This window comes from Enterobacter sp. 118C5, from assembly GCF_034107645.1.
GTDB lineage: Bacteria > Pseudomonadota > Gammaproteobacteria > Enterobacterales > Enterobacteriaceae > Enterobacter > Enterobacter nematophilus.
In genome coordinates, this window is record NZ_JAWNEU010000001.1 from 856430 (window position 1) to 913046 (window position 56617).

53 protein-coding genes (2 of these 53 cut by a window edge) are annotated in these 56617 nt (G+C 57.1%); 32 read left to right on the forward strand and 21 right to left on the reverse strand.

All coding sequences use genetic code 11. The features are described from left to right. A protein-coding gene (locus UTO39_RS03990; RefSeq protein ID WP_061098366.1) for an APC family permease crosses the window boundary here: on the reverse strand, window positions 1-395 show its 5' portion. It extends 997 nt beyond the left edge of the window; only the first 395 of its 1392 coding nucleotides appear in the window; the start codon lies at window positions 393-395; its stop codon lies beyond the left edge, outside the window. 356 nt (window positions 396-751) lie between these two features. After that, window positions 752-2170, reverse strand: a complete 1419-nt coding sequence (locus tag UTO39_RS03995) for a glutamine synthetase family protein (RefSeq protein WP_320726537.1) — start codon at window positions 2168-2170, stop codon at window positions 752-754. Between the two features lie 214 nt (window positions 2171-2384). On the opposite strand from UTO39_RS03995, the gene puuD reads away from it, so the two are divergent. The 8 genes from puuD (at window position 2385) to UTO39_RS04035 (ending at window position 11218) form a co-directional block, all read left to right on the forward strand. Then, the gene (gene puuD / locus UTO39_RS04000; protein ID WP_028012974.1) at window positions 2385-3149 is read left to right on the forward strand and encodes a gamma-glutamyl-gamma-aminobutyrate hydrolase; all 765 of its coding nucleotides are present in this window, start codon (window positions 2385-2387) and stop codon (window positions 3147-3149) included. Window positions 3150-3174: 25 nt separating this feature from the next. After that, window positions 3175-3732, forward strand: a complete 558-nt coding sequence (gene puuR / locus UTO39_RS04005) for an HTH-type transcriptional regulator PuuR (protein WP_013096835.1) — start codon at window positions 3175-3177, stop codon at window positions 3730-3732. Window positions 3733-3889: 157 nt separating this feature from the next. Beyond that, window positions 3890-5383 (forward strand): aldehyde dehydrogenase PuuC, encoded by a 1494-nt coding sequence (puuC, locus tag UTO39_RS04010; protein ID WP_320726538.1) that lies wholly within the window; start codon window positions 3890-3892, stop codon window positions 5381-5383. Then, window positions 5380-6660, forward strand: coding sequence for an FAD-binding oxidoreductase (locus UTO39_RS04015; RefSeq protein WP_320726539.1), 1281 nt, complete (start codon window positions 5380-5382; stop codon window positions 6658-6660). The genes puuC and UTO39_RS04015 overlap by 4 nt, the downstream gene beginning before the upstream one ends. Window positions 6661-6685: 25 nt before the next feature. Beyond that, window positions 6686-7957 (forward strand): 4-aminobutyrate transaminase, encoded by a 1272-nt coding sequence (gene puuE, locus UTO39_RS04020; RefSeq protein WP_253541773.1) that lies wholly within the window; start codon window positions 6686-6688, stop codon window positions 7955-7957. A gap of 150 nt (window positions 7958-8107) precedes the next feature. Beyond that, complete coding sequence (locus tag UTO39_RS04025) at window positions 8108-9595, forward strand: carboxypeptidase M32 (RefSeq protein WP_320726540.1); 1488 nt, start codon at window positions 8108-8110, stop codon at window positions 9593-9595. Between the two features lie 148 nt (window positions 9596-9743). After that, entirely contained in the window at window positions 9744-10118 is a 375-nt protein-coding gene (asr, locus tag UTO39_RS04030) for an acid resistance repetitive basic protein Asr (protein WP_032642591.1), read from the forward strand. A 278-nt stretch (window positions 10119-10396) separates the two neighbouring features. Next, window positions 10397-11218 (forward strand): serine protease, encoded by an 822-nt coding sequence (locus UTO39_RS04035; RefSeq protein ID WP_028012967.1) that lies wholly within the window; start codon window positions 10397-10399, stop codon window positions 11216-11218. Window positions 11219-11256: 38 nt separating this feature from the next. On the opposite strand, the gene mdtI is transcribed toward UTO39_RS04035, so the two are convergent. Then, window positions 11257-11586, reverse strand: a complete 330-nt coding sequence (gene mdtI / locus UTO39_RS04040) for a multidrug/spermidine efflux SMR transporter subunit MdtI (RefSeq protein ID WP_028012966.1) — start codon at window positions 11584-11586, stop codon at window positions 11257-11259. Further along, window positions 11573-11935, reverse strand: coding sequence for a multidrug/spermidine efflux SMR transporter subunit MdtJ (mdtJ, locus tag UTO39_RS04045; protein ID WP_061099675.1), 363 nt, complete (start codon window positions 11933-11935; stop codon window positions 11573-11575). The genes mdtI and mdtJ overlap by 14 nt, the downstream gene beginning before the upstream one ends. Window positions 11936-12356: 421 nt before the next feature. Between mdtJ and UTO39_RS04050 the strand changes: the two genes are divergently transcribed. Further along, a complete protein-coding gene (locus UTO39_RS04050) occupies window positions 12357-13391 on the forward strand; it encodes an AI-2E family transporter (protein ID WP_061098375.1) in 1035 nt (344 codons plus the stop codon). Between the two features lie 3 nt (window positions 13392-13394). Here the strand turns inward: UTO39_RS04050 and UTO39_RS04055 are convergent, their stop codons facing one another. Beyond that, the gene (locus tag UTO39_RS04055; RefSeq protein WP_320726541.1) at window positions 13395-14342 is read right to left on the reverse strand and encodes a zinc-dependent alcohol dehydrogenase family protein; all 948 of its coding nucleotides are present in this window, start codon (window positions 14340-14342) and stop codon (window positions 13395-13397) included. 28 nt (window positions 14343-14370) lie between these two features. After that, window positions 14371-15396: an LLM class flavin-dependent oxidoreductase gene (locus UTO39_RS04060; protein ID WP_048956325.1), complete on the reverse strand. Its 1026-nt coding sequence runs from the start codon at window positions 15394-15396 to the stop codon at window positions 14371-14373. Window positions 15397-15574: 178 nt separating this feature from the next. Here UTO39_RS04060 and yajD point away from each other — a divergent pair, with 178 nt between their 5' ends. After that, the gene (gene yajD / locus UTO39_RS04065; RefSeq protein ID WP_003857471.1) at window positions 15575-15922 is read left to right on the forward strand and encodes an HNH nuclease YajD; all 348 of its coding nucleotides are present in this window, start codon (window positions 15575-15577) and stop codon (window positions 15920-15922) included. Window positions 15923-15951: 29 nt separating this feature from the next. On the opposite strand, the gene UTO39_RS04070 is transcribed toward yajD, so the two are convergent. Next, window positions 15952-17010 (reverse strand): SDR family oxidoreductase, encoded by a 1059-nt coding sequence (locus tag UTO39_RS04070; RefSeq protein ID WP_320726542.1) that lies wholly within the window; start codon window positions 17008-17010, stop codon window positions 15952-15954. Window positions 17011-17107: 97 nt separating this feature from the next. On the opposite strand from UTO39_RS04070, the gene UTO39_RS04075 reads away from it, so the two are divergent. Continuing rightward, window positions 17108-18004: a LysR family transcriptional regulator gene (locus tag UTO39_RS04075; RefSeq protein WP_320726543.1), complete on the forward strand. Its 897-nt coding sequence runs from the start codon at window positions 17108-17110 to the stop codon at window positions 18002-18004. Window positions 18005-18011: 7 nt separating this feature from the next. Here UTO39_RS04075 and umuC read toward each other — a convergent pair whose 3' ends face one another. Next, window positions 18012-19274: a translesion error-prone DNA polymerase V subunit UmuC gene (umuC, locus tag UTO39_RS04080; RefSeq protein ID WP_320726544.1), complete on the reverse strand. Its 1263-nt coding sequence runs from the start codon at window positions 19272-19274 to the stop codon at window positions 18012-18014. Continuing rightward, window positions 19258-19692, reverse strand: a complete 435-nt coding sequence (gene umuD / locus UTO39_RS04085; RefSeq protein ID WP_061098381.1) for a translesion error-prone DNA polymerase V autoproteolytic subunit — start codon at window positions 19690-19692, stop codon at window positions 19258-19260. The genes umuC and umuD overlap by 17 nt, the downstream gene beginning before the upstream one ends. Before the next feature lie 314 nt (window positions 19693-20006). On the opposite strand from umuD, the gene UTO39_RS04090 reads away from it, so the two are divergent. Next, entirely contained in the window at window positions 20007-20207 is a 201-nt protein-coding gene (locus UTO39_RS04090) for a hypothetical protein (protein ID WP_061098382.1), read from the forward strand. Window positions 20208-20253: 46 nt separating this feature from the next. Here UTO39_RS04090 and UTO39_RS04095 read toward each other — a convergent pair whose 3' ends face one another. Further along, complete coding sequence (locus UTO39_RS04095) at window positions 20254-21120, reverse strand: aldo/keto reductase family oxidoreductase (RefSeq protein WP_320726545.1); 867 nt, start codon at window positions 21118-21120, stop codon at window positions 20254-20256. Window positions 21121-21263: 143 nt separating this feature from the next. On the opposite strand from UTO39_RS04095, the gene UTO39_RS04100 reads away from it, so the two are divergent. After that, complete coding sequence (locus UTO39_RS04100) at window positions 21264-22925, forward strand: methyl-accepting chemotaxis citrate transducer (protein ID WP_061098384.1); 1662 nt, start codon at window positions 21264-21266, stop codon at window positions 22923-22925. A 27-nt stretch (window positions 22926-22952) separates the two neighbouring features. Here the strand turns inward: UTO39_RS04100 and smrA are convergent, their stop codons facing one another. Continuing rightward, window positions 22953-23516: a DNA endonuclease SmrA gene (smrA, locus tag UTO39_RS04105; protein ID WP_151413858.1), complete on the reverse strand. Its 564-nt coding sequence runs from the start codon at window positions 23514-23516 to the stop codon at window positions 22953-22955. 355 nt (window positions 23517-23871) lie between these two features. Beyond that, window positions 23872-24783 carry a LysR family transcriptional regulator gene (locus UTO39_RS04110; protein ID WP_028012950.1) on the reverse strand — a complete coding sequence of 304 codons (912 nt, stop codon included), beginning with the start codon at window positions 24781-24783 and terminating at the stop codon, window positions 23872-23874. A 175-nt stretch (window positions 24784-24958) separates the two neighbouring features. Between UTO39_RS04110 and UTO39_RS04115 the strand changes: the two genes are divergently transcribed. From UTO39_RS04115 to uspE, 7 genes are all read left to right on the forward strand, one after another. Next, window positions 24959-26269, forward strand: a complete 1311-nt coding sequence (locus UTO39_RS04115; protein ID WP_320726546.1) for a M20 family metallo-hydrolase — start codon at window positions 24959-24961, stop codon at window positions 26267-26269. Then, window positions 26269-27714 (forward strand): M20 family metallopeptidase, encoded by a 1446-nt coding sequence (locus tag UTO39_RS04120; RefSeq protein WP_320726547.1) that lies wholly within the window; start codon window positions 26269-26271, stop codon window positions 27712-27714. Before UTO39_RS04115 ends, UTO39_RS04120 begins: the two co-directional genes overlap by 1 nt. 41 nt (window positions 27715-27755) lie before the next feature. Beyond that, window positions 27756-29282 (forward strand): p-aminobenzoyl-glutamate transporter, encoded by a 1527-nt coding sequence (gene abgT, locus UTO39_RS04125; protein WP_320726548.1) that lies wholly within the window; start codon window positions 27756-27758, stop codon window positions 29280-29282. Window positions 29283-29292: 10 nt separating this feature from the next. Then, on the forward strand, window positions 29293-29808 hold the full coding sequence (ogt, locus tag UTO39_RS04130) for a methylated-DNA--[protein]-cysteine S-methyltransferase (RefSeq protein ID WP_028012946.1): 516 nt from the start codon (window positions 29293-29295) through the stop codon (window positions 29806-29808). Window positions 29809-29991: 183 nt separating this feature from the next. Continuing rightward, entirely contained in the window at window positions 29992-30744 is a 753-nt protein-coding gene (gene fnr, locus UTO39_RS04135; protein WP_006174991.1) for a fumarate/nitrate reduction transcriptional regulator Fnr, read from the forward strand. Window positions 30745-30890: 146 nt separating this feature from the next. Then, window positions 30891-31073, forward strand: a complete 183-nt coding sequence (locus UTO39_RS04140; protein WP_014883604.1) for a hypothetical protein — start codon at window positions 30891-30893, stop codon at window positions 31071-31073. Between the two features lie 109 nt (window positions 31074-31182). Next, a complete protein-coding gene (uspE, locus tag UTO39_RS04145; protein WP_028012944.1) occupies window positions 31183-32133 on the forward strand; it encodes a universal stress protein UspE in 951 nt (316 codons plus the stop codon). 40 nt (window positions 32134-32173) lie between these two features. Here the strand turns inward: uspE and UTO39_RS04150 are convergent, their stop codons facing one another. The 3 genes from UTO39_RS04150 to pntA form a co-directional block, all read right to left on the reverse strand. Further along, entirely contained in the window at window positions 32174-33283 is a 1110-nt protein-coding gene (locus tag UTO39_RS04150; RefSeq protein WP_320726549.1) for a mechanosensitive ion channel domain-containing protein, read from the reverse strand. 106 nt (window positions 33284-33389) lie between these two features. Further along, window positions 33390-34778: a Re/Si-specific NAD(P)(+) transhydrogenase subunit beta gene (gene pntB, locus UTO39_RS04155; RefSeq protein ID WP_013096868.1), complete on the reverse strand. Its 1389-nt coding sequence runs from the start codon at window positions 34776-34778 to the stop codon at window positions 33390-33392. A 10-nt stretch (window positions 34779-34788) separates the two neighbouring features. Continuing rightward, window positions 34789-36318, reverse strand: coding sequence for a Re/Si-specific NAD(P)(+) transhydrogenase subunit alpha (gene pntA, locus UTO39_RS04160; protein WP_320726550.1), 1530 nt, complete (start codon window positions 36316-36318; stop codon window positions 34789-34791). A gap of 535 nt (window positions 36319-36853) precedes the next feature. Here pntA and ydgH point away from each other — a divergent pair. The 3 genes from ydgH (at window position 36854) to folM (ending at window position 40129) form a co-directional block, all read left to right on the forward strand. Next, complete coding sequence (ydgH, locus tag UTO39_RS04165; RefSeq protein WP_028012941.1) at window positions 36854-37798, forward strand: DUF1471 family protein YdgH; 945 nt, start codon at window positions 36854-36856, stop codon at window positions 37796-37798. 186 nt (window positions 37799-37984) lie between these two features. Further along, window positions 37985-39367: an amino acid permease gene (locus tag UTO39_RS04170; protein ID WP_151413863.1), complete on the forward strand. Its 1383-nt coding sequence runs from the start codon at window positions 37985-37987 to the stop codon at window positions 39365-39367. A gap of 39 nt (window positions 39368-39406) precedes the next feature. Then, on the forward strand, window positions 39407-40129 hold the full coding sequence (gene folM, locus UTO39_RS04175; RefSeq protein ID WP_320726551.1) for a dihydromonapterin reductase: 723 nt from the start codon (window positions 39407-39409) through the stop codon (window positions 40127-40129). On the opposite strand, the gene UTO39_RS04180 is transcribed toward folM, so the two are convergent. Next, window positions 40126-40461 carry a GlpM family protein gene (locus UTO39_RS04180; RefSeq protein ID WP_151413865.1) on the reverse strand — a complete coding sequence of 112 codons (336 nt, stop codon included), beginning with the start codon at window positions 40459-40461 and terminating at the stop codon, window positions 40126-40128. The two genes, folM and UTO39_RS04180, sit on opposite strands and share 4 nt — an antisense overlap. Window positions 40462-40589: 128 nt before the next feature. Between UTO39_RS04180 and rstA the strand changes: the two genes are divergently transcribed. From rstA to tus, 4 genes are all read left to right on the forward strand, one after another. Next, window positions 40590-41306, forward strand: coding sequence for a two-component system response regulator RstA (rstA, locus tag UTO39_RS04185; protein ID WP_028012938.1), 717 nt, complete (start codon window positions 40590-40592; stop codon window positions 41304-41306). Between the two features lie 228 nt (window positions 41307-41534). Beyond that, window positions 41535-41795, forward strand: coding sequence for a hypothetical protein (locus tag UTO39_RS04190; protein WP_320726552.1), 261 nt, complete (start codon window positions 41535-41537; stop codon window positions 41793-41795). Window positions 41796-41870: 75 nt separating this feature from the next. Continuing rightward, window positions 41871-43169 carry a two-component system sensor histidine kinase RstB gene (rstB, locus tag UTO39_RS04195; protein ID WP_320726553.1) on the forward strand — a complete coding sequence of 433 codons (1299 nt, stop codon included), beginning with the start codon at window positions 41871-41873 and terminating at the stop codon, window positions 43167-43169. Window positions 43170-43242: 73 nt separating this feature from the next. Further along, window positions 43243-44172, forward strand: coding sequence for a DNA replication terminus site-binding protein (gene tus / locus UTO39_RS04200; RefSeq protein ID WP_320726554.1), 930 nt, complete (start codon window positions 43243-43245; stop codon window positions 44170-44172). Here the strand turns inward: tus and fumC are convergent, their stop codons facing one another. Beyond that, window positions 44173-45567 (reverse strand): class II fumarate hydratase, encoded by a 1395-nt coding sequence (fumC, locus tag UTO39_RS04205; protein WP_320726555.1) that lies wholly within the window; start codon window positions 45565-45567, stop codon window positions 44173-44175. Between the two features lie 137 nt (window positions 45568-45704). Next, window positions 45705-47351 carry a class I fumarate hydratase FumA gene (gene fumA, locus UTO39_RS04210; protein WP_320726556.1) on the reverse strand — a complete coding sequence of 549 codons (1647 nt, stop codon included), beginning with the start codon at window positions 47349-47351 and terminating at the stop codon, window positions 45705-45707. 199 nt (window positions 47352-47550) lie between these two features. Between fumA and manA the strand changes: the two genes are divergently transcribed. Next, a complete protein-coding gene (gene manA, locus UTO39_RS04215) occupies window positions 47551-48726 on the forward strand; it encodes a mannose-6-phosphate isomerase (protein WP_320726557.1) in 1176 nt (391 codons plus the stop codon). 99 nt (window positions 48727-48825) lie between these two features. Then, the gene (locus UTO39_RS04220; RefSeq protein ID WP_151413871.1) at window positions 48826-50358 is read left to right on the forward strand and encodes a YdgA family protein; all 1533 of its coding nucleotides are present in this window, start codon (window positions 48826-48828) and stop codon (window positions 50356-50358) included. 38 nt (window positions 50359-50396) lie between these two features. On the opposite strand, the gene UTO39_RS04225 is transcribed toward UTO39_RS04220, so the two are convergent. After that, a complete protein-coding gene (locus UTO39_RS04225; RefSeq protein WP_061098403.1) occupies window positions 50397-51251 on the reverse strand; it encodes an alpha/beta fold hydrolase in 855 nt (284 codons plus the stop codon). A gap of 15 nt (window positions 51252-51266) precedes the next feature. Continuing rightward, window positions 51267-52247, reverse strand: a complete 981-nt coding sequence (locus UTO39_RS04230; protein ID WP_320726558.1) for an MBL fold metallo-hydrolase — start codon at window positions 52245-52247, stop codon at window positions 51267-51269. Window positions 52248-52353: 106 nt separating this feature from the next. Between UTO39_RS04230 and UTO39_RS04235 the strand changes: the two genes are divergently transcribed. After that, a complete protein-coding gene (locus UTO39_RS04235) occupies window positions 52354-53244 on the forward strand; it encodes a LysR family transcriptional regulator (RefSeq protein ID WP_320726559.1) in 891 nt (296 codons plus the stop codon). A 7-nt stretch (window positions 53245-53251) separates the two neighbouring features. Here the strand turns inward: UTO39_RS04235 and UTO39_RS04240 are convergent, their stop codons facing one another. Next, a complete protein-coding gene (locus UTO39_RS04240) occupies window positions 53252-54280 on the reverse strand; it encodes a Mal regulon transcriptional regulator MalI (RefSeq protein WP_253541739.1) in 1029 nt (342 codons plus the stop codon). A 177-nt stretch (window positions 54281-54457) separates the two neighbouring features. Here UTO39_RS04240 and malX point away from each other — a divergent pair, with 177 nt between their 5' ends. Next, window positions 54458-56050: a maltose/glucose-specific PTS transporter subunit IIBC gene (gene malX / locus UTO39_RS04245; protein ID WP_061098406.1), complete on the forward strand. Its 1593-nt coding sequence runs from the start codon at window positions 54458-54460 to the stop codon at window positions 56048-56050. 48 nt (window positions 56051-56098) lie between these two features. Further along, window positions 56099-56617, forward strand: partial view of a MalY/PatB family protein gene (locus tag UTO39_RS04250; protein ID WP_320726560.1) — the 5' portion only. It continues 654 nt past the right edge of the window; 519 of the gene's 1173 nt are visible here — the first part of the coding sequence; its start codon is at window positions 56099-56101; its stop codon lies off the right edge, out of view.

Sequence of the window (56617 nt, forward strand, 5' to 3'; positions counted from 1 at the left end):
ACTTCCGGGAACAGCGCGGAAAGGTAGATCTTCGCCAGCAGCACGTTGATCATCGGCAGGAAGAGATAGTCCAGCAGCGATGACCAGCCGACCATAAACCCCAGGTGGGGGCCGATCGATTTCTGCGTGTAGGTGTACGCAGAGCCCGCTTCCGGGAACTGTCGTACCAGCTTGCCGTAGCTGATGGCGGTAAACATGACGCCAGCAAGCGCAAGGAGATACGAGGCGGGCACGTGGCCATTGCTGATACCGGACACAATGCCGAAGGTATCAAACACGGTCATGGGAGTGAGGTAAGCCAGCCCCATCATGACCACCTGCCAGAGCTTGAGGGAACTGCGCAGCCGGGTTCTTCCGGCCATGCCCGGCGAATCAAGAGACGTGTTAGTCGCCATAAACCGTCCCCCCCATGCTTACCGTGGTTTGCAATTGCGTTGACCTTAACGCAAACCTGCTTAGCAAAGGGGGAAGTTGTAAAGAACATACGCGATCGTACCAGCGCAGCATCTCTGGCTCGCACTCACAGCAGGCGCCTGACTGGCCCCCTTCGCCCTGCGGATAGTTGAACATCTGCATCATTTCCTACCTCGTCACACAGTGTCGTTAAGAAAGTCCCTGTGCCGCCTGCGCTCCATAACGCGACTCCCGGGAGATAGCTGGCGTGCCAGCGAACAGTTCGGCCAGGCTCCGCGCAGGCCGTTTGGTGAAACGTATGAGATGAAACAAAGCGGCCCCTTACCGGGGCACGTTATCAGGCGTTTTTCAGCATCCACTCAATTTCTGTTTCGGTAATCAGGCGTTCAAACTGCAGTAATTCATCATTTTTGCAGGCGTGATAGACGTGGCAGAAATGTTCGCCCAGCCGCTCGCGAAGGTGATCGTTTTGCATAAATTCCCACAGCGCATCGCTCTGACGAATCGGGAACGGCAGTCCGTCCTGCTCCAGGCCATTGCCTTCAACTTCTTCCTGCAGGGGTAAATCGTTATCCAGCCCGTGAAGAATGCCGGCAAAAATCGCCGCCATCACCAGATACGGGTTCGCGTCTGCGCCCGCCACCCGGTACTCGACCCGATGGTTATGGCGATCGCCGCAGGGGATACGCAGGGCAACCGTGCGATTATTGTGTCCCCATGACGCCTGCGTCGGCACGTACATTCCCGGCTGGAAGCGGCGGTAGGAGTTGACGTTCGGTGCCAGCAGCGCCATGGACGCGGGCATCAGATCGATCATCCCGGCCAGCGCGCGTTTCAGCAGCGCGGAATCCTCGCCGCTGGCGTCTGCGAGCACGTTTTCGCCTCTGTTGTTTTGCATGCTGATGTGGATATGCATCCCGCTGCCCGCATGCTCTTCATACGGCTTTGCCATAAACGTGGCGTGCATCTTATGTTTTTCCGCCATCTGCCTGACGAGACGTTTTAGCGCCAGCGCATCATCGCAGGCGTCGAGCACGTTTTCCGTATGGTGCAGGTTAATCTCAAACTGGCCCGGGGAGGCCTCAGCCACGGCCCCGTCTGCGGGGATCAGCTGCAGCTGCGCCAGTTCGTCAATATCGTTCAGCACGTCAGCAAAGTGGTTCAGGTTATCAACCGAGTAGACCTGGCTCTGCGTGTTACGCACGTCGGTGCCTGGCGCGCAGGGTGGCTGCAGATAGCCGTCGGCATCGCGCTTACGGTCAAGTAAATAGAACTCCAGCTCTACCGCTACCACGGGGAACAGACCGCGCTGGCGCAGCTGCTGCCAGAGTCGGTTGAGTACGTTCCGCGGCTCAACGTCAAAGGGAGCGCCATCTTCATCGACCATGGTGAGCTGCACCTGACCAATGTATTCCGGGTCGGCGGCGGAGGGTGTCAGGGTGCCCGGTACCGGCACACAGATACAGTCCGGCTCGCCGAGCTCCTGCCCCAGGCCCGCCTCTTCCACGACGTTACCCAAAATGTCCATGGCGAAAACCGATGCCGGGAAATAGCAGCCTTTTTCAAGCTTGCTCAGTCCGGCAACCGGGATGCGCTTGCCGCGAAAACAGCCGTTCAGGTCGGTCAGGAGGACATCAATAAACTGGGTGTCAGGATACTTTTCTAAATAGCGCTTCACTTCCTGCGTAAAGGCGCTGCCCCGCCTCTCATCCGTGTGCTGCACAAAGTTCTCAACTTCTACGATATTGGTTTCCATGATTTACCACCGTTTTTGGGATTTGCGTTCGCTGCTCTGGACTGTCAAATATAATGTCCACACTATCGAATCTGTATGCAAACAAATTGTTTGTCAAATGTTAAATTAAGTTTGCAAAAGGCAGATCCCATTGCTAGATTGAGAAAATATTGAACGAAAAGGCCGTTTCACAGGCGAGAATGGCCTAAATTTAGTCCACTTTGTGAGGGCGATCATGGAAAATATAATGAACAAGCCAGTTATTGGCGTAGTGATGTGCAGAAACAGGCTTAAGGGTCATGAGACCCAGACCCTGCAAGAAAAGTACCTGAATGCCATTATTAACGCGGGGGGCTTACCTATTGCCTTACCGCATGCGCTGGCAGAGCCAGAGCTACTTACCGCTCTGCTGCCAACCCTGGACGGGATTTACCTGCCGGGCAGCCCAAGTAACGTGCAGCCGCACCTTTATGGTGAAAACGGCGATGAGCCTGACGCCGATCCCGGGCGAGATCTTCTGAGTATGGCGCTGATTGCCGCCGCGCTCGAAAGGCGCATCCCCATTTTCGCCATCTGCCGGGGGCTGCAGGAACTGGTTGTTGCGACGGGAGGAACGCTGTATCGCCGCCTGTTCGAGCAGAACGACCTGCTTGAGCACCGGGAAGATCCTGAACTGCCTGTTGAGCTACAATACGCCCCTTCTCATGAGGTTCAGGTTCAGGAGGGAGGACTGCTGTCTCAATTAATACCAGGCTGTAACACATTTTGGGTAAACTCGTTACACGGGCAAGGTGCACGAACGTTAGGACCACGGCTCCGCGTGGAGGCCCGCTCGACGGACGGGCTGGTCGAAGCGGTCAGCGTTCATGACCACCCCTTTGCCCTCGGCGTGCAATGGCACCCCGAATGGAACAGCAGCGAGTATGCCCTGTCACGTATGTTGTTTGATGGTTTTATCACCGCCTGTCAAAGCCACATTGCCGAGAAGCAACGGCTTTGACCACTACCGTAAAGGAAATGCAACTATGAGCGATGACGGACTGGCGCCAGGGAAACGTCTGTCTGAGATCCGCCAGCAGCTGGGTCTCTCGCAGCGGCGTGCCGCCGAACTGTCTGGGTTAACACACAGTGCCATCAGCACCATCGAGCAGGACAAAGTCAGTCCTGCCATCAGTACGCTGCAAAAGCTGCTGAAAGTTTATGGGCTGTCGCTCTCGGAATTCTTTTCGGAACCGGAAAAACCTGATGAACCGCAGGTGGTTATTAATCAGGAAGACCTTATCGAAATAGGCAGTCAGGGGGTTTCGATGAAGCTGGTTCATAACGGAAATCCGAACCGTACGCTGGCGATGATTTTTGAAACTTACCAGCCTGGAACCACGACCGGAGAGAGGATCAAACATCAGGGTGAGGAGATAGGTACGATACTGGAAGGTGAAATAGTGCTGACCATTAATGGCCAGCCTTATCACCTGGTTGCGGGGCAGAGCTATGCCATCAATACCGGCATACCTCACAGCTTCAGCAATACCTCGGCAGGCATCTGCCGCATTATCAGTGCCCACACCCCCACCACATTCTAATTACCACTCAGTCCCGGCGTAGGCGCGCTTACGCCGGGACAAATAAAAACGATCGATGTCGGCATTCAACGGGTTAATTCCCGGGATGCCTCACGGCTTCGTATTGCCTGAAACGGCCATGCCTTTATTTATCTGATTGCGAAAGAAAGGAGTGAATATGCATTTTCAGCACCTGACTTACTGGCAGGATAAAGCAAAAAACAGCGCCATTGAGACCCGGTTATTTATTAACGGTGCCTATTGTGACGCCGCCGATAATGCCACGTTTGAAACCGTCAATCCCGCAACCCAACAGACGCTGGCGAACGTGGCCCGGGGCAAGCAGGCGGACGTGGACCGTGCGGTTCAGGCCGCGCGTGAGGTATTTGAGCGCGGAGACTGGTCGCAGGCGTCTCCGGCGCAGCGCAAGGCCGTGCTGAATAAGCTCGCCGATTTGATGGAGCGCCACGGCGAAGAACTGGCCTTACTGGAAACGCTGGACACCGGTAAACCGATCCGCCACAGCCTGCGCGACGATATTCCCGGCGCGGCTCGCGCCATACGCTGGTACGCCGAAGCGGCGGATAAAGTCTACGGCGAAGTGGCGCCTACGGGGCCGGGCGAGCTGGCGATGATCGTGCGCGAGCCGATCGGGGTTGTCGCGGCCATCGTCCCCTGGAACTTCCCGCTGCTGCTGGCCTGCTGGAAGCTGGGCCCGGCACTGATTGCGGGCAATAGCGTGGTATTGAAACCGTCGGAGAAATCGCCGCTCACCGCCCTGCGGCTGGCCGGGCTGGCGAAAGAGGCGGGCCTGCCGGACGGCGTGTTGAATGTGATAAGCGGTTACGGTCACGAAGCGGGCCAGGCGCTGGCACTGCATCCTGAGGTCGAGGTGCTGACGTTTACCGGCTCTACCCGTACCGGTAAGCAGCTGTTGAAGGACGCGGGAGAAAGTAACATGAAGCGCGTCTGGCTGGAGGCAGGCGGCAAGAGCGCCAACATTATCTTTGCCGACTGTCCGGACCTGGACAAGGCCGTGAGCGCGACCGCCGCCGGGATTTTTTATAACCAGGGGCAAGTCTGTATCGCCGGAACCCGCCTGCTGCTTGAAGACAGCATCGCCGATGACTTCCTGGCAAGGCTGAAAGCGCAGGCCCGTCACTGGCAGCCGGGCAATCCGCTCGACCCTGACAGCACGATGGGCATGCTCATAGACGCTGCGCACGCCGATACCGTCCACACGTTTATTCGCGAGGGAACCCGGAAAGGTACGCTGCTGGTGGACGGGCGGGAACAATCATGGCCTTCCGCAGTCGGTCCCACCATTTTTGTCGACATCAACCCTGCCTCCCCGCTGTGCCGGGAAGAGATTTTCGGGCCGGTGCTGGTCGTCACCCGTTTTAAAACCGAAGAGGAAGCCTTAACGCTGGCCAACGACAGTGAATATGGGCTTGGCGCGGCGGTATGGACCCGCGATCTCTCCCGCGCGCACCGCATGAGCCGCCGCCTGAAAGCAGGCTCGGTCTTCGTCAATAACTATAACGACGGCGATATGACCGTACCCTTTGGCGGCTATAAGCAGAGCGGCAACGGTCGCGATAAGTCCCTGCACGCGCTGGAAAAATTTACCGAACTGAAAACCATCTGGATTGCCCTGGAGCCTCAATCATGACCGAACATACCACCAGCTACTACGCGGCCAGCGCGAACGCTTACGAACCTTTCCCGACGCTTAACGAGTCGATCAGCTGTGACGTGTGCGTGGTGGGCGGCGGCTATACCGGCCTCTCCTCCGCGCTGCATCTGGCTGAAATGGGCTACGACGTGGTGCTCCTCGAAGGGGCGCGCATCGGCTTCGGCGCCAGCGGACGCAACGGCGGCCAGCTGGTTAACTCCTACAGCCGCGATATCGACGTGATTGAGAAAAACTACGGACCCGATGCCGCAAAAGTCCTCGGAAGCATGATGTTTGAAGGCGGGGAGATCATCCGGGAGCGGATCCAGCGCTATCAGATCCAGTGCGACTATCGTCCCGGCGGGCTGTTTGTGGCGCTAAACCATAAGCAGCTGGAGACGCTGGAGGAGCAAAAAGCCAACTGGGAACGCTACGGCAACACGCAGCTGGAGCTGCTGGACGCTAACGCCATCCGCCGGGAAGTCGACAGCGAACGCTATACCGGCGCGCTGCTGGACCGCAGCGGGGGGCATATCCATCCGCTGAACCTGGCAATCGGCGAAGCGGACGCCATTCGCCTGAACGGCGGCCGGGTGTATGAACGGTCCCCGGTGACCGCCATTCAGCACACCAGCCCGGCCGTGGTGAGCACGCAGCATGGCCAGGTGACGGCCCGCTACGTGATCGTCGCCGGGAATGCCTATCTGGGCGATAAGATAGAACCGGAACTGGCAAAACGCAGCATGCCCTGCGGCACCCAGGTGGTGACCACCGCCCCGCTGCCGGAGGAGGTCGTCCGCACGCTGATCCCCAATAACTATTGCGTGGAAGATTGCAACTACCTGCTGGATTACTACCGCCTCACCGCCGACAACCGCCTGCTGTACGGCGGTGGCGTCGTCTATGGCGCGCGCGATCCGGACGATGTCGAGCGCCTGGTGATGCCAAAGCTGCTGAAAACCTTCCCGCAGCTGGCAGGCGTCAAAATCGACTACCGCTGGACGGGCAACTTCCTGCTGACCCTGTCGCGGATGCCGCAGTTTGGCCGTCTGGATAAGAACATCTATTACATGCAGGGCTACAGCGGCCACGGCGTGACCTGCACCCACCTGGCCGGACGGCTGATCTCGGAGCTGTTGCGCGGTGACGCCGAGCGCTTTGATGCGTTTGCCAACCTCCCGCACTACCCCTTCCCGGGCGGCCGCAGCCTGCGGATTCCATTCACGGCGATGGGCGCGGCGTACTACAGCCTGCGCGATCGTCTTGGCGTATGATCGTTTCGACAAAAGGGTATCTGACATGAGTAACCAGGAATTTCATCAGCGCAGACTTTCTGCCACCCCGCGCGGCGTAGGCGTAATGTGTAACTTCTTTGCCCGGACGGCGGAGAATGCCACCCTCACCGACGTGGAAGGCAACGACTATATTGATTTCGCCGCCGGGATCGCGGTCCTGAATACCGGCCATCGTCATCCTGAACTGGTCGCGGCAGTGGAAAAACAGCTTCACCAGTTCACCCACACGGCCTACCAGATTGTGCCGTATGAAAGCTACGTTTCATTAGCCGAAAAACTTAACGAACTGGCCCCGATTCAGGGCCCGGCCAAAACGGCGTTCTTCACAACGGGCGCGGAAGCGGTGGAAAATGCCGTTAAAATCGCCCGGGCCCACACCGGCAGACCGGGCGTGATTGCCTTCGGGGGAGGCTTCCACGGCCGAACCTATATGACCATGGCGTTAACCGGCAAGGTCGCGCCCTATAAGCTGGGATTTGGCCCGTTCCCCGGGTCGGTTTATCACGTGCCGTATCCCTCCGAGCTGCACGGCATTACGACGCAGGATGCCATCACGGCGATAGAACGCCTGTTCAAAGCGGATATTGAGGCGAAACAGGTGGCGGCGATTATTTTTGAACCCATTCAGGGTGAAGGCGGATTCAACGTCGCCCCGCCCGAGCTGGTGGCCGCCATCCGCCGCATCTGCGATGAGCACGGGATCGTAATGATTGCCGACGAAGTGCAGAGCGGCTTCGCCCGTACGGGTAAACTGTTTGCCATGGAACACTACGCGGACAAGCCCGACCTGATGACGATGGCGAAAAGCCTGGCAGGCGGAATGCCGCTGTCCGGCGTGGTGGGCCGCGCCGAGATTATGGACGCGCCGGCGCCCGGCGGTCTGGGGGGGACCTATGCAGGCAACCCGCTTGCGGTGGCCGCCGCGCACGCGGTGCTGAATATTATCGACAACGAGTCGCTGTGCGCCCGCGCCTGCCATCTGGGGGATCGGCTGAAAGCCACGCTGGAGGAGATTCAGGGCAGTTTTCCTGCGCTCGTGGCGATAAGGGGAAGAGGATCGATGATTGCGGCGGAGTTTTTTGATCCCGAGAGCCGTGAACCTTCGGCCGCCATCGCTCAGGCGATCCAGCAAAAGGCGCTCGCCCAGGGCCTGCTGCTGTTGATCTGCGGCCAGTACGGTAACGTGATCCGCTTTCTTTATCCGCTGACCATCCCGGATGCCCAGTTCACCCAGGCGCTGGCGATCCTGCAACAGGTTATGCGTGATAAGGCCTAAGCGCCCGCAGAAAACCGTCTCCCGGCATTCCGGAGGCGGTTTCAACGGAGGAGATCGGCACAGATTTCCTCCGTGCGGGAAATGTTGGGGAATTTGGTCTGTTTCATTGTATGCTCCCTGAAACACATCCCTGGCAAGAGGAAACAAGAATTGCAAAAAACATCCGCCTATCAGTCACTTGTGAAAACCTTCCAGCGTCTCTCCCGCTTCTCTCACCTCTCCTCTATCGCCAGCTGGGACATGTTCACCATGATGCCACCAGGCGGCAGCGCCGCGCGCGGTGAAGCGCTGGCGGAGATGAGCGTCCTGCAACATCAGATCCTGACCGATAAAAAAGTCGGCGACATGTTAGCGGCCGCAGCAGGGGAAAACCTGAATGACGTCGAACAGGCCAACCTGCGCGAAATGACGCGACAGTACCAGCAGGCCACCCTGCTGCCGGAATCGCTGGTGGAAGCCAAATCGCTCGCGGGCAGCAGGTGCGAGCACGCCTGGCGTACTCAGCGCCCCGCCAACGACTGGCAGGGCTTTTCCGCCAACCTGAAAGAAGTGGTGAAACTCAGCCGTGAAGAAGCCCGCCTGCGCGCCGAGGCCAAAGGCTGTACGCCGTACGACGCGCTGCTGGATATTTTTGAGCCGGACATGACCAGCGCGCGCCTGGACGTGCTGTTTGGCGATATGAAAACCTGGCTGCCGGACCTGCTGGCAAGCGCGGTGGAGAAACAGGCACAGCGGTCGTTCGTTCCGCCGCAGGGCCCCTTCCCGACGGCAACCCAGCGCGAGCTGGGGCTGGAAGCCATGAAGATGCTTGGCTTCGATTTTAACGGCGGACGCCTGGACGTGAGCGCGCACCCGTTCTGCGGCGGCGTGCCGGAAGATGTGCGCATCACCACGCGCTATGATGAGGACGAACTGCTCAGCGCGCTGTTTGGCGTGATCCACGAAACCGGACACGCGCGCTACGAACAAAACCTGCCGCGCGCATGGGCGGGCCAGCCTATTGCCCTCGCCCGCTCAACCGCGATCCATGAATCCCAGAGCCTGTTCTTTGAGATGCAGCTGGGGCGCAGCGAAGCCTTCCTCAAGCACCTCCTCCCTGCCGTTCACGCCCGCTTTGGCAGCCAGGCGGCGTTTAGCGAAGAGAACTTTATCGCCTGGAACCAGCGCGTGAAGCCAGGCTATATCCGCGTCGATGCCGACGAAGTGAGCTACCCGGCACACGTGGTGCTGCGCTATGAGATTGAGCGCGCGCTGATCAACGGCGAGATCGAGGTGGACGATATCCCCGCCCTGTGGGATGAGAAAATGCAGGCCTGGCTCGGGTTATCCACCAAAGATAACTACCGCAACGGCTGTATGCAGGATATCCACTGGACCGACGGCGGGTTTGGTTACTTCCCGTCGTACACGCTGGGCGCGATGTACGCCGCGCAGCTGTTCCATGCGGCTAAGACCGCGCTTCCGGGACTGCAGTCCTCCATCGCTGAAGGCGATTTTTCCGCCCTCTTTGAGTGGCTGCGTCAGAACATCTGGCAGCACGGCAGCCGCTTCAGCACGTCGCAGTTAATCACCCAGGCGACGGGGGAAGATCTGAATATCCGCTACTTCCGCGAACACCTCACCTCACGCTACCTGTAATGACAAGGCCGGGGTTCTTCCCCGGCCTTGTACATATGGTTACACGCCGATACCAATCACTCACGGAAACCCCGAATTTACAGGGATATAGTTATTTCAACGGCCCCGCAGTGGGGTTAAATGAAAAACCAAATTCGAGGGTATGAACATGAAAAAAGTATTAGCTCTGGTTGTTGCCGCTGCTATGGGTCTGTCTTCTGCTGCGTTTGCTGCTGAAACCACTGCTGCACCAGCTGCTGCGGCACCGGCTGCAACGACTACCGCGGCGCCAGCAAAAACCGTACATCACAAGAAACACCACAAAGCCGCTAAACCGGCTGCAGAGCAAAAAGCCCAGGCCGCTAAAAAGCACCACAAAAAAGCCGCTAAACCAGCCGTAGAGCAGAAAGCTCAGGCTGCTAAAAAGCACCACAAGAAAGCCGCTAAACCAGCCGTCGAGCAGAAAGCCCAGGCTGCGAAAAAGCATCACAAAAAAGCAGTAAAACACGAAGCTGCTAAACCAGCTGCACAGCCAGCTGCGTAAGCGTACAAGCTTAACCGTGCCCTTCGGGGCACGTTGGTAAACCGGCGCTGAACCGGAAAAGGTTCTGCGCCGTTTTTTTATCCGGAGGGCGTATGCTGCGACGCTATCGGTTTGAGCTGATTCTTATCCTGCTTATTTTATGCGCGCTCATCGCAAGCCATTTTTATCTTTCCTGACTGTAGCACGCTGATTTTACTCCCACTTTAGCGCCGTCCCGTCTATAGTATTTTCATAGGGTTCACTTTTAATAATCATAATTACCCCCACCAGAGTGTGATATGCGTAAATCTGTTGTGTTGTTGCTGGGAACGTTTGGCCTTTTTTCTGGATTTTCACAGGCGGATGATGGCGGTGATAACGCCATTAGCGCGAAAGAGCTAAAGACGCTTTTTTTCGGTCATGACGATCGTACCCGCGTCACCGATCCTACCCAGGCTCCCTGGGATGCTATAGGCCAACTGGAAACCGCCAGCGGCAACCTGTGTACCGCGACGCTGATCACCCCGCAATTAGCGCTGACGGCGGGCCACTGCCTGTTGACGCCACCCAACGGAAAGCCAGACAAAGCGGTTGTCTTACGATTTGTGTCGCAAAAAGGGATCTGGCGCTATGAAATCCACGGCATTGAAGGCCGGGTGGATGCTTCGCTCGGTAAGCGACTGAAGCCGGATGGCGACGGCTGGATTGTGCCGCCCGCGGCAGCCTCGTGGGATTTTGGCCTGATTATTTTGCGCTACCCGCCTTCGGGCATTACGCCGCTGCCGTTATTTGACGGCGATAAAGCGGCGCTCACCGCCGCGCTGAAAGCCGCCGACCGCAAGGTAACGCAGTCAGGCTACCCGGTCGATCATCTGGATGCGCTCTACACCCACACGGACTGTATCGTGACGGGCTGGGCGCAGACCAGCGTGCTTTCGCATCAGTGCGATACGTTGCCGGGCGACAGCGGTTCACCGCTGATGCTGAAAACCGATAACGGCTGGCAGTTGATTGGGGTACAAAGCTCCGCCCCGGCCGCAAAAGACCGCTGGCGAGCCGATAACCGGGCCTTATCCGTCACCGGCTTTCGCGATAAGCTGGAAGCGCTGGCTAAGGAGTAAGCCAGCGCGGCTGTCGGTGAATCAGGGTTACCGATTGATCAGGCGAGTTTTATCATGATCATGCCCGCCAGCAGCAATATCAGCCCTATCCAGCCTTTATTATTTAAACGCTGCCCGAAGAGCACCCACCCTGCGGCAAGGGTGGCGGCGATACCAAAACCGCCCCACAGCGCATAGGCCACAGACAGATCGATACCTTTGACCGCCTGTGACAGGGCGCTGAAGGCCCCCAGCACCGCGGCAATCGACATCAGGCCGTAAACTTTACGGCGAAAACCGTCGGAGAATTTCAGCAGAACGTTCGCCAGAATCTCCAGCACGATGGCGAAGCCCAGCCAGGCCGCGTGAACCCATTCAAACTGCTGCATGGTTCTGCTCCTTCTGCTGTTTGGTCGGTTTTCGGGTACCTGATTTAATCAGCACGATACCCGCGACCAGCGTCGTTAGTCCGGCGACCTTCATTGTTGTTAATGTTTCGTCGAATATCAGAACGCTGAAAAGCGTAATCAATAAAATACCGATCCCTTCCCACAGCGCGTAGGCCACACCCAGCGCGATTTTCTTCACCGCAAATGAGAGGAAAATATAAGAAAGGGAAATCATCACCAGCATTAAAATAAAACCGGTATTGCCCTCGCTGACGCTTGCCCATTTCATAGACAGCGTGCCGGTAATTTCAGCGAGAATAGCCAGGGCTAATAAGATCCAGTAAAACATGTTTTTCTCCTGCTTGAGAATATAATCCATCGTGGCCCGCCGCATGCGGCAAACCAAAAAATATGAAATTAAATCAGACAGCTAAGCGCGTAGCGCCAGCTCAGGCAGAAGAGGTGACTATAGTGCGGTGCGCCAGTGTTGCTCACCAGCAAGCAGGCAGAAGGAGGTGGAAAATAGAGCAGCATTGTTTGAAGAATAGGTTCTGAACAAATTGTCCATAAAATTACAATTATCCGCGTTGTTGCTTCTCGTCTTTGCGGATGAAAATTGTCCTCGGTAGTTGAACACGCCAAATTTGTACCATAACTGAAGATTTTACTCAAAGTCTTTTCAATTCTTTACCCGTCCCGTTTGATTTTGGTTAGTTTATTGCAGGGCGTTTACCCCTTATTATAAATAAAAAGCGTTTTTCGGAGTCACCATGGCTAAACCCATTATTACCCTGAACGGGTTAAAAATTGTCATCATGCTGGGCATGCTGGTGATCATACTCACGGGCGTTCGTTTTGCCGCCGACATCATTGTGCCCTTTATTCTGGCCCTGTTCGTTGCGGTGATCCTTAACCCACTGGTCCAGCGCATGACGCGGCTGCGCATCCCGCGCGTGCTGGCGATTACCCTGCTGATTAGCGTCATTATTTTCGCTATGGTGTTACTGGTTGCGTATCTGGGTACCTCGCTGAACGAACTGGCGCGAACGCTGCCGAAATACCGTTCCTCGCTGGCGATACCGCTGCTGCAGCTTGAGCCCTGGCTACAGCGCGCGGGAATAGAAGTCTCCGTTGAGGAGCTTCTTAAATATATCGACCCTAATGCGGCCATGACGATCGTCACAGGCCTGCTGACGCAGCTTTCCAATGCCATGACCTCCATTTTCCTGCTGTTTTTAACGGTGGTGTTCATGCTGCTGGAGGTGCCGCAGCTGCCCGCAAAGTTACAGCAAATTATGGTTCGTCCGGTTGAAGGAATGGGAGCTATTCAGCGCGCGCTGGACAGCGTTTCACGTTATCTGGTGCTGAAAACCGCCATCAGCCTCGTCACCGGGGTGGTGGTCTGGGGAATGCTGGTGGCGCTGGACGTCCGCTTTGCGTTCGTCTGGGGGCTACTGGCGTTTGCGCTCAACTACATTCCCAACATCGGCTCCGTGCTGGCGGCGATCCCCCCTATTCTTCAGGTGCTGGTGTTCAGCGGGTTTTATGATGCGCTGATTCTGCTGGCCGGCTATCTGGCGATTAATCTGGTGTTCGGGAATATTCTTGAACCACGAATGATGGGACGCGGGCTGGGGCTTTCGACGCTGGTCGTCTTTTTGTCCCTGATTTTCTGGGGCTGGCTGCTCGGTCCCGTAGGCATGCTGCTCTCCGTTCCGCTGACCATCATCGTGAAGATTGGGCTGGAACAGACTGCGGGCGGGCAAAGCATCGCCGTGCTGCTGAGCGATATGAGCCATCAATAGCCGTCATTCCGCCATCGACAGGAGGGGCTTGCTTGCCCTTCCCCCTTCACGATAGGCCCCGAGCGCCCTCTGCCAGTCCGTCAGAGGGTACACCGTTCCGGGGCTGTACTCGCTGGCGCGCATCCGGGGCCAGATTTGATCGAACTCCGCGCGCCACGCCTCTGCGCTGAGCCCATCCAGATAGTTACGAATATGGAACCACGCCACGCGCGGCAGGGGCCGCTGCTGGCGGAAGGTCTGCCCGGAGAGCAGCCCGTAGCAGACAAATATGCCCTGCTCCGGCATCACGCTCAGGATCGCTTCCGCCAGCGTTCCGCCGGTTGCATCGTAAACGACGTCGGCACGCGCGGCAACGGAGAGAATCCGCTGCATGTCATGCTGTGCGACAGGAACAATCCCCATCGCCGCCAGCCGTTCAGCGTGAACGGGCGAACGATGAATACCGTACACCGTCTCTGCCCCCGCCAGACGCGCCCACTGCCCGAGCAGAATGGCGCAATCCGAACCGGCGGCCGTGAGCAGCACCCGCTTTCCCCGCGGTGGATAGTGGCTCAGCATCATCTGTGCCGCCAGCGGGTTGATATAGGCCCGCGCGGCCAGGCGTGAATCGACATCGTCCGGGACGGGTATCGCATACTCTGCCGGGCAATCCGCATAGCGCTGCCAGGTGCCCTGCCCGCGCAGCGGCAGAACGCGTTTACCCGACAGATGCGCAAACGACGCGGGCGCCTGAATGACAACGCCGACGCCTTCATATCCCGCGACGGCGGGCAGCGGAGTTCTGTGGCGATAGGCGCCGGTAATGGGAATGAGATCGGACGCGTTCACCGGCGCATACAGCATTTGCACGCGCAGGTGTCCCGGCGCAAGCGCGCCGGGCGGCGCGGCTTCAGGTTGCAGAACAGATTCTGGCTCGCCAAAACGGCGATACCAGAGGGCCAGATTTTCCATTACGATCTCACGGCTGACGGCGGAATACCTAATCGCGCCAGCCCATTGCCGGTGCGACATGTTTGAGAATGGACTCAATCACGTGCGCATTGTAATCCACGCCGAGCTGGTTCGGTACGGTCAGTAATAACGTATCAGCCTCGGCAATCGCCTCGTCCTTTTTCAGCTGTTCAATCAGCCTGTCAGGCTCTGCGGCATAGCTGCGCCCGAAGATCGCGCGCGTTTTCTCATCAAGATACCCCACGCTATCGCTGTCGTTGCGGCTGGCGCCGAAGTACATCCGGTCGCGGTCGTCCATCAGGGCAAAAATACTGCGGCTGACCGAGACGCGCGGCTCGCGCGCATGCCCCGCCTCTTTCCAGGCCTGGCGATAAGCGCGGATCTGTTTTGCCTGCTGAATATGGAACGGTTCGCCGGTTTCGTCGTCTTTCAGGGTTGAGCTTTGCAGGTTCATGCCGAGCTTAGCGGCCCATACCGCCGTCGCATTCGAACCGGCGCCCCACCAGATACGCTCCCGCAATCCTTCAGAATATGGTTCCAGGCGCAGCAGCCCAGGCGGATTGGGGAACATCGGCTGTGGATTCGGCTTTGCAAACCCTTCACCGCGCAGCACCTCAAGCAGCACCTCGGTATGACGGCGCGCCATGTCCGCTTCGTTTTCCCCTTCCTGCGGGACATAGCCGAAATGACGCCACCCATCAATGACCTGCTCCGGGGAGCCCCGGCTGATGCCAAGCTGCAAACGGCCGCCGGAAATCAGGTCCGCCGCGCCCGCATCCTCGGCCATGTACATCGGGTTTTCATAGCGCATATCGATCACGCCGGTACCGATTTCGATAGTTTTCGTTTTGGCGCCGATTGCGGCCAGCAGGGGGAACGGTGAACTCAGCTGACGGGCGAAGTGGTGCACGCGGAAATAGGCGCCGTCCGCTCCCAGCTCTTCAGCGGCCACGGCCAGGTCGATGGACTGCAGCAGCGTATCCGCCGCCGAGCGCGTGCCGGACTGCGGTGAAGGCGTCCAGTGACCAAACGATAAAAACCCGATCTTTTTCATAACGATGTGTCCTGATAATGCGTTGCGTTCTCTCCACTTTACGCATTACTCGCTGAGAATAAATGCCGTTTATTTAACGGAAAGCATCAAATAAATTGACGGAATTGAGCGGTTCGTCATTCCGCCCCATAATGGGATATAATATCCCCCACTTTTTTCATGGCAGGTAAAACCGGCAATGGCTCTGATCCCTAAAAACTACGCGCGACTGGAAAGCGGCTATCGCGAAAAAGCATTAAAAATCTATCCCTGGGTCTGCGGACGCTGCTCGCGGGAGTTCGTCTATTCCAACCTGCGTGAATTGACGGTTCACCATATCGATCACGACCACACCAACAACCCGGAAGACGGCAGCAACTGGGAGCTGCTGTGCCTGTTTTGCCACGATCACGAACATTCTAAGTACACCGAAGCGGATCAGTACGGCACCACCGTGGTTGCCGGGGAAGACGCCCAAAAAGACGTGGGCGTCGCCACGTTTAACCCGTTTGCCGACTTAAAGGCAATGATGGACAAGAAGAAGTAGTGCTTCACTGCCCTTACCTGCGGGTTATTTCAGGGAATAACCCGCGCCGCCCGCAGCTGCGCGAACAGGCTGAAAAACATCTCATCCGTCGCCTGCATCCGCGTAAAGCCTGACCGCCTGAGCTTGCTGCCGTCACCAAACATGTCGTAGTTCCAGCCGAAGACGAAATCGGCAAACCGTCCGTCGCTCAGCTGCATTATATCCGCCTCCACCAGCCCTTCCCCGGCCAGCTCGCGCCATGCGTCGCGATAGTCCGTAAACAGCTGGTGAAACGACAACCTTACCGGTGGCGCAGCCTCCAGTTCAAACCAGCGGGCAATGCGCGGCCACAGTTCGCTCCAGCGCCAGAGGTCACCATTATTTACGTTGAACGCCTGATTCTGCGCCGCAGGTGACGTGGCCGCCCACAGCGTGGCCTCCGCCAGCAGTCCGGCGTCGGTATAATCCACAATGCTGTGCCAGGTCTGTTCCGAACCGGGAAAACGCAGCGGTAGCCCCAGCGCCTTACACAAAGAGGCATACAGGGCAATGCTCAGCGCAAGGTTCATGGTATTACCGGGCACCGCACTGCCCACCACGCCCGGCCGGATGGCATTCCAGTGCCAGCGTTTTCCACGCTGATACTGGCTGAGCCACGCGAGCTGGGCAGAGTTAAATTCTGCGCCGGGCACGCCGGGATCGCTTTCCCGCGCCGGGGTTTTAAACGGGCCCAGATGCGCGCCGTAAACTTTATAGCCCTGCATCAGGCTGACCGTCTGCAAAGGTGCCGTTTTTTCGAGGGTGCTGACCAGGTTACGCAGCATGGTGACGTTCGGCTCAACCATCTCCGTCCAGTTGGCGGCGTTCACCCAGGCGCTGTAAAAGAGATGGGTAACCCCCCTGCTCAAGGATTGCAGCGCCCGCGCGCTATCCTGGGCATCCAGCAAATCGACGTTAACCATCGTAATACCGTCAGGATGGGATAATGCCTGACGACTCACGCCGATCGTTTCCCATCCCTTGTGCAGAAGCGTTTTGACAAGCTGTTTGCCGACAATACCGCTGGCCCCCGCGACGAGGGCGACCTTTTGTTGCTGCATCTTATCCATGGTGTTTCTCCAGAAAGGGTGACAGACGCAGTGTCATCTATTATTTTTTTAGTGAATATCCCCTTCATCAGATAGCACTTATCAGAAAAACCATTAAATGAATAACAAGCTCAACGCCATTTCCACCTTTCTTTGCGTCGCGGATGCGGGCTCTTTTTCTGCCGCCGCCCGCCGGAGCGGGATGAAGCAGTCCGCCGTCAGCCAGCAGGTCGCCGCTCTTGAACAAGAGCTGGGCGTGGTGTTGCTGCACCGAACAACGCGCACAATGAAGCTGACGGAGCAGGGAGAACGTTACCGCCGCGACATGCAGCTGCTGCTGGACGCCATGCGGGAAGCGGAGGGGCGGCTGGCGCCGGTCGATCGACAATTTCAGGGGAGCGTTCATATCCAGCTGCCGAGCGGCCTGGGGCAGATCGTCTTGCCGCATTTACTGGAGCTGCAGCGCCTGCATCCAGAATTACATCTGCGGATTTCCCTTGATGACCGCCTTGCCGATCTGGTGACGGAAGGCGTTGACGTCGCGATACGGCTGAGCAGTGAGCCCCCGCAGGCGCATGCGGCTCGCGTGCTGGCACGTATTGAAGCCGCGCTGTTTGCCTCCCCCGGTTTTCAGGCTGTGCACGACGTGAGCGAGCTGACGACGCTGCCCCATGTGCGGTTTAGCGGTCTTCCCCTGGATGCTCCCCTGCGCTTGATTGCTGACGAGGAAACGGTCGAGGTCAACGTGAATACCGTTTTCCGTGCCAACACCAGCGACGCGCTGCTTATGGCGCTGGAGTCCGGCATCGGTATCGGCGGCATGCAGCGACCGCTTGCGGCCAGGGCGCTGCAAACCGGCACGCTGGTACCGGTACTGCCCGACTGGCGGTTGCCCGATCGCTTCCTCTATGCCGTCTACCCTGACGCCCGCTTTATTCCGCAACGCGTCAGAAAAGTCGTCAGCGTAATCGAGCAATTGCTGATTGAGCGCGCGGAGCATGCCCCCGCAAAATAACCGCTTCCTACCGCGCCACCGGTAAATCCGCGTAACGCGTCGTATAGGCCGGTGACAGCATCTCACGCTTCATCGCCCAGGCTTTCTCAATCCCCTGCCCGGCAAACCAAATCTTCCCTTTGCCGGAATGATTCAGGCTGTCGATCGTCGCCATCAGCGCCGCGCTGTTGGCGCACAGGCGGTTATCGTCAAACAAATTAAGCTGGGCAACGCCGCTGCTGAAAAAGTCTGCCAGCATCACCCCCGCTTTCATATAGCGATATCCGTCAAGCCAGATACGCCCCAGCGCCTCGGTGGCGGCACGGATGATATCGCGCGAATCATTGGTGGGCGTCATCAGGGTGACGGAAGCCTGATTGCCGTAATAAATTTCGTTGTCCGCATGCGGGCTGGTGCGCACAAACACGCTGATAAAGCGGCAGTACTGATGCTCGCCGCGCAGTTTCTCCGCTGCGCGTTCCGCGTAGGCGCAAATGGCCTGATGCATCTCCTCGTATTGCGTTATACGGTGTCCAAACGAACGGCTACAGATAATTTGCTGCTTCGTGGGAGTAAACTCTTCCAGATCGAGGCAGGGCTCACCGCGAAGCTCGCGCGCCGTGCGCTCCATGACCACGTTAAAATGTTTGCGGATGACCCAGGATGACGCTTCCGCCAGCTCCAGCGCCGTGGCTATCCCCATCGCGTTGAGCTTTTTCGTGATGCGTCGGCCTACGCCCCACACCTCCTCCACCGGAACCTTTGCCAGCAGCTTACGCTGCCGTCCACGATCAGAGAGATCGACCACGCCACGGGTGGCTGACCACCGCTTCGCCGCATAGTTGGCCAGCTTCGCCAGCGTTTTGGTCGGCGCAATCCCGACGCCAACGGTTAAGCCCGTATTTTTAAAAACCTGCGTGCGCATCTGATGGCCGAACGCTTCCAGCGACATGCAGTTGCTGACACCCGAAACGTTCACAAATGCTTCATCGATGGAGTAAATCTCAATGGCCGGCGCGAGATCGGTCAGCGTCTGCATCACCCGGCTGCTGAGGTCGGCATACAGCGCATAGTTCGAGCTAAAGACGTAAACCCGTGACGGATAACTCTTCTCTTTGAATTTAAAATAGGGTTCCCCCATTTTTATGCCGAACTGCTTTGCCTCCCGCGACAGCGAAATAATGCAGCCGTCGTTATTGGACACCACCACGATGGGCTTACCCACCAGATCGGGGCGAAACACCCTCTCGCAGGAGGCATAGAAGCTATTCACATCAACCAGCGCGAACATGTTTATGCGTTTTGAGCGTATGAGTGACGACACCGAAGATTTGCAGCTCCTCTTCGGACTGAAAGGCGATCGGCTGATAGCGGGCATTACGCGGCAGCAGCCGCAGAACCGGGCGGGTCTGTAGCTCTTTCACCGTAAACTCACCGCCGACCGACGCCACAACAATGTCCCCGTGTTCGGCATTTAACGAGCGGTCTACCACCAGCAGATCGCCGTCGCTAATCCCCGCGCCGATCATGGAGTCCCCGCTCACTTTGATAAAGTAGGTCGCACTGGGGTGCCTGACTGCCAGCCGGTTAAGATCGAGACGATCCTCCACATAATCCTGCGCAGGGCTTGGAAAACCACAGGCAACGCGCTCAAGATAGAGAGGTAATTCAATAGGTTGCTTTTGATGATAAGAAAAGAGAGTGTCCATAAATGCCTTTCCCGCCAGATACTGTATATAAACACAGTATTACGGATTACGGCACAGGATCAAGGTCATTTCCGACAAAGACCGCAAACGCGTTGAAGTTTGAGCGGATTTAATTTAGCAACCTCTTCTGCGGGCGATCGCAGATGGGTTAAGCAAAAGTCACAATAAAGTCATAACCAAACACTTTAAAATCACTTAAAGTTAAAATCAAAAAGATCACCAAATCACTATGCAAACACTATTAATTGACTTTTTGATAAGAGTAACGCATATTTCAGGACACGAATTATCAAGACTTTTGGAGGACGTTTTCTATGCCAGCCCGTGACTATCCCGACAAGCGAGTTGCCCGCGGTTTAGCAAAGGAGGCCGATCTCAGGATGTTGAGCGCCCGCATCGAGCCTGACCTGATGGAGTACATCAGAATCACCGCCTTTGAGACGCGAAAAAGCAAGCAGGAGATTGTGGCAGAAGCGTTAGCGCTTCACAGACAGCAAAGTCAATGCGGAGTCTGAGCAGGCAAAGCCTGGAAGTGTCCTTCCGGCTTTGCCCATGCTGCGATTAACCCATCAGAGCATTCAGTTTTTCAAGTGCTTCAGGCGGCAATTGCACCTCTCCCGCCGCGAGGTTTTGCCGCAGATGCGCCACGGATGAAGTGCCGGGGATCAGCAGGATGTTCGGCGAACGTTGCAGCAGCCATGCCAGCGCAACCTGCATCGCCGTTGCGCCCAGGGAATCCGCGACGGCCTGCAGGCCGGTGGACTGCAGCGGCGTGAAGCCTCCCAACGGGAAGAACGGCACATACGCAATCCCCTGCTGCGCCAGTAAATCCACCAGCGCATCGTCGCCGCGGTTCACGATGTTGTACATGTTCTGCACGCAGACGATCTGCACCATCTTCCGCGCTTCCGCCACCTGCTTGGCCGTGACGTTGCTCAGGCCAATGTGGCGCACCAGCCCTTGCTGCTGTAATTCTGCGAGGGTGGAAAGCGGTTCAGCAATCGATCCTTCTGCCGGGCCGTGTGCGCTAAACATGATCCGCAGATTCACCACGTCCAGCACATCCAGCTTCAGGTTGCGCAGGTTGTCATGCACCGCCTGGGTCAGCTCCTGCGCGGAAAAGGCCGGCAGCCAGGCCCCTTTGTCATCGCGACGAGCGCCGATCTTGGTGACGAGGGTGAGATCGTCCCGGTAAGGATGAAGCGCCTCGCAGATCAGCTGGTTCGTCACATGCGGGCCATAAAAATCGCTGGTATCGATATGATTCACACCCGCCGCCACGGCTTCGCGCAGTACGTCCAGCGCGGCCTGTTTATCCTTCGGCGGGCCAAATACGCCCGGCCCGGCAAGCTGCATTGCCCCGTAGCCCAGTCGTTTAACCGTTCGCGTTCCGAGCGCGTACGTCCCGCTTTTATCAATGCTGCTCATGTTAACCTTCCTCATAAAATGATCCGGATTTACAACAGGTTCCTGACCGAAGCCCTAAGTTAAGCGCGAGTTAAATTAAAGTTTAAATTCTATACGACGATAGTATGGGTGTACCTCTGCATCTTTTCTAACGGACGACCGCTATGCTGAAAAATCTGCACGTGATTACCGGAATTATCTTTGCCCTCACCATATTCTGTCTGCTGCAAGTTGTCACGGGAGGGTTGTTCTACTCTGCCGTCAGCAACGATCGCCATAACTTCCAGAACTCCGGCGTGCTGAATGCCCAGCAGGAAAGCCTGAGCGACAGCGTGAACACGCTGGTGAAAACGCGCGTTACCGTCACCCGCGTGGCAATCCGCTACCTGAAGAACCAGCGCGACCCGGCCTCCCTTGCCGCGATTAATAAACTGCTTGGCACCGCAGGCGACTCGCTGGCTAAAGCTGAAGCCTATAACAAAGAATGGCAGAAAATGCCGCAGGTTAACGGCCAGAATGCGGCGTTAACCGACGAGATGCAGAAGTCATGGAATCAGATGCACGAGGTGATGCGTTTGTCGATTGAGTATCTGCGTGCCGACAACTACCAGGCCTATGGCGATCTGGACGCTCAGCAGGCCCAGGACGACATGGAAGCGGTCTATAACCGCTGGCGCGCCGAGAACAACACGCTGCTGAAGGCGGCAACCGAAGAGAACCAGAGCAGCTTCACCCAGATGCAGTGGACGCTGGCAGCCATTTTCCTGGCCGTTATCGCCGTGCTGGTAGTGATCTGGCAGGGTTTACAGCACCTGCTGTTAAAGCCGCTCAACGCCATTATGAACCATATTCGCGCCATTGCGGGAGGCGATCTGACGCAGGATATCACCCTCTCTGGCCGCAATGAGATGGGTCAACTGGCCGCCGGCCTGCACGAAATGCAGCAGTCGCTGGTAACGACCGTCAGCGCCGTACGCGGCAGCACCGACTCCATCTACACCGGCGCGGGTGAAATTGCCGCAGGGAGCAACGATCTCTCCGCCCGCACCGAAGAGCAGGCCTCCTCGCTCGAAGAGACTGCCGCCAGCATGGAAGAGCTGACCGCAACGGTTAAACAGAACTCCGATAACGCCCGTCAGGCGACGCTGCTGGCGAAGAATGCCTCTGAAACAGCGGCTCGCGGCGGCCACGTCGTGGATAACGTGGTGCGCACCATGAACGAAATTGCTGACAGTTCGCAGCAAATCGCCCACATTACCGGCGTGATTGACAGCATTGCGTTCCAGACCAACATTCTGGCGCTTAACGCCGCGGTAGAAGCGGCCCGCGCGGGCGAGCAAGGCCGCGGGTTTGCGGTTGTCGCCGGTGAAGTCCGTACGCTGGCCAGCCGCAGCGCGCAGGCGGCGAAAGAGATCAAAGGGCTTATCGAGAACTCCGTCAGCCGGGTGAACACCGGTTCTGAGCAGGTCAGCGAAGCGGGCGCCACCATGAAGGAGATCGTCGCCGCCGTCACCCGCGTCACCGATATCATGGGCGAGATTTCGTCCGCATCGGATGAACAGAGCCGCGGAATTGAGCAGGTGAGCCTGGCCGTGTCGCAGATGGACAGCGTGACGCAGCAAAACGCCGCGCTGGTGCAGCAGTCCGCCACGGCGGCAGCGGCGCTGGAAGATCAGTCCGAACAGCTGCGTCAGGCCGTGGCCGCGTTTCGTCTGAACGGTAAAGCAAACGCCACCGCCCCGCGCCCGGCCAACGTTAAAACGCCGCAGCTGCTGCGTCCGGCAACGGCTAACGCCGCCTCCGACAGTAACTGGGAAACGTTCTAATCCTCAGGCGGGCGAAGATATCGCCCGCTAACGGCTGCGCTTGGCGTGCCGTTCCCAGTTCTCCTGCTTCGCTTCGTCGGATTTTCGCAGGGAAACATAGCAAGCCCCGCTGCCGCCGTGATGCGGCAGCGCCACGCAGAACGCCTGCACTTCCTCGAACTCGGTTAACCAGCGTGCCAGATAGCTACGCACCACATTAGGATGCGAATTTTGTTCGCGCCCTTTCCCGTGGATGATGATGAGGTTACGTAATCCGTCACGACTGGCCTGGCGAATAAAGGAATACAGCATCTGGCGGCAGCGTTCAGCGGGCTGACGCAACAGATTTAAGCTGGCCTCTCGGGAGTATTTACCCGAACGCAGCTTATCAATAACGCCCTGCTGAACGCCTTCGCGCTGGAACGCCAGCGGCTCGTCAAGCGGCAAGAGCTCAAGGAAACCCAGGGTCAGAAAGTTGTCGAGCTGTTCGGTATCGATGTCCTGGCGAGCCCGGGTATTACGGCTTTGCTGCCAGTGGATATCGGTGCAGCGTTTCAGGGGCTGGACATCCTCCATGGCGTCAAGAAAAAGGGATTTGTCGTCAGGGTTCATGGAAATCCTCCGGCTACATCTGGCCCTGTACTATACCTGCGCCAGACAGGTGTCTCAATAACCCTTAGAAGGTGAGGCACGCGTTAAATATTAACCCGATGAATATATATAGTAATTATAAAATGCACTTAAACCTGACTTAACTAAAACCTCAGCAACGGTAAAATAAGTGATTTACGTTAAATTTTCGTGAAATCAATCATTCACCTTCCTTTCATTTTTCGGGAAAGGTGTTATAACTAAATTTACCTGCCTCATGGATATAATACCCAGGACTTGCGAAAGGACGCACTGCTGTGTGTACTGTAGGGTCTGTCTGATGTCGGGCAGACTCTGTTTTTTTATTATGCGATGTTCACCCTGAAACTATTTTCCTCGCCTCCCTTCTGAATTGCGTAATTAATGATTCGGCAAGCGGAGTTTGACGAGAATCCCGGCGCTGAATTAAATAATATGCGGCTTTTGGAAGCGACTCGGCAACCGGCAGAATGACCAGACGGTGCGCCAGCAGCGGGTCACAGCCTAACTCCTGCGGAAGGATACTTAAAAAATCGCTTTGCGCGACAAGGCTAATGCAGGAAGAAAAGGTTTCGCACACTACGCCAATCCGCGGTATTTGCGAGCGGTGGCTAAATAGATCTTCTAATTGCTTATAATAACTTCCCCGCGGCGTTGGCATTGTCCAGTTATAATGCAGCAGATCGTTGATGGATGTTGCCCCTGTCGCCGGATGTCCTTCCCGGCAAAATACCGCAAACGGTTTTTCGAAGAGTTTTTCAAACGTAAACTCATGGTCGTAAGGCCCCTGATAATAGGTGTTGATGGTGAAGTCCAGTTCGCCCTGGCGTAATTCATTGATCATCGACACCAGCTGACCTTCCATAATTCGCACTTTAACCTGCGGGTGCTGGGCGTGAAAACGGGTGATGACGGCGGGCATCAGGCTGCGTGACACGCTCGCCCCCATCCCGATATTGATCTGCCCGGCCAGATCCCCCTGCCGCTGGCGTATGTCATCCTGCGCCGCGCGCAGCTCTTCCAGAATCAGCCTGGCGCGCTGGTAAAACCCTTCCCCGCACTCGGTCAGCGCAACCCCTTTACTCCGGCGAACAAAAAGCTGCGCCGCCATGCCCTCCTCCAGCTCTTTGATGGATTTGGTCAGCGCCGGCTGCGAGAGATTCAGCGTCCGGCTGGCGCCGCGGATGCTGCCCTGACGCGCCACTTCAACAAACGCCCGGATTTGATGAAATTTAATCTGAAATGACATAGCCCAACCGATAACCGTTGTTTATCAGAGTAAAGAAACTGTCATCTACTTTAATGGAAAGGGATGTGCGAGGGTAATTCCTGAACGGTTAAAACTGTGAAAAAACGGTTAGTGATAAGTAAAAACTATCACAGCGTGAAGCAGTTCACATTTTTTTATGATGACAGGAACAGATATGGACACACTGGCGCAGTACATCCAGACATTAGCCCCCCAGCTGAGCGCATGGCGTCGAGATTTTCACCATTTTGCGGAATCCGGCTGGGTAGAGTTCCGTACCGCCGCAAAGGTCGCGGAAACCCTCGACTCCCTGGGCTACGAACTGGCGGTGGGTCGCGACGTGGTCGATGCCGAAAGCCGTATGGGGCTGCCCGATAACGCCACTCTGGAAAAAGAGTTTGCCCGCGCGCGTGCGCAGGGCGCGCCTGAAAAATGGCTGGCGCCGTTTGAAGGCGGATTTACCGGCATTGTGGCGACCCTGAATACCGGCCGTCCTGGCCCGACGCTGGCGTTTCGCGTCGACATGGATGCCCTGGATTTAAGCGAAGCGCTCGACGACAGCCATCGTCCGTTCCGCGACGGTTTTGCCTCCTGCAACGCGGGAATGATGCACGCCTGCGCGCACGACGGCCACACCACCATTGGCCTGGGGCTGGCAAAGGTGCTTAAGCAGAACGAAGCGCAGCTCAACGGTACCATCAAGCTGATCTTCCAGCCTGCCGAAGAAGGCACCCGCGGCGCGCGCGCCATGGTTGCCGCCGGGGCGCTGGACGGCGTGGACTATTTTACCGCCATCCATATTGGTACGGGCGTCCCCGCCGGAACGGCGATCTGCGGCAGCGATAACTTTATGGCCACCACCAAGTTCGACGTGAACTTTACCGGCGTTGCGGCACATGCGGGCGGCAAACCGGAGGATGGACGTAACGCCCTGCTTGCCGCCGCGCAGGCCGCCCTCGCCCTGCACAGCATCGCCCCGCACAGCGAAGGCGCTTCCCGCGTCAACGTCGGGGTGATGCAGGCCGGTAGCGGACGCAACGTAGTGCCCGCCAATGCCCTGATCAAGGTTGAAACCCGAGGTGAAACCGAAGCCATTAACCAGTATGTCTTTGAACGCGCGCAGGCCGTCATTACCGGCGCGGCAGCGCTCTATGGCGTGAGCGCGGAGATGCGCCTGATGGGCGCCGCCACCTCCAGCGCGCCGACGCCGGCCTGGGTTGATTATCTGCGTGAACAGGCGAGCCAGGTTTCCGGAATTGTGCACGCAATCGATAAGGTGAAAGCGCCGGCAGGCTCTGAAGACGCCACGCTGATGATGGCCCGCGTGCAGCAGAACGGCGGCATGGCGTCGTATATGGTGTTCGGCACTGACTTGAGCGCAGGACATCACAACGAAAAATTCGACTTCGATGAGCAGGTCATGGCGGTCGCCATTGAAACGCTGGCGCGAACTGCGCTCAATTTCCCGTGGACGCGAGGTGTGTAATGCAGGAGAACTACGCTTTTATTGCCGATGCCATCGACACGCGATGTCAGACGCTAACCGATATTGCCGACGCTATTTGGGATCATCCCGAAACCCGCTTTGAAGAGTTCTGGTCCTCCAGACGGCTCGCTGACGAGCTGGAAGCCGAGGGCTTTACGCTGACCCGCGAGGCAGGCGGTATCCCCAACGCGTTTATCGCCAGCTTCGGCAGCGGGAAACCGATTATTGCCCTGCTGGGCGAATACGACGCGCTGGCCGGGCTAAGCCAGCAGGCGCACTGCGCGACGGCGCAATCCGCCACGCCGGGGGCGAACGGCCACGGCTGCGGGCATAACCTGCTGGGCACCGCGGCGCTTGCGGGCGCGGTGGCGGTAAAAAGCTGGCTGGAGCAGCACGGCGGCAGCGGAACGGTGCGTTTTTACGGCTGTCCCGGTGAGGAAGGCGGCTCCGGGAAAACCTTTATGGTGCGTGAAGGTCTGTTTGATGACGTTGATGCCGCCGTCACCTGGCACCCGGAGGCCTTTGCCGGGATGTTTAACGTCAGCACGCTCGCCAACATTCAGGCGGCCTGGCGTTTTCACGGCGTGGCGGCGCATGCGGCCAACTCGCCCCATTTAGGGCGCAGCGCGCTGGACGCCGTGACGCTGATGACCACCGGCACCAACTTCCTTAACGAGCACATCATAGAGAAAGCGCGCGTCCATTACGCCATCACCGACACCGGCGGAATTTCGCCCAACGTGGTGCAGGCCCAGGCCGAGGTGCTGTACCTGATCCGCGCCCCGGAGATGGCCGACGCGCAGCAGATCTACGAGCGCATCGAGAAAATCGCCCAGGGCGCGGCGATGATGACCGAAACCACCGTCGAGTGCCGCTTTGATAAGGCCTGCTCCAGCTACCTGCCGAACCGCACGCTCGAGGCTGCGATGTACCGCGCGTTGCAGCACTACGGCACGCCGGAGTGGACCGATGAAGAGCGCGACTTTGCCCGCGAAATCCGCGCCACGCTGACGCCCAACGATCTGCAGAACAGCCTGAAAAACATTGCCGCAACGGGAGGAGAAGCAGGCAAAGCCTTTGCCCGCCGCCATCAGGAGACGCTGCTGGTAGATGAAGTCGCGCCCTATGCCATCACCGATAACGTGCTGGCGGGTTCAACGGACGTGGGTGACGTCAGCTGGAAAATGCCGGTCGCCCAGTGCTTCAGCCCCTGCTTTACCGTCGGGACGCCGCTGCACACCTGGCAACTGGTGGCGCAGGGACGAACCTCCATTGCCCACAAAGGCATGCTGCTGGCCGGGAAAGTGATGGGGGCGACAGCGCTCAATCTGCTGCAGGACGCAGCGCTGCTGAAAACATGTCGTGAAGAGTTCGAACAACAATTACAAGAAAAACCGTACGCGTGTCCGATCCCACGGGGCGTGACACCGTCACCTTTAAAATAAAAAAACACAACACAACAACACAACACTCCCGAGGAACGCCCATGAGTATGTCATCCATACCTTCGCATTCCCCATCCGGTAAGCTCTATGGCTGGGTTGAAAGGATCGGCAATAAAGTACCGCACCCTTTCCTGCTGTTTATCTATTTAATTGTGATTTTGATGGTCGCCACCGCCGTGCTCTCCGCCTTTGACGTGAGCGTACGTAGCCCGGCTGACGGCAGCCTGGTGGCGGTGAAAAACCTGCTCAGCGTTGACGGGCTGCACTGGTTTTTACCGAACGTCATCAAAAACTTCAGCGGTTTCGCCCCGCTGGGTGCCATTCTGGCGCTGGTGCTGGGCGCCGGGCTGGCGGAACGCGTGGGCTTGCTGCCCGCGCTGATGGTGAAAATGGCGTCCCACGTCAGCGCGCGCTACGCCAGCTACATGGTGCTGTTTATCGCCTTCTTCAGCCACATTTCGTCCGACGCCGCGCTGGTGATTATGCCGCCGATGGGGGCGCTGATCTTTCTCGCCGTCGGGCGTCATCCCGTGGCGGGCCTGCTGTCGGCCATTGCGGGCGTGGGCTGCGGGTTTACCGCCAACCTGCTGATCGTCACCACCGACGTGCTGCTCTCGGGCATCAGCACGGAGGCGGCGAAAACCATTGATGCGGCCATGCACGTCAGCGTGATCGACAACTGGTACTTTATGGCGAGCTCGGTGATCGTCCTGACGATTGTCGGCGGGCTGATTACCGATAAAATCATCGAGCCGCGTCTGGGCAAATGGGAAGGCCGTAGCGATGAAAAGCTGGAGATGCTGAGCAAAGAGCAGCGCTTCGGCCTGCGCGTGGCCGGGATTGTCTCGCTGGCGTTTATCGCGCTGGTGGCGCTGATGGTGGTGCCGGAAAACGGCATACTGCGCGATCCGGTTAAGCATACCGTCCTGCCGTCGCCGTTTATTCAGGGCATCGTGCCGCTGATTATTCTCTTCTTCTTTGTCGTTTCGCTCGCCTACGGTATCGCTACCGGCAAAATCCGCCGTCAGGGCGATCTGCCGCAGCTGATGATCGAGCCGATGAAAGAGATGGCGGGCTTTATCGTGATGGTGTTCCCGCTGGCGCAGTTTGTGGCGATGTTTAACTGGAGCAACATGGGCAAGTTTATGGCCGTGGGCCTGACCGATGCGCTGGAGGCTGCCGGGCTAAGCGGCGTGCCGGCGTTTGTCGGGCTGGCGCTGCTGTCATCCCTGCTGTGCATGTTTATTGCCAGCGGCTCCGCCATCTGGTCAATTCTGGCGCCGATCTTCGTGCCGATGTTTATGATGCTCGGGTTCCACCCGGCGTTTGCCCAGATCCTGTTCCGCATCGCGGACTCCTCGGTGATCCCGCTGGCGCCCGTCTCACCTTTCGTTCCGCTGTTTTTAGGCTTCCTGCAGCGCTATAAGCCCGAGGCCAGACTGGGTACCTACTATTCGCTGGTTTTACCCTACCCGCTTATCTTTTTAGGGGTATGGCTGGTGATGCTGGTGGCATGGTATCTTGTCGGCCTGCCGATTGGGCCGGGGATATACCCGAGGCTGAACTAAAGGATTGAAAATGCTGAGATTACTCGAAGATAAAATTGCGACGCCGCTCGGGCCGCTGTGGGTGATCGCGGACGAGCAGTTCTGCCTGCGCGCCGTTGAGTGGGAAGAGCACAGCGACCGCATGGAGGAACTGCTTGATATTCATTACCGCGCACAGGGTTATGAACGCATCAGCGCCACCAACCCGGGCGGGCTGAGCGACAAGCTTGCGGCGTATTTTGAAGGCGATCTCAGCATCATCGATACTCTGCCGACCGCCACGGCGGGCACGCCTTTTCAGCGGGAAGTGTGGCAGGCGCTGCGGTCGATACCGTGCGGACAGGTCATGCATTACGGCCAGCTCGCGGAGCAGCTAGGCCGCGCAGGCGCCGCACGCGCGGTGGGTGCCGCCAATGGCTCTAATCCGGTCAGCATTGTGGTGCCCTGCCATAGGGTCATTGGCCGCAACGGCACCATGACCGGCTATGCCGGCGGGGTGCAGCGCAAGGAGTGGTTACTGCGTCACGAAGGGTATCTCTTGCTGTAGATCCCAGGCTTTTTGTGCTTAATTTTCTACCGGTTAGGCTAAAAATCCATAATCAAGCTGTGGAATTTCAAGAAGATGGCAACACGTTGCCGTCTCTTGTCCTTATTGAGGGTTTGTCAGGCTTACGTACTTACCAAAAAGATGTTAAAATTGACCAATATCAATTAAGGCTTGAGCAAACCTATGATCCCGGAAAAGCGAATTATACGACGCATTCAGTCTGGCGGTTGTGCTATCCATTGCCAGGATTGCAGCATCAGCCAGCTCTGTATCCCGTTTACCCTGAATGAGCATGAACTCGATCAGCTTGATAACATTATCGAGCGCAAAAAGCCTATTCAGAAAGGGCAGACGCTGTTTAAAGCGGGAGACGAACTGAAATCGCTCTATGCTATCCGCTCTGGCACCATCAAGAGCTACACCATCACCGAACAGGGTGATGAGCAGATCACCGGCTTCCATCTGGCAGGCGATCTGGTGGGCTTTGATGCCATCGGCACTGGCCACCACCCGAGCTTTGCTCAGGCACTCGAAACCTCTATGGTTTGCGAAATCCCGTTTGAAACCCTGGACGATCTGTCCGGCAAGATGCCTAACCTGCGTCAGCAGATGATGCGTCTGATGAGCGGTGAGATCAAAGGCGACCAGGACATGATTCTGCTGCTTTCCAAAAAGAATGCAGAAGAGCGTCTGGCCGCGTTTATCTACAACCTCTCCCGCCGCTTCGCCGAGCGCGGTTTCTCGCCGCGTGAGTTCCGTCTGACCATGACCCGTGGCGATATCGGTAACTACCTGGGCCTGACCGTTGAAACCATCAGCCGTCTGCTGGGCCGTTTCCAGAAGAGCGGAATGCTGGCCGTTAAGGGTAAATACATCACTATCGAAAACGGCGAAGCGCTGGCCGTTCTTGCCGGACACGCCCGTAACGTGGCGTAACTCTCCGCATGTTGATAACCAGACTGATAAATTCACGTGATTTATTGGTCTGGTATAATCGCTTCCGCTTTAAGACATTTTCACCGTAGCTCGTCCCCACACAGCGCCTGAAAGGTTGTCGTTGAGGTTATGAATTGAGAGAAAGTTTGTTTTTCGTTTCAGTCGTGATTGCCTCAGTGACCTTTATCTTCATCTGGATAATGCTGGTCGGCCCGATGAAGGGGGAGGAAAAAACCTACGTTCAGGATTCCACGACCTTTGCGATAGCGGTGATGGTGCTGCTGTTCATTGCGTTTATCGCAGTGACAACCACCGTGCTTTTCCTCTGATAAATTTTCATGAATTATTGATCTGGCAAAAGCTCACCTCTGTTTCATTCAGGATATATAGGTTACTCTTTTAATTACAGACTGTGGTGACAGTAGTAAGGAGACCTGTATGGCCAAGTATCAAAACATGCTGGTAGCTATCGATCCGAATCAGGACGATCAGCCGGCATTACGACGCGCTGTGTATTTACATCAACGGATTGGTGGCAAAATCAAAGCGTTTTTGCCGATCTATGACTTCTCGTATGAGATGACCACCCTTCTGTCGCCTGACGAGCGCACCGCTATGCGTCAGGGCGTCATCAGCCAGCGTACCGCGTGGATCCGTGAACAGGCGAAGTATTACCTGGAAGCGGGTGTGCCTATTGATATAAAAGTGGTCTGGCATAACCGACCTTTTGAAGCCATTATCCAGGAAGTTGTTGCCGGTGGGCACGACCTGCTGCTGAAGATGGCGCACCAGCACGACAAGCTGGAGTCCGTGATCTTCACCCCGACCGACTGGCATCTGCTGCGCAAATGCCCTTGCCCGGTCTGGATGGTGAAAGACCAGCCGTGGCCTGAAGGCGGGAAAGCCGTTGTGGCGGTGAATCTCGCGAGCGAAGAGGATTACCACAATTCGCTTAACGAGAAGCTGGTGAAGGAGACCATCCAGCTTGCCGATCAGGTTAACCATACCGAAGTGCATCTGGTGGGCGCCTATCCGGTTACCCCGATCAATATCGCCATTGAGCTGCCGGAATTTGACCCTAGCGTCTATAACGACGCGATCCGCGGTCAGCATCTGCTGGCGATGAAAGCGCTGCGCCAGAAGTTCAGCATTGACGAGAACATGACGCACGTGGAAAAAGGGCTGCCTGAAGAGGTGATCCCGGATTTAGCCGAGCATCTGCAGGCCGGGATTGTGGTCCTGGGGACCATTGGCCGGACCGGTATTTCTGCCGCCTTCCTCGGCAACACTGCCGAACAGGTGATCGACCATCTGCGCTGTGACCTGCTGGTCATCAAGCCGGATGAGTATCAGACGCCGATTGAGTTGGACGACCCGGAAGACGATTAACGTAAATAGAAAAGCCCGCCTCTCCGGCGGGCTTTTTTCATCAGCTCTCCATTACCGGCTTAGGCTGTTCACCTGAATCCTCCTGCATCCACGGCGCGTGCAATACCATGCTGGGCAGCGCCAGCTTAATCTCCTGGGCGTTTAGCCCTTCAAGAATACGGATATTGATCTCCTGCTGGATGTCCATGTATTTGTTGTAATCCGCGGTATTAACAATATGGACGACTTCAAACGTCAGGCGGTCGCGGTCGAATCCCAGAAAATGGGCGCGATCGAATTTAGTCTCACCGACATCGGTGATGATCTGCCTGACCATATCCCCTACGTAGCGCAGCTTATCGGGCGGCGTGTCGCTGGCAACGCCAAAGGTGAAGACGATGCGGCGCGTCTGCATGCGCTTGTAGTTGTGAAGCGTCTGCTGAAGCAAAATGGCGTTGCCGCAGACGATCTGCTCCCCGCTCAGGCTGCGGATACGGGTCGTTTTCAGGCCAATGTGCTCTACCGTCCCCGCCACGTCGTTGAACACCACGAAATCGCCAATTTCGAACGGCTTATCAAAGCCGATAGAGAGTGAGGCAAACACGTCGCTGAGGATTGTTTGTACGGCGAGGGCGATGGCAATCCCCCCTACCCCAAGGCTGGCAACCAGAGCAGTGATGTTGACGCCCGCGTTAGCAAGGATAGACAGCAGCATCACTGACCAGACGATGGCACGGAGAATAAGTCCCGTGATCACCAGCGTAACCGGGTTTTTATGGCTTCCGGGCGCCAGCATGACGTGACGAAGCCACGACACCACCCCCTGATCCATCCACAGCGCCACCTGGATGGCGAAGACAAGGAACCAGGCGTGGCTGACGGTGCTAAAAAGATGATCGGGTAAGTCAACGAAGCGCAGGCTGAAGAGCAGCGCCACCACAAACAGCAGGAAGCGGCTGGTGCGGTTAAGCATATCGGTCAGGATAAAGCGCATCCGGTTGGTGGTCGGGTGCTTGTCGCCCCAGGTGGTGATGCCTTTCTTAACGAACGCGATCAGGCGCGTCAGCAGCCAGTACACCAGCAGCGTCACAAAGACAACCGTGGCGACGCCTATCCAGAACGTTGGCGTCATCATCAGCGCGATGATGTCGAAGCGGGACAAAAATTGCATTACACCTCCTCGTATTACACAAAGGGTAAAGTATAGACAGAGGAGAAAAGCTGACCGCAGAAATAGGAAAACCGCCCCGAAGGGCGGTTTGTCAGGAGAAAGCGAATTACAGCGCTTTCAGAATCGCATCCACGCTGGCTTTGGCGTCGCCAAACAGCATGTGGGTGTTCTCTTTGAAGAACAGCGGGTTCTGCACGCCAGCATAGCCGGTGTTCATGGAGCGTTTGAAGACAATGACGTTCTGCGCCTTCCACACTTCCAGAACCGGCATCCCGGCGATTGGGCTACGCGGATCGTCCTGCGCTGCCGGGTTAACGGTGTCGTTAGCGCCAATAACCAGCACGGTGTCGGTGTCGGCGAAATCATCGTTGATCTCGTCCATCTCCAGTACGATGTCGTATGGCACCTTCGCTTCCGCCAGCAGCACGTTCATGTGTCCAGGCAGACGCCCCGCCACCGGGTGGATACCAAAGCGCACCTTGATACCGCGCGCGCGCAGCTTCTCGGTGATTTCCGCCACCGGATACTGCGCCTGCGCCACCGCCATGCCGTAGCCCGGGGTGATGATCACAGAATGCGAGTTTTTCAGCATCTCTGCGGTGTCTTCCGCGCTTATCTCACGGTGCTCGCCCACTTCTTCGTCAGAGCCGGTAGAAGAACCGTCAGAACCGAAGCCGCCGGCGATAACGCTGATGAACGAACGGTTCATCGCCTTACACATGATGTAAGACAGGATGGCACCGGAAGAACCGACCAGCGCACCGGTGACGATCAGCAGGTCGTTGCTCAGCATAAAGCCTGCCGCCGCCGCTGCCCAACCGGAGTAGGAGTTCAGCATCGAGACAACCACCGGCATATCCGCACCGCCGATGGATGCTACCAGATGCCAGCCAAACGCCAGCGCGATGATGGTCATCACCAGCAGCGCCAGTACCTGCAGGCCCACGCTTTCGGTACGCACGAAGACCACCAGCAGCACAAACGACACCACCAGCGCCGCCAGGTTCAGCTTGTGACGGTTAGGCAGCATCAGCGGTTTAGAAGAGATCTTACCGCGCAGCTTGCCGAACGCCACGATAGAACCGGTGAAGGTCACAGCACCGATGAAGATGCCGAGGAACACTTCGGTCAGGTGAATGTTGACCAGAATCGGCTCCATGCCCGGTTCGTGATACAGGTAGCTGTTGAAGCCCACCAGCACCGCCGCCAGACCCACGAAGCTGTGCAGAATCGCCACCAGCTCCGGCATCTCGGTCATTTCAACGCGCTTCGCGAGGCGAATACCAATCGCGCCGCCGATGATCATCGCCACCAGGATCCACGCCACGTTGCCGGTATCCGGCCCGAAGATGGTGGCAATCAGCGCAATCGCCATCCCGGCGATACCAAAGTTATTTCCCTGCTGAGACGTTTCGTGTTTGGAAAGCCCCGCCAGACTGAAAATAAACAGGATTGCAGCAACAATGTATGCGGCTGTAACTAATCCTCCAGACATATGCTACCCCTTAGCCTTTACGAAACATTTTCAGCATGCGCTGAGTCACGGTGAAACCACCGAAAATATTGATACTGGCGATCAGCACCGCGATAAAGCTCAGGAAGCTGATCCAGCCGCCGTGCCCAATCTGCAGCAACGCCCCCACCACGATGATCCCGGAGATAGCGTTAGTCACCGACATCAGCGGCGTGTGCAGCGCATGGGAAACGTTCCACACCACGTAGTAACCCACTACGCAGGAGAGTGCGAAGACGGTAAAGTGGCCGAGGAACTCCTTCGGCGCGACGTCAGCCAGCCAGCCGAACAGAATAATGACCAGCGCCATGATGGCGTATTTGCGCCACGGAGAAGACGGTTTAGCCGGTTCTTTTGGCTCTGGTGCCGCTTTCGGCGCAGCCTGAGGCTGGGCTGAAACCTGAATAGGCGGCGCAGGCCAGGTAATTTCACCTTCGCGCACCACGGTAACCCCGCGCACCACCACATCGTCAAAATCGACGGTGATGTTGCCGTCTTTCTCTTTGCAGAGCAGCTTCAGCAGGTTAACCAGGTTGGTGCCGTACAGCTGAGACGACTGGGTTGGCAGGCGGCCAGGCAGGTCGGTATAGCCGATCACCTTCACGCCGTTAGCGGTCGTGGTCACCTGATTGGCAACGGTATACTCGCAGTTACCGCCGTTTTGCGCCGCCAGGTCGACAATCACGCTGCCCGGCTTCATGGAGTCGACCATTTCGCGGGTGATCAGCTTCGGCGCCGGTTTACCCGGAATAAGCGCGGTGGTAACAATAATGTCGACGTCTTTCGCCTGCGCGGCGAAGAGTTCCATTTCGGCTTTGATAAAGGCTTCGGACATCACTTTCGCGTAACCATCACCGCTGCCCGCTTCTTCCTTAAAGTCCAGCTCAAGGAATTCGGCCCCCATGCTCTGAACCTGTTCCTTCACTTCGGGACGGGTGTCGAACGCGCGCACGATAGCGCCCAGGCTGTTTGCCGCACCGATTGCGGCAAGACCCGCCACGCCCGCGCCAATCACCATTACTTTCGCCGGTGGGACTTTCCCCGCCGCGGTGATCTGGCCGGTAAAGAAGCGTCCAAATTCGTGGGCGGCTTCAACAATGGCGCGGTAGCCGGCAATGTTTGCCATGGAGCTCAGCGCATCCAGCGACTGCGCGCGCGAAATACGCGGCACGGAGTCCATCGCCATCACGGTCACGCCACGGGCCGCCAGCTTCTCCATCAGTTCAGGATTTTGTGCAGGCCAGACGAAGCTCACCAGCGTGGTGCCTGGATTCAGCAGCGCAATCTCACTCTCTTCCGGCGCGTTGACCTTCAGAATCACTGGCGACTGCCAGACTTCAGCACCGTCCACCACTTCCGCGCCAGCCTGAATAAAGGCCTCGTCATCGAAACTCGCCAGCTTGCCTGCGCCGCTTTCAACCGCGACGGTAAAACCCAGCTTAAGCAGTTGCTCCACCGTTTTCGGTGTTGCCGCTACGCGGGTTTCATTGGCTAACCGTTCTTTTGGTACCCCAATACGCATAGTTTTCCCTTCCATCGGTTTTTGATGATGGTTTGTCGATAAATGCCTGCGGTTTGTATCAATTTTCGCCAGCTTGATAGCGACGAGAAATGAGTAGCCCCGCAAAATAAAACAGTAACAAACTGTCTATAACCTACTGAAAATAGCGCTTGTGATCTACCGCCAGAAAACACTATTTCTTACTTTATCGGCGAAAAATAAGCGATCGGCGTCACTGACAGTGATATTTACCTTAAATTCATCGCCAGAACCGATAAATAGCGCAAGCGAAGCGGTAAAAACATGATATAGCGCCATAAAAGAACAAGTTATTAACATTAAATTAACTTGTAAAAGTCATATGCTTTATCAGTTTTGCTTGTCAAACGCCTGTTTTTTCAACATATCACTAAATGTTATCGAATTCGGTAATTCAGTGAGCACAGGCAGTGAAAAATGGCGCAGACAGCGACGGGTTTTAAATGCCATAATCGGGACCGTCTCAAATTAACAACAACACCAGTACATGGTTTGCGCAAGGCGAAGGATTATTTTTATGAAGCTTAAGAACACACTCCTGGCGTCCGCACTTCTCTGTGCGACCGCCCTGTCTGCGAATGCCGCAACAGAGTTAACGCCGGAGCAAGCGGCAGCGTTAAAACCTTTTGACCATACGGTCATTGTGGGTCGTTATAATTCTATTGGCGATGCCGTCGCCGCCGCATCAAAAGCCGCGGATAAAAACGGGGCGGCCTCCTTTTACGTTGTTGACCAGTCCGATTACGGCAACAGCGGTAACCAGCGCGTGACCATTGCGCTGTATAAAGATAATGCACCAAAGGCTGACGCGCCGAAAAACCGCGTAATCAACGGTATCGTTGAGCTGCCGAAAGATCAGGCCATTGAGCTGGAACCTTACGACACCGTTACCGTTCAGGGCTTCTATCGCAGCCAGCCTGAAGTGAACGATGCCATCACCAAAGCCGCGAAAGAAAAAGGTGCCTACTCTTTCTATATCGTGCGTCAGGTGGATGCTAACCAGGGCGGCAACCAGCGCATTACCGCATTCATCTACAAAGAAGATGCGAAAAAACGCGTTCTGCAGAGCCCGGATGCCATCCCTGCGGATTCTGAAGCGGGTCGCGCGGCGATAGCCAAAGGCGGCGAAGAAGCGAAGAAAGTTGAAATTCCAGGCGTAGCGACCTCTGCGGCACCAAGCGCTGAAGTGGGCCGTTTCTTTGAAACGCAGTCCACGAAAGGTGGCCGTTACTCCGTGACGCTGCCGGACGGCACCAAAATTGAAGAGCTGAACAAAGCCACTGCCGCGCAGATGGTGCCGTTCGACAGCATCAAGTTTACCGGCAACTACGGCAACATGACGGAAGTCTCATACCAGGTCGCGAAGCGTGCGGCGAAGAAAGGGGCGAAGTATTACCACATCACCCGCCAGTGGCAGGAACGTGGTAACAACGTGACCATCAGCGCCGATCTGTATAAGTAACAAAAACCATTGGCGAAAGGCGGCGCAATGCCGCCTTTTTTTGTTACTTTTTTCGAATTTCTGCCACACATCATTGCATGCTCTCGTTACACTCCGTAAAATCCCGCGCCTTAGTGTGATCCACCATTTTTATGCGCCTTAGCGAAATAATTATTCTGGATTGGGACTTTTCATAACAGGAAGCCAATGGAAAAGAAACTTGGCCTGAGTGCTCTGACTGCACTCGTTTTAAGCTCAATGCTGGGTGCGGGCGTATTCAGTTTACCGCAGAACATGGCGGCCGTCGCAAGCCCGGCCGCCCTGCTCATTGGCTGGGGCATTACCGGTGTCGGGATATTGCTGCTGGCGTTCGCCATGCTGCTGCTGACCCGCGTTCGCCCGGATCTGGACGGCGGAATTTTCACCTATGCACGTGAAGGTTTCGGCGAGCTGATTGGCTTCTGCTCCGCCTGGGGCTACTGGCTGTGCGCGGTCATCGCCAACGTCTCTTATCTGGTGATTGTCTTCTCGGCGCTCAGTTTCTTTACCGATACCCCTGAGCTGCGCCTGTTTGGCGACGGCAATACCTGGCAGTCCATCGTCGGCGCCTCGGTGCTGCTGTGGATTGTACACTGGCTGATTTTGCGCGGTGTCCAGACCGCCGCCAGCATCAACCTGGTGGCGACCCTGGCGAAACTGGTGCCGCTTGGCCTGTTTATCGTGCTGGCCTTTATCGCGTTTCGTCTCGACGTGTTTTCGCTTGATTTCAGCGGCATTGCGCTGGGCGTTCCGGTCTGGGAGCAGGTGAAAAACACGATGCTGATTACCCTGTGGGTGTTTATCGGCGTTGAGGGTGCCGTCGTGGTTTCTGCCCGCGCGCGTAATAAGCGCGATGTGGGCCGCGCCACGCTGCTGGCCGTCCTGGCGGCGCTGGGCGTGTATCTGCTGGTGACGCTGCTGTCGCTGGGCGTGGTGGCGCGTCCTGAACTGGCCGAAATGCGTAACCCGTCCATGGCAGGCCTGATGGTGAAAATGCTCGGCCCCTGGGGCGACGTGGTGATTGCCGCAGGGCTGATCGTCTCCGTCTGCGGCGCTTACCTGAGCTGGACCATCATGGCGGCTGAAGTGCCGTTCCTGGCCGCGACGCACAAGGCGTTTCCACGCCTGTTTGCCCGTCAAAACCAAAATAATGCGCCATCTGCCTCACTCTGGCTGACCAACATCAGCGTTCAGGTCTGTCTGGTGCTGATCTGGCTCACAGGTTCAGACTATAACACCCTGCTGACCATCGCCTCAGAGATGATTCTGGTACCCTATTTCTTAGTGGGTGCGTATTTGTTAAAAATCGCCACGCGTCCGGTGCACTATGTTGTGGGCGTAGGGGCCTGTATTTACGGTCTGTGGTTGTTGTATGCTTCCGGGCCGATGCATCTGCTGCTGTCGGTAGTGCTGTATGCGCCGGGCCTGCTGGTGTTTATCTACGCCCGCCGCACGCATCAGCTGGAGAACGCGCTGAAACGCCGTGAAATGGCCTTAATCGGGCTGTTACTGGTTGCTGCCGTACCGGCAACCTGGATGTTAATGGGATAGCACTGTCTTTCCCATTGTTGAACTGTAAAGGAGAATACGATGGGAAATGCACCGCTTCGCCCAATACTGATCACCGGTGGAGGCCGCCGTATCGGCCTCGCCCTCGCCCATCACTTTCTCAACCTTCGCCATCCGGTCATTGTCAGCTACCGTACGGAATACCCGTCGATTGAGGGGCTGCGCAAAGCCGGAGCGGTCTGCATTCAGGCTGATTTTTCCACCGACGAAGGCATTCTGGCCTTTGCCGAACAGGTTAAATCCACCGCGATGGGGTTGCGCGCCGTGATCCATAACGCCAGCGCCTGGTGTGCCGAGAAGCCCGGTACGTCCCTCAGCGATACGCTCTCCGCCATGCTGCAGATCCACGTTAACGCCCCTTATCTGCTCAACCACGCGCTGCAGGATCTGCTGCGCGGCCACGGGCATGCGGCGGGCGACATTATTCACTTTACCGATTATGTGGTGGAGCGCGGGAGCGACAAGCATATCGCCTACGCGGCCAGCAAAGCCGCGCTGGACAACATGACGCGCTCCTTTGCCCGCAAGCTCGCGCCCGAGGTGAAGGTGAACGCCATCGCCCCGGCGATGATTTTGTTTAACGAAAACGATGATGCGGAGTACCGCCAGCAGGCGTTGAATAAGTCGCTGATGAAAATTGCCCCCGGCGAGAAAGAGGTAATCGACCTTGTGGATTACCTCCTCACCAGCTGCTATGTCACCGGCAGAACCTTTGCCGTGGACGGCGGCCGCCCGCTGCGCTAGTGAAAGCGGCTCCAGAAGAATATTAACACCCAGGCGCTGAGTCCCCAGCAGACCACTGCCCCGCCCAGCGCCAGGGGAAGCCGCATAAAACCGGTGAAATACCACAGGGAAAGCAGGTAGAGAAAATAGGGGACGATCGACCACATGCCAAACACAATGGTCGTACGTAACGCCTCCATACCCCGTTCAGAGGCCACAATATAGTGGGCAATCAGCGCAAAGGTCGGGAACAGCGGGATCAGCCCGGCAATATAGTAGTTTTTGGTTTTTGCCAGAATGCCAATCAGTAACACCACCAGCGCCCCCAGCGCGGCTTTGATCACCAGCCCCATATTTTTCCCTATAACAATCAAGTAACACCAGGAGCCAGAATAACGGAAGCGGCGTTAATTTTGAAAGATTAATGGAAGGTTAAGGTTCCGCGGTGTATTTTGGCTTTTTTCACGAAAACAGACGCTGTATGAATAAGATTGTATATGTTGAAGACGAACCCGAAGTCGGGCAATTGATCGCCGCCTATCTGGGTAAACATGATATGGACGTCATTGTTGAGCCTCGCGGCGACCGTGCCGAAGAGGTGGTCGTCCGTGAAAACCCGGATTTGGTGCTGCTGGACATCATGCTGCCAGGCAAAGACGGCATGACGCTCTGTCGGGACCTGCGCGCCCGCTGGGACGGCCCTATCGTTCTGCTTACCTCACTGGACAGCGATATGAACCATATTTTGTCGCTGGAAATGGGCGCCAATGATTACATTCTGAAAACCACACCGCCTGCCGTCCTGCTGGCCCGCCTGCGCCTGCATTTGCGCCAGCACGCCAGCATTGAACGCGAAGCGCCCGCGCCGTCTCTGACGCCGCACAAAGCGTTGCGCTTCGGTACGCTGTCTATAGACCCGGTTAACCGCCAGGTCCTGCTTTCCGGCGAGCTTATCGCCCTCTCTACCGCAGACTTTGACCTGCTGTGGGAGCTGGCCACGCATGCCGGGCAAATCATGGACCGCGACGCGCTGCTGAAAAACCTCCGTGGCGTGAGCTATGACGGAATGGATCGCAGCGTTGACGTGGCGATTTCGCGATTACGCAAAAAACTGCAGGATAACGCCACCGAGCCCTACCGCATTAAAACCGTGCGTAATAAGGGTTATCTGTTTGCCCCGCACGCCTGGGAAACCTGATAAAAAGATAACGTGCGCGAAATGAAGGCATTATGCGTAGAAGTCCTTTCTTTCGCGCGTTAATTTATACGTTTACGCAACAATTAACTTGCTAAGCGCGCGAACTAATCCATAATAAATATTCAGACGTTCTCTCCTTTAAGCCGCACCGGGCCGGCTATAAGCCCACACCTTTTCAGCACATTCTCTCCCATAAAATCTTGAAATGAGGATTTAAGCTCATGAAATATGTATAGCTACCATGACGTAGAAGCCATCAAAACCAATCTTGAATGGATTGTTAACCAGGCAGCGTTTAGCCATTCCTCACCCTCACGCGCCGATCAAAAAGCGCTCATTGACCTCCTTGAACTTATCCAGTCTTACGAATTACTCCTGGATTTAATTAACGAATTTGGGGTTGCCGTGATCGATCCACAGATTGCGGAAGGTCTGGCCATAACGGAAACACTCATCGCCAGGGTAAAAAACAGCGCGAAGGCCATGTAACGCGCTTCACAGACATGAAAATATTGACGGGTTTTCATGTATATTCTGCACAAAGCGTTTCTTCGGTGAGATCCAATGAAAAAGCTGTTTGTGCAGTTTTATCTTTTGCTGTTTGTCTGCTTCCTGGTCATGACCATGCTGGTCGGGCTGGTCTATAAATTCACCGCCGAACGTGCGGGCAGGCAGTCGCTGGACGATCTGATGAAAAGCTCGCTGTATCTGATGCGCAGCGAGCTGAGAGAGATCCCGCCCCACAACTGGGCAAAAACCCTCAAAGAGCTCGATCTGAACCTGTCGTTTGATTTACGCATCGAGCCGTTAAAAGATTTCGATTTGGACCCGCCCGCCATGCAGCGCCTGCGCGACGGGGACATTGTCGCGCTGGATGAGAAATACACCTTTATCCAGCGCATCCCGCGCAGCCATTACGTGCTGGCCGTCGGGCCGGTGCCCTATCTCTATTATCTGCACCAGATGCGTCTGCTGGACATGGCGCTGATGGCCTTTATCGCCATTTCGCTCGCGTTTCCGGTCTTTATCTGGATGCGGCCCCACTGGCAGGACATGCTGAAGCTGGAATCCGCCGCGCAGCGCTTTGGCGAGGGGCATTTTACCGAACGCATTCACTTCGACAGCGGTTCCAGCTTTGAGCGTCTGGGCGTGGCTTTTAACCAGATGGCCGATAATATCAATGCCCTGATCGCCAGTAAAAAGCAGCTGATCGACGGGATTGCGCACGAGCTGCGCACGCCGCTGGTTCGCCTGCGCTACCGTCTGGAGATGAGCGAGAATCTGACCGAGGCAGAGAATCAGGCGCTTAACCGCGACATTGGTCAGCTTGAAGCGCTGATTGAGGAGCTGCTGACCTACGCGCGTCTCGACCGTCCGCAAAACGAGCTGAACCTCACCACGCCGAATCTGCCCGCCTGGCTGCAAACCCATATTGATGACGTTCAGAGCGTAAACCCGCAGCGCACGCTGTTGACGCGCGTCACGCCGGGTGACTACGGCGCGCTCGATATGCGCCTGATGGAGCGCGTGCTGGACAACCTGATGAACAACGCCATGCGCTACAGCGAGAGTACGCTCCAGATTAGCCTGGATTTGCACGGCAACCGGGCCAGCCTGACGGTGGAGGACGACGGACCGGGAATTGCCCCGGAAGCGCGAGAAACCGTGTTTGAACCGTTTGTCCGCCTCGACCCCAGCCGCGATCGCGCCACCGGCGGATGCGGCCTGGGGCTGGCGATTGTCTACTCTATCGCGCAGGCGATGGGCGGCACGGTGCACTGCGAGGAGAGCGAGCTCGGCGGCGCGCGCTTCTGCTTTAGCTGGCCGGTGTACCATAACATCGCCCTTCCCGTCCCTGCCTGACCTCAACCGCACGCTGGCCTGACCCGGCGTGCTGTGCTATATGATAAGTATGTTGTAACTAATGAGGGTGTTTATGGCGACCTACGATCTCATCGAACGGCTTAACGGCACGTTTCGGGAAATAGAACACGAGCTCCTGACCCTGACCGAGCGTTTGCAGGCCTGCCGCCTGCTGGCCGCGCGCGTCTTTACCCTGCCGGATGTGGCTAAGGGAGCCGAGCACGATCCGCTGGACACCATCGAGGTCGAACAGCACATCGGCAGCGCGGCTCTTGAGCTGGCGCTGAAGCACTATCGCCGCCTGTTTATCCAGCAGCAGTCAGAAAACCGCAGCAGTAAGGCCGCCGTGCGCCTGCCGGGCGTCATCTGCCTGCAAACCGATGCGACAGCGCGTGAAGCGCTGGAAAGCCAGATTGCGCATATCAACACCCTGAAAGCGGCCTTTGAAAAGATCGTTACCGAAGAGTCCGGCCTCGCGCCTGCCGCGCGGTTTGAGTGGGTGCACCGACAGCTTCCGGGGCTGATTACCCTGAATGCCTACCGAACGCTAACGGTACTGCGCCACCCCACCACGCTGCGCTTCGGCTGGGCGAATAAGCACATCATAAAAAACTTCACCCGGGATGAGATTCTGGCCCAGCTGGAAAAAAGCCTGAAGACGCCGCGCACCGTCGCGCCGTGGTCGCGGGAGCAGTGGATTGAGCGCCTGGAGCAGGAGTATCACAGCATCTCCTCGCTGCCGGCGGATGCGCGCCTCAAGATAAAGCGCCCGGTGAAGGTGCAGCCTATCGCTCGCGTCTGGTATTCCGGTCAGCAAAAGCAGGTGCAGTATGCCTGTCCGACGCCGCTGATTGCCCTTTACGATGCCGATCGGGGCGCGGTGGTACCCGATATTGGGGAACTGCTGAATTACGATGCTGAGAATGTTCAGCACCGTTACAGGCCTCAGGCGCAGCCGCTACAGCTGATTATTCCCCGGCTGCACCTGTACGTGGCGGGATGATTATTTCAGGCTGCCGACCATCGCTTCCGGGCGAACCCAGGCGTCGAACTCCGCCTCCGTGAGATAGCCCAGCGCCAGGGCGGAGGCTTTCAGCGTCAGCCCCTCTTTATGCGCTTTTTTAGCGATCTCCGCGGCTTTGTCGTAGCCGATATGGGTATTGAGCGCGGTTACCAGCATCAGGGATTCATTGAGCAGCTGGCTGATGCGTTCGCGATTGGGTTCAATCCCCACCGCGCAATGCTCGTTAAAGCTCTCCATCCCGTCCGCCAGCAGACGAACGGATTGCAGCACGTTGTGGATCACCATCGGGCGATAGACGTTCAGCTCGAAGTTGCCGGACGCACCGCCCATGTTGACGGCCACGTCGTTGCCCATCACCTGGCAGCAGAGCATGGTCATGGCCTCGCACTGGGTCGGGTTAACTTTACCCGGCATGATGGAGCTGCCCGGCTCGTTTTCCGGAATGCTGATTTCACCGATGCCGCAGCGCGGACCGGAAGCCAGCCAGCGCACGTCGTTGGCAATTTTCATCAGCGAAGCCGCCAGCCCTTTCAGCGCGCCGTGGGTGTGGACCAGCGCATCGCAGGTCGCCAGCGCTTCGAACTTGTTGGGCGCCGTAACGAACGGCTGTCCGGTAATGGCAGCAAGCTCCTCCGCCACGCGCACCGCGTATTCGGGATGGGTGTTTAACCCGGTCCCGACTGCCGTCCCGCCGAGCGCCAGCTCCGCCAGGTGCGGCAGGCTGTACTCAATATGCTTCAGGTTATGTTCCAGCATCGCCACCCAGCCGGAAATCTCATGTCCGAGCGTCAGCGGCGTGGCGTCCTGTAGGTGCGTACGGCCAATTTTAACGATGTCGCGGAAGGCCTGCGCTTTGTCGTTAAGCGTGGATTTGAGCACGTTGAGCTGCGGAATAAGCTGCTCGCGAATGGCGATGACCGCCGCCACGTGCATCGCCGTCGGGAAGACGTCGTTAGAGCTCTGGCTTTTGTTGACGTCATCGTTCGGGTGGACCTTACGCTCCATGCCGCGCACGCCGCCCAGCAGCTCGCTCGCCCGGTTCGCCAGCACTTCGTTCATGTTCATGTTGCTCTGGGTACCGGAACCGGTCTGCCAGATGGCGAGGGGGAATTCGCCGGGATGCTTACCCGCCAGCACTTCGTCTGCGGCGTTGATGATGGCGGTGGCTTTATCGGCCTCCAGCAGGCCCAAATCCTGGTTCACCTTCGCGGCGGCGCGTTTGGTCAGCGCCAGCGCCTGAATCAGCGAGACGGGCATTTTTTCGGTCGAAATACGGAAGTGCTCCAGCGAACGCTGGGTTTGCGCGCCCCATAGCTTGTCGGCCGGGACGTCGATGGCGCCCATCGAGTCTTTCTCATGGCGTACCGTGGTCATTACTTTCTCCTTGATAACAAAAGAGGGATTGCTCACATGCTTAAGGGATAAGTATTGATGACTTCTGAGAAACGGTATGGCGCTTTGTGCGCTCTTTTTGATGTCGGGTGGCGGCTGCGCCACCCGGTTTTTTCAATTTACTTCACGCACGCCGAACACTGGGATGACTGGATCTGCTTGAAGAAGTCGTTGCCTTTGTCATCCACCAGGATAAACGCCGGGAAGTCTTCCACTTCGATTTTCCAGATCGCTTCCATGCCCAGCTCCGGGTACTCCACGCACTCCAGGCTCTTGATGCTGCCCTGCGCCAGTACCGCCGCCGGGCCGCCAATGCTGCCCAGGTAGAAGCCGCCGTGCTTGTGGCACGCGTCCGTCACCTGCTGGCTGCGGTTGCCTTTCGCCAGCATGATCATGCTGCCGCCGTTGGCCTGCAGCTGATCAACGTACGAGTCCATGCGTCCTGCCGTGGTTGGGCCTAACGAGCCGGAGGCATAGCCTTCAGGCGTTTTCGCCGGGCCCGCGTAGTAGATCGGGTGATCTTTAATGTACTGCGGCAACCCTTCCCCGTTGTCCAGACGCTCCTTCAGCTTCGCGTGCGCGATGTCGCGGCCCACGATGATCGTGCCGTTCAGGGAGAGACGGGTCGAGACCGGGTACTGCGAAAGCTGCGCCAGAATCTCTTTCATCGGACGGTTCAGGTCAACGCGAACCGCTTCACCCTCACCCGCTTTACGCAGCGCTTCCGGGATGTATTTGCCCGGATTGTTTTCCAGTTTTTCGATCCAGACGCCTTCGCGGTTGATCTTGGCCTTGATGTTGCGATCCGCAGAGCAGGAGACGCCCATCCCGACCGGACAGGAGGCACCGTGACGCGGGAGACGGATCACGCGCACGTCGTGGGCGAAGTATTTGCCGCCAAACTGCGCCCCGAGCCCCAGATTACGCGCCTCTTCCAGCAGCTCCTGCTCAAGCTGCACGTCGCGGAACGCCTGGCCGTGCTCGTTACCTTCGGTTGGCAGGCCGTCGTAGTATTTGGTTGAGGCCAGCTTGACGGTTTTCAGCGTGCTTTCAGCCGAGGTACCGCCAATCACGAAGGCGATATGGTACGGCGGGCACGCCGCGGTGCCGAGGGTGCGCATCTTCTCAACCAGGTAATTTTTCAGCTTGCCCGGGGTGAGCAGCGCTTTGGTTTCCTGGTAGAGGTAGGTTTTGTTGGCTGAACCGCCGCCTTTTGCGATGCAGAGGAATTTGTATTCGTCACCGTCGACGCTGTAGAGGTCAATCTGTGCAGGCAGGTTGGTGCCGGTGTTGACCTCTTTGTACATATCCAGCGCCGCGTTTTGCGAGTAGCGCAGGTTGTCTTCGGTATAGGTGTTGTAGACGCCGTGCGCCAGCGCCGCTTCGTCACCGCCGCCGGTCCAGACGCGCTGGCCTTTTTTACCGACGATGATCGCCGTGCCCGTGTCCTGACAGGTTGGCAGAATGCCTTTCGCCGCGATATCTGAGTTACGCAGGAACTGCAGGGCAACGTATTTATCGTTCTCGCTGGCCTGCGGGTCGCTCAGGATATCGGCAACCTGCTGCTGGTGCGCGGGGCGGAGCATAAAGGAAGCGTCGTGAAAAGCGTGCTGCGCCAGCAGCGTCAGCGCCTGCGGATCCACCTTGAGGATCTCTTGTCCTTCAAACTCAGAGACGGAGACGTGATCGCGGGTTAACAGGTAATACTCGGTCCGATCCTTACTGAGGGGGAAAGGATCCTGATAATGGAAGGGTTTATTCGACATTGTTCTCTCACTTACTGCTTCGGTCTGTTTATTCAGGGCAGATGTTCCGCTGCCCGGCTTAAAAGCGAGTCAGCTTATCCTACACAATTTTTTAACAAAAACTGAGACTAGTACGACTTTTTACATCCACAGGTTACTTCCACGTGGTTTATTGCTTTAATACCCGGAGTTAATTCCACATTTGAATCAGGGCTTGATAATGCAAAAACTCATTAACTCAGTGCAAAACTACGCCTGGGGAAGTAAAAATGCGTTAACGGATCTCTACGGTATCGCGAACCCGAACAACCTGCCGATGGCGGAACTGTGGATGGGGGCGCACCCGAAGAGCAGCTCAAAAATTGAAGACGCCAGCGGCCAGGTACGCAGCCTGCGTGACGTGATTGATGCCGATAAAGCCGCGCTGCTGGGCGACAAGGTGGCTCAGCGCTTTGGCGAACTGCCGTTCCTGTTTAAGGTACTGTGTGCCGACCAGCCGCTCTCCATCCAGGTTCACCCGAACAAAAAAGCGTCTGAAATCGGCTTTGCCAAAGAGAACGCGGCGGGCATCCCGCTGGACGCTGCCGAGCGTAACTACAAGGATCCAAACCACAAGCCGGAGCTGGTTTTTGCGCTGACTCCCTTCCTGGCGATGAACGCGTTCCGCGAGTTTTCAGAGATTATCTCCCTGCTGCAGCCGGTCGCGGGTGCCAACAAGGCTATCGCCCACTTCCTCGAAAACCCTAACGCGGACGCGCTGAGCCAGCTGTTCGCCAGCCTGCTGAATATGCAGGGTGAAGAGAAATCTCACGCGCTGGCGTTGCTGAAAGCGGCCCTGGGCAGCCAGCAGGGTGAACCGTGGGAGACCATCCGCCTGATTTCCGAGTTTTACCCTGACGACAGCGGCCTGTTCTCCCCTCTGCTGCTGAACGTGGTGAAGCTGAACCCGGGCGAAGCGATGTTCCTGTTCGCGGAAACCCCGCACGCCTACCTGCAGGGCGTGGCGCTGGAGGTGATGGCCAACTCCGACAACGTGCTGCGCGCGGGCCTGACGCCGAAATACATCGACATTCCTGAGCTGGTTGCCAACGTGAAGTTCGTGGCGAAACCTGCCGTAGAGCTGCTGACTCAGCCGGTGAAAAACGGCGCCGAGCTGGACTTCCCGATTCCGGTTGAGGATTTTGCGTTTTCACTTCATGACCTGAGCCAGACGGAAACGGCTATCGCGCAGGAGAGCGCGGCGATCCTGTTCTGCGTCGAGGGCGAAGCAACGCTGCACAAAGGCGAGCAGCGTCTGGTTCTTCAGCCCGGTGAGTCAGCATTCGTTGCAGCCAATGAGTCTCCGGTCAGCGTGAGCGGCACCGGTCGTCTGGCGCGCGTTTTTAATAAGCTTTAAGCACTTACTGAATTTTTTAACAACTCTTGCTAAGCTAGTTGAAGGCTTAATATCTCCGGGCGGTTTTTACCGCCTGGTTTCATTTTAGGGATAGTCGCAATGAAAAAATCGGTCGTAGCGGTTGGAGTGATTGTAGCGTTAGGCGTGGTCTGGACGGGTGCCTCCTGGTTTACCGGGAAACAGCTGGAAGGCCGTCTGGCTGAGATGGTGGCGCAGGCTAACGGAGAGATTAAGCGCAGCGCGCCGGAGGCGGGTCTGGAGCTGAGCTACCAGAACTATCAGCGCGGCGTGTTCACCAGCCGTATGCAGCTGGTGGTGAAGCCGGTGGCCGGTGCGGCAAACGGCTGGCTGAAGCCGGGTCAGAGCGTGGTGCTGGATGAAGTGGTAAGCCACGGTCCGCTGCCGCTGGCGCAGTTAAAGTCGTTTAACCTCATCCCTTCCATGGCGTCCGTTCATACCGTCCTGGTGAATAACGACGTCACCAAACCTCTGTTTGACCTGGCAAAGAACGAATCACCTTTCGACATTAACACACGCATTAGCTACTCCGGTGATACCAGTTCTGATATCGCGCTGAAAGCGCTGAACTACGAGAAAGAGAACGAAAAAGTCGCCTTCAGCGGCGGCCATTTCAAACTCGATGCGGATCGGGACGGCAACGTCTTCTCCATGACGGGTGAAGCGGAAAGCGGCCTGGTCAACGCCGTGAACGAATATAATCAAAAGGTTCAGCTCACCTTCAACAACCTGAAAGCCGACGGCAACAGCCGTATGACCGACTTTAAAGAGCGTATCGGCGATCAGAAGCTCTCCGTGGATAAGATTGCTATCGCAATTGAAGGGAAAGAGATGGCCGTGCTGGAAGGCATGGACGTTAACGGTCAATCCGACGTATCCAAAGACGGTAAGAGCATCAACACCCAGCTGGATTACACGCTGAAGAGCCTGAAAGTGCAGAATCAGGATCTGGGCACCGGCAAGCTGTCGTTGAAGATCGGCAATATCGACGGCCAGGCGTGGCACGAGTTTAGCCAGAAATACAGCAAAGAGAGCCAGGCGCTGCTGACCGACGCAGCGCTGCAGCAGAACCCGGAAGTGTACCAGCAGCAGGCGATGGCGGTGCTGTTCAATAACCTGCCAATCCTGCTGAAAGGCGAGCCGGTGGTCACCGTTGCGCCGCTAAGCTGGAAAAACAGCAAAGGCGAAACCAGCTTTAACCTGTCGCTGTTCCTGAAAGATCCTGCCGCCGCCACGGGTGAACCGCAGACGCTGGCGCAGGAAGTGGATCGCAGCGTGAAGTCGCTCGACAGCAAGCTGACCATCCCGATGGATATGGCGACCGAGTTTATGACCCAGATTGCGAAGCTGGAAGGCTATGGCGATGAAGATGCCGGCAAGCTGGCGAACCAGCAGGTAAAAGGTCTGGCGGCGATGGGTCAGATGTTCCGCATCACCAAAGTGGAAGACAACACCATTTCCACCAGCCTGCAATATGCCAACGGCCAGGTAACGCTGAACGGCGACAAAATGCCGCTGGAAGAGTTTGTTGGCATGTTTGGTATGCCGACGCTGGGGATGCCGGAACCGGCTGAACCCGCAGCGCCAGCCGTACCGGCGGCACCGCAGCAGTAAACAGAAAAACCCCTCTTACGAGGGGTTTTTTAATGTCGTTATCCCTTCCATCCCTGCAGGAAATCCAGCAGCAAGGCGTTAACTTTCTCAGGCTGTTCCTCCTGAGGAAGATGGCCGCACTCGTCGATACCGTACGCCCGCAGGTTATCCGCCATTTCAGCCCAGACGCTTTGCATATCGAAGAGCTTGCCGACCGCGTGAAAATCATTGCCCCACAGCGACATTACCGGACAGGTGATTTTCACGTCAGCGTCGGCAAGATCCTGCGCCACATCTTCCGCGTTGGCGCGATAGTCAGCCATCGCGCCTCGCACGGCTCCGGGCGCCTGATACGCGCGAACATAGGTGTCAAACGCCTCGCCGCTGATGGTTGACGGATCGTAGGTCCAGTCCGAGAAAAAGTGGCGCAGCCAGATATTTTCACGTCCCGCAATCAGCGCTTCCGGGAGATCGGGCACAAGATGGAACAGGAAGAACCAGTATGCGCGGGCGATGGACGCATTCAAATCGCGCGCCACAATGCGCGTTGGCACGTTATCCATCACCACCAGACGATCCACCAGCTCTGGGTAATCTTTTGCAAACCGCGTCGCGACGCGCGCGCCGCGATCGTGCCCCACCAGGACCACCTTCTGTAAGCCCAGCGCACGCATCAGCTCCCGGATGTCCCGCGCCATGTTCCGTTTATCATAGCCAGAAGCCGGTTTATCCGTTTCGCCATATCCTCGTAAATCCGGGGCGATTACGCGGTAGTGCCGGGACAATACCGGCATTTGGTAGCGCCAGGCATAGTTTGTTTCAGGAAAACCGTGAAGAAGAATAACCGGCGCGCCTTCCCCCTCTTCAACCACAAACTGGCGGATGCCGTTCGCCGTTACGGTGTAACTTTTCATATTCGTAACCTCACTTTATTTCAGCAGAGGCACGTTGGCCGCACGTTGATAAGGCCCGTAATTTACAGGGTTCCAGCTATAGCCCTGCTGCCAGGCGGTGATATGCCCAATCCCCGGGAAAGGCAGATGCGCTGCGGCCATCCACTCACCGTCTTTCGCCAGCGCGTTAAATTCCTGCGCCCGGGACGAGATGGCTTTTTTCGAATCGACGTCAAAGCGAATAGACACTTCAGGATGCGGGAACTGGACGGCTGGCGCATGAATCAGATCCCCAATGAAGTTAATAGCCTTCCCCTGAGACGCAAAGCGATAAACGGTACTGCCAGGCGTATGACCAACGGCATAGGCTGTCTGGACTTCCGGGATGGGCGAGGCAGGCGGAACGAAGGTTTTGAGATGTCCGGAGGCTTTATACTCAGACAACGCTTTTCGGGCGATAGCGAAATACTCCTTCGCATTAGCCGGCGCGCTCGCTTCTTTTGCAGGATCGAGCCAGTAGTCGGCCTCCCCCTGCGGTACGTAGACGGTGGCATTAGGGAACAACGCTTTACCGTCCGCATCGCTCAGGCCACAAACATGATCAAGATGAAGATGCGTCAGGAAAATGGTATCAACCTGCTCAGGACGATAGCCTGATGCTTTCATATTGTTGACCAGCTGGCCGGCCGTTTCCGGCACGCAGTGCCCCGCTCCGCTGTCAATCATGACCAGATGTTTACCGGTATTAACCAGGAAAGCGTTAAACGCGGTCGGCATGCGTTCGGCATCAATTTTATGCTGAGCCAGCAGCTTACGAATCTTGTCGTCTGAAAGGCCGTGCAGTAATGACGGCGAAAGGTCGTTATAGCCGTCGAACAGCGCCGTGACCTCATATTCCCCTACCGCCAGACGATAATAGCCGGGGACCTGCTGTTTCACCTGCGCAGGTGCGTCAGCCCAGGCGGCACTTACCAGCAGCAGGCTGCTGAATGCCAGAACCGTTTTCAACTTTTTCATCTTCTCTCCAGATTCATTTTTTCACAACGTGAAGAGACTATGGCAGCACAACGATAAATACTGTAGATATGTACTTTGATAAGGCAGCATAACGAAAAACGATATAATGAAGCTGGAAGATATTGAAGTGTTTGTCGAAGCCATCAAGGCCGGTAGCCTGGCGGGCGCCGCGCGTCGGCTCTCGATGAGCGCCATGGCGGCGTCACGCTCTCTTAACAATCTTGAGGCCGAGCTGGGAGTCAGACTGGTGCATCGCACCACGCGATCCCTCTCACCCACCAGCGATGGGGACGTTTTTTTGCCTCATGCGCAGGCGCTGCTGGAAGATAAAAATAACGCGCTGGCCGATCTGTTTCCCGACGGTACGCACCTGTCCGGACGTCTTCGCATTACCGCCTCAGCCGCGTTTGGACGCAAGATCGTTGCGCCGATGTTGCCGCTGTTTATGCAGCAACATCCTGCCCTGCAGGTTGACCTGCTGGCAACCGATGAGCAAATTGATATTGTCGGGAAAGGCATAGACGTGGCGTTACGCATTGCACCGCTGCGCGATAACCGGTTGGTTGCACACCGCATCTGTGATAACCCTCGCGAGCTTTGCGCCAGCGCGGAGTATCTGGCCGCGTACGGTTCGCCGACATTACTTAACGATCTGGCTGGACATAGCTGCCTGACCACCTCAGAGACGACGCACTGGTCGTTTGAAAAGGGTGAACAGCGCTACAAACAAAAGGTGTCAGGCCGATTCTCGGCTAACTCTATTGAGGCCATTTTCGAGGCTTGCCTGGGAGGACTCGGCATCGCAAATTTATCCCGCTGGTACGTAGAGCCTGCCATCGCAGAGGGTAAACTTGTGCGGATCGTCCTTGAAGATGCTCAGCCGGAATCGCTGGCCATTTGGGCTGTCTACCCAACGTCACGCCTGATCCCGGCAAAAGTGCGAAAATTTGTAGAAGCACTGGAGACACAGCTGACGCTCAACCCGCTAACGCAGTAGAGCTGAATTATTTCACCGTCACCAGCCGCGCCGCCACAATCTGGTGCCCGGCCTGGACATCCGTATTGTCGATGCGCTGCATAATTCTGTCTGCCAGCGTGTAGCCCATCTCCCGCGCAGGGGTGGTAGCCCAGACGATGGGGAGATCGTCCAGCGCGTTTTCACCAACGTCGGCGAAGGCCCCTAACGCCACCTGATGGCCGAAAAAGGTTTCCACCCCGCCCTCGCCGCTCTGACGCCCGGCGCGGATCAGGCCGAACCAGGCGCCCATGGCAATCACATCGTTGTAGCAAATCACGGCGCTGATCGTCGGGCTGCTTCGCAGCAGCGCGCCAATCGCTTCCGCCGCTTTTTTCTGGCTGGATTCACACTCCACGACCCATTCGCTGTGGAACGGCAGGCCGTATTTAATCAGCGTCGCGCAGTAGCCGCCGACACGCTCGGCGCGCGTCAGGGAGGAGCTTTTCCCGCCCAGCCAGGCAATGCGCTGATGCCCGCGGCGAATAAGATGTTCGGTCAACATTTGCGCGGCCTGCATGTTATCCGGGCGCAGCGTATCGGCCTCGTCCAGGTAGCTGGCGCGCGAGGCAAACACCAGCGGCACGCCTTTTTCGGCGGCACGCTCGCACAGTTCGCTGCCCACGCCCGACGCTCCGGCGACGATCACCCCGTCCACGCCCTGGGTCAGCAGCATATCGAGACGGGAGAGAAGCTGCCCGGCCTCGCGCCCGCCGTGCAGCAGGAAGACCATCCGCCCCTGCGCTTCCAGAGCCTCGGTTAACCCGGCGGTCAGCTCCGCATAGAAAGGTGACGTCAGGTCGCGGACAATCAGGCCAATCACCCCGCTTTGCCCGCCGCGCAGCGCCGACGCCTGGCGGTTACGCACAAAGCCCAGCTGTTCAACCGCCTCGTTCACCCGCTGACCGGTTGCGGGCGAGATACGCCCTTTCCCGCTCAGTACCAGAGAAACGGTGCTGACGGAGACGCCCGCCGCCAGCGCGACATCGTTGATGGTGATTTTTTTCGCTACAGCCATGTGTCGGCGTGACTCCCTGAAATGAGATCGGTAAAACGTTTTATCAATACGTTATCTTTATACTACCAGTCAAAGCCTGAGAATGTGATTCAGCGCGCACTAAACTTTGATAAAACGTTTTATCTTCTCGCAGCATTGAAGCAGACAAACCGATTTTAACAATAAAGGAGTCGTTCTATGACGGCGAAAGCAGCACAAAAAATATCGCTGTGGGAGTTTTTCCAGCAACTGGGTAAAACCTTTATGCTGCCCGTGGCGCTCCTCTCGTTCTGCGGGATCATGCTCGGGATCGGCAGCTCGCTGAGCAGTAAAGACGTCATCACGCTGATCCCGTTCCTCGGCACCCCCGTGCTGCAGGCGATCTTTATCTGGATGAGTAAGGTCGGCTCCTTCGCGTTTAGCTTCCTGCCCGTGATGTTCTGCATCGCCATCCCGCTGGGTCTGGCCCGCGAGAACAAAGGCGTCGCGGCGTTTGCCGGGTTTGTCGGTTACGCCGTGATGAACCTGGCGGTTAACTTCTGGCTGACCGCGAAGGGCATTCTGCCGACAACCGATGCTGCCGTGCTGAAGGCCAACAACATTCAGAGCGTGATCGGCATCCAGTCTATTGATACCGGGATCCTCGGAGCGGTGATCGCCGGGGTCATTATCTGGATGCTGCACGAGCGCTTCCACAATATCCGCCTGCCGGATGCCCTGGCCTTCTTCGGCGGTACCCGCTTCGTGCCGATTGTCACCCTGGTTGTCATGGGTCTGTTCGGCCTGATCATTCCGCTGATCTGGCCGGTCTTTGCGATGGGCATCAACGGCATTGGCCGCATCATCAACGGCGCGGGAGATTTTGGTCCGATGATCTTCGGCACCGGCGAGCGTCTGCTGCTGCCGTTCGGCCTGCAGCATATCCTGGTGGCCCTGATTCGCTTCACCGAAGCGGGCGGGACGATGGAGGTGTGCGGTCACGACGTAAGCGGTGCGCTGACCATCTTCCAGGCGCAGCTGAGCTGCCCGACTACCCACGGCTTCTCCGAAAGCGCCACCCGCTTCCTGTCTCAGGGTAAAATGCCGGCCTTCCTCGGCGGCCTGCCGGGCGCCGCGCTGGCAATGTACCACTGCGCGCGCCCGGAAAACCGTCATAAAATTAAAGGGCTGCTGATCTCCGGCGTGATTGCCTGCGTCGTCGGCGGCACCACCGAGCCTATCGAATTCCTGTTCCTGTTTGTTGCGCCGGTGCTGTATCTCATCCACGCGCTGCTGACCGGCCTGGGCTTCACCGTGATGGCGGTGCTGGGCGTCACCATCGGCAACACCGACGGCAACGTGATTGACTTCGTGGTGTTCGGGATCCTGCACGGCCTGTCCACCAAGTGGTATCTGGTGCCGGTCGTGGCGGCCATCTGGTTCGCGGTGTACTACGGTATCTTCCGCTTCGCCATCACCCGCTTTAACCTGAAAACGCCGGGCCGCGATACCGATACCGCCACCAGCGTTGAGCAGGCGGTGGCCGGTACCGTGGGCAAATCCGGGTACAACACCCCTGCCATTCTGGCGGCGCTGGGCGGTGCGGATAACATTACCTCGCTGGATAACTGCATCACCCGCCTGCGTCTGTCGGTGGCGGATATGTCAAAAGTGGATACCAACGCCCTGAAAGCCAACCGGGCCATCGGCGTGGTACAGTTAAATCAGCACAATTTGCAGGTGGTTATCGGCCCGCAGGTTCAGTCGGTGAAAGATGAGCTGGCAACCCTGATGCGAACAGTAGAAGCCTGATGCCTCAGCCCCCTCTCATGAGGGGGTTTTACTTTAAGGATTAACGTCATGTTTGATTTTTCTACCGTCGTGGATCGACACGGCACCTGGTGTACGCAGTGGGACTACGTCGCCGACCGTTTTGGCGCGGCGGATCTGCTGCCCTTCACCATTTCGGATATGGATTTCGCCACCGCCCCCTGCATTACCGACGCGCTGCATCAGCGCATCAACCACGGCGTGCTGGGCTACAGCCGCTGGAAAAACGACGAGTTTCTTGCCGCCGTTGCGCACTGGTTCCGGCAGCGCTTTAACAGCCGCATTGATAAAGAAACCATCGTTTATGGCCCTTCCGTCATCTACATGGTGTCAGAGCTGATTCGCCTCTGGTCAAAGCCCGGTGACGGCGTGGTGGTTCACACTCCGGCGTACGATGCGTTTTACAACGCGATTGGAGGCAATGCGCGTCAGGTTGTGCCCGTTGAGATGGAAAAGCAGGCGGCTGGCTGGCAGGGCAATATGGCGGCGCTTGAAGCGGCCCTGGCGAAACCGGAAAACAAAATTTTGCTGCTGTGCAGCCCGCAAAAC

What these genes read in the sequence shown, in the direction of transcription:
- UTO39_RS04230 (WP_320726558.1), bottom strand. Translation starts at nt 52,247, where the DNA reads ATGAAAAAGTTGAAAACGGTTCTGGCATTCAGCAGCCTGCTGCTGGTA.
- UTO39_RS04240 (WP_253541739.1), bottom strand. Translation starts at nt 54,280, where the DNA reads ATGGCTGTAGCGAAAAAAATCACCATCAACGATGTCGCGCTGGCGGCG.
- UTO39_RS04115 (WP_320726546.1), top strand. Translation starts at nt 24,959, where the DNA reads ATGGACACACTGGCGCAGTACATCCAGACATTAGCCCCCCAGCTGAGC.
- umuD (WP_061098381.1), bottom strand. Translation starts at nt 19,692, where the DNA reads ATGGACACTCTCTTTTCTTATCATCAAAAGCAACCTATTGAATTACCT.
- UTO39_RS04055 (WP_320726541.1), bottom strand. Translation starts at nt 14,342, where the DNA reads ATGGAAAATCTGGCCCTCTGGTATCGCCGTTTTGGCGAGCCAGAATCT.
- tus (WP_320726554.1), top strand. Translation starts at nt 43,243, where the DNA reads ATGGCGACCTACGATCTCATCGAACGGCTTAACGGCACGTTTCGGGAA.
- UTO39_RS04095 (WP_320726545.1), bottom strand. Translation starts at nt 21,120, where the DNA reads ATGAGCAGCATTGATAAAAGCGGGACGTACGCGCTCGGAACGCGAACG.
- abgT (WP_320726548.1), top strand. Translation starts at nt 27,756, where the DNA reads ATGAGTATGTCATCCATACCTTCGCATTCCCCATCCGGTAAGCTCTAT.
- uspE (WP_028012944.1), top strand. Translation starts at nt 31,183, where the DNA reads ATGGCCAAGTATCAAAACATGCTGGTAGCTATCGATCCGAATCAGGAC.
- UTO39_RS04110 (WP_028012950.1), bottom strand. Translation starts at nt 24,783, where the DNA reads ATGTCATTTCAGATTAAATTTCATCAAATCCGGGCGTTTGTTGAAGTG.
- asr (WP_032642591.1), top strand. Translation starts at nt 9,744, where the DNA reads ATGAAAAAAGTATTAGCTCTGGTTGTTGCCGCTGCTATGGGTCTGTCT.
- fnr (WP_006174991.1), top strand. Translation starts at nt 29,992, where the DNA reads ATGATCCCGGAAAAGCGAATTATACGACGCATTCAGTCTGGCGGTTGT.
- UTO39_RS04035 (WP_028012967.1), top strand. Translation starts at nt 10,397, where the DNA reads ATGCGTAAATCTGTTGTGTTGTTGCTGGGAACGTTTGGCCTTTTTTCT.
- ydgH (WP_028012941.1), top strand. Translation starts at nt 36,854, where the DNA reads ATGAAGCTTAAGAACACACTCCTGGCGTCCGCACTTCTCTGTGCGACC.
- puuC (WP_320726538.1), top strand. Translation starts at nt 3,890, where the DNA reads ATGCATTTTCAGCACCTGACTTACTGGCAGGATAAAGCAAAAAACAGC.
- rstA (WP_028012938.1), top strand. Translation starts at nt 40,590, where the DNA reads ATGAATAAGATTGTATATGTTGAAGACGAACCCGAAGTCGGGCAATTG.
- mdtJ (WP_061099675.1), bottom strand. Translation starts at nt 11,935, where the DNA reads ATGTTTTACTGGATCTTATTAGCCCTGGCTATTCTCGCTGAAATTACC.
- manA (WP_320726557.1), top strand. Translation starts at nt 47,551, where the DNA reads ATGCAAAAACTCATTAACTCAGTGCAAAACTACGCCTGGGGAAGTAAA.
- UTO39_RS04180 (WP_151413865.1), bottom strand. Translation starts at nt 40,461, where the DNA reads ATGGGGCTGGTGATCAAAGCCGCGCTGGGGGCGCTGGTGGTGTTACTG.
- UTO39_RS04170 (WP_151413863.1), top strand. Translation starts at nt 37,985, where the DNA reads ATGGAAAAGAAACTTGGCCTGAGTGCTCTGACTGCACTCGTTTTAAGC.
- smrA (WP_151413858.1), bottom strand. Translation starts at nt 23,516, where the DNA reads ATGAACCCTGACGACAAATCCCTTTTTCTTGACGCCATGGAGGATGTC.
- UTO39_RS04190 (WP_320726552.1), top strand. Translation starts at nt 41,535, where the DNA reads ATGTATAGCTACCATGACGTAGAAGCCATCAAAACCAATCTTGAATGG.
- pntA (WP_320726550.1), bottom strand. Translation starts at nt 36,318, where the DNA reads ATGCGTATTGGGGTACCAAAAGAACGGTTAGCCAATGAAACCCGCGTA.
- UTO39_RS04120 (WP_320726547.1), top strand. Translation starts at nt 26,269, where the DNA reads ATGCAGGAGAACTACGCTTTTATTGCCGATGCCATCGACACGCGATGT.
- puuD (WP_028012974.1), top strand. Translation starts at nt 2,385, where the DNA reads ATGGAAAATATAATGAACAAGCCAGTTATTGGCGTAGTGATGTGCAGA.
- pntB (WP_013096868.1), bottom strand. Translation starts at nt 34,778, where the DNA reads ATGTCTGGAGGATTAGTTACAGCCGCATACATTGTTGCTGCAATCCTG.
- fumC (WP_320726555.1), bottom strand. Translation starts at nt 45,567, where the DNA reads ATGACCACGGTACGCCATGAGAAAGACTCGATGGGCGCCATCGACGTC.
- UTO39_RS04015 (WP_320726539.1), top strand. Translation starts at nt 5,380, where the DNA reads ATGACCGAACATACCACCAGCTACTACGCGGCCAGCGCGAACGCTTAC.
- UTO39_RS04235 (WP_320726559.1), top strand. Translation starts at nt 52,354, where the DNA reads ATGAAGCTGGAAGATATTGAAGTGTTTGTCGAAGCCATCAAGGCCGGT.
- mdtI (WP_028012966.1), bottom strand. Translation starts at nt 11,586, where the DNA reads ATGCAGCAGTTTGAATGGGTTCACGCGGCCTGGCTGGGCTTCGCCATC.
- malX (WP_061098406.1), top strand. Translation starts at nt 54,458, where the DNA reads ATGACGGCGAAAGCAGCACAAAAAATATCGCTGTGGGAGTTTTTCCAG.
- UTO39_RS04075 (WP_320726543.1), top strand. Translation starts at nt 17,108, where the DNA reads ATGAATAACAAGCTCAACGCCATTTCCACCTTTCTTTGCGTCGCGGAT.
- UTO39_RS04070 (WP_320726542.1), bottom strand. Translation starts at nt 17,010, where the DNA reads ATGGATAAGATGCAGCAACAAAAGGTCGCCCTCGTCGCGGGGGCCAGC.
- puuR (WP_013096835.1), top strand. Translation starts at nt 3,175, where the DNA reads ATGAGCGATGACGGACTGGCGCCAGGGAAACGTCTGTCTGAGATCCGC.
- puuE (WP_253541773.1), top strand. Translation starts at nt 6,686, where the DNA reads ATGAGTAACCAGGAATTTCATCAGCGCAGACTTTCTGCCACCCCGCGC.
- UTO39_RS04090 (WP_061098382.1), top strand. Translation starts at nt 20,007, where the DNA reads ATGCCAGCCCGTGACTATCCCGACAAGCGAGTTGCCCGCGGTTTAGCA.
- rstB (WP_320726553.1), top strand. Translation starts at nt 41,871, where the DNA reads ATGAAAAAGCTGTTTGTGCAGTTTTATCTTTTGCTGTTTGTCTGCTTC.
- UTO39_RS04220 (WP_151413871.1), top strand. Translation starts at nt 48,826, where the DNA reads ATGAAAAAATCGGTCGTAGCGGTTGGAGTGATTGTAGCGTTAGGCGTG.
- UTO39_RS04100 (WP_061098384.1), top strand. Translation starts at nt 21,264, where the DNA reads ATGCTGAAAAATCTGCACGTGATTACCGGAATTATCTTTGCCCTCACC.
- yajD (WP_003857471.1), top strand. Translation starts at nt 15,575, where the DNA reads ATGGCTCTGATCCCTAAAAACTACGCGCGACTGGAAAGCGGCTATCGC.
- UTO39_RS03995 (WP_320726537.1), bottom strand. Translation starts at nt 2,170, where the DNA reads ATGGAAACCAATATCGTAGAAGTTGAGAACTTTGTGCAGCACACGGAT.
- folM (WP_320726551.1), top strand. Translation starts at nt 39,407, where the DNA reads ATGGGAAATGCACCGCTTCGCCCAATACTGATCACCGGTGGAGGCCGC.
- fumA (WP_320726556.1), bottom strand. Translation starts at nt 47,351, where the DNA reads ATGTCGAATAAACCCTTCCATTATCAGGATCCTTTCCCCCTCAGTAAG.
- ogt (WP_028012946.1), top strand. Translation starts at nt 29,293, where the DNA reads ATGCTGAGATTACTCGAAGATAAAATTGCGACGCCGCTCGGGCCGCTG.
- UTO39_RS04050 (WP_061098375.1), top strand. Translation starts at nt 12,357, where the DNA reads ATGGCTAAACCCATTATTACCCTGAACGGGTTAAAAATTGTCATCATG.
- UTO39_RS04060 (WP_048956325.1), bottom strand. Translation starts at nt 15,396, where the DNA reads ATGAAAAAGATCGGGTTTTTATCGTTTGGTCACTGGACGCCTTCACCG.
- UTO39_RS04150 (WP_320726549.1), bottom strand. Translation starts at nt 33,283, where the DNA reads ATGCAATTTTTGTCCCGCTTCGACATCATCGCGCTGATGATGACGCCA.
- UTO39_RS04225 (WP_061098403.1), bottom strand. Translation starts at nt 51,251, where the DNA reads ATGAAAAGTTACACCGTAACGGCGAACGGCATCCGCCAGTTTGTGGTT.
- umuC (WP_320726544.1), bottom strand. Translation starts at nt 19,274, where the DNA reads ATGTTCGCGCTGGTTGATGTGAATAGCTTCTATGCCTCCTGCGAGAGG.